This window comes from Streptomyces sp. NPDC001880, from assembly GCF_053594575.1.
The window spans coordinates 169,340-225,997 of the sequence record NZ_JBSFET010000002.1 but is presented as its reverse complement, the minus strand read 5'-3'; the positions used below and the strand labels follow the sequence as shown (position 1 = coordinate 225,997).

53 protein-coding genes and 3 tRNA genes (2 of these 56 only partly in view) are annotated in these 56,658 nt (G+C 68.2%); 28 read left to right on the top strand and 28 right to left on the bottom strand.

Annotated features, from left to right (window positions below; all coding sequences use genetic code 11):
* The 9 genes from ACWCQ6_RS02540 to rpmH form a co-directional block, all read right to left on the bottom strand.
* Positions 1-559: the 5' portion of a GNAT family N-acetyltransferase gene (locus tag ACWCQ6_RS02540; protein WP_451084950.1), read on the bottom strand. It extends 59 nt beyond the left edge of the window; 559 of the gene's 618 nt are visible here — the first part of the coding sequence; it begins with the start codon at positions 557-559; its stop codon lies off the left edge, out of view.
* A gap of 300 nt (positions 560-859) precedes the next feature.
* Positions 860-1,960 (bottom strand): ParB/RepB/Spo0J family partition protein, encoded by a 1,101-nt coding sequence (locus tag ACWCQ6_RS02535; RefSeq protein WP_451084923.1) that lies wholly within the window; start codon positions 1,958-1,960, stop codon positions 860-862.
* A complete protein-coding gene (locus ACWCQ6_RS02530) occupies positions 1,957-3,036 on the bottom strand; it encodes a ParA family protein (RefSeq protein ID WP_451084949.1) in 1,080 nt (359 codons plus the stop codon). The genes ACWCQ6_RS02535 and ACWCQ6_RS02530 overlap by 4 nt, the downstream gene beginning before the upstream one ends.
* Before the next feature lie 290 nt (positions 3,037-3,326).
* Positions 3,327-4,043, bottom strand: a complete 717-nt coding sequence (rsmG, locus tag ACWCQ6_RS02525) for a 16S rRNA (guanine(527)-N(7))-methyltransferase RsmG (RefSeq protein ID WP_451084922.1) — start codon at positions 4,041-4,043, stop codon at positions 3,327-3,329.
* A gap of 109 nt (positions 4,044-4,152) precedes the next feature.
* On the bottom strand, positions 4,153-4,662 hold the full coding sequence (locus ACWCQ6_RS02520) for a Jag family protein (RefSeq protein WP_451084921.1): 510 nt from the start codon (positions 4,660-4,662) through the stop codon (positions 4,153-4,155).
* Positions 4,663-4,676: 14 nt separating this feature from the next.
* Positions 4,677-5,936, bottom strand: coding sequence for a membrane protein insertase YidC (gene yidC, locus ACWCQ6_RS02515; protein WP_451084920.1), 1,260 nt, complete (start codon positions 5,934-5,936; stop codon positions 4,677-4,679).
* Positions 5,937-5,939: 3 nt separating this feature from the next.
* Entirely contained in the window at positions 5,940-6,299 is a 360-nt protein-coding gene (yidD, locus tag ACWCQ6_RS02510) for a membrane protein insertion efficiency factor YidD (protein ID WP_451084919.1), read from the bottom strand.
* Positions 6,296-6,667, bottom strand: a complete 372-nt coding sequence (rnpA, locus tag ACWCQ6_RS02505) for a ribonuclease P protein component (protein ID WP_451084918.1) — start codon at positions 6,665-6,667, stop codon at positions 6,296-6,298. The genes yidD and rnpA overlap by 4 nt, the downstream gene beginning before the upstream one ends.
* Before the next feature lie 18 nt (positions 6,668-6,685).
* Positions 6,686-6,823, bottom strand: coding sequence for a 50S ribosomal protein L34 (rpmH, locus tag ACWCQ6_RS02500; protein WP_030930485.1), 138 nt, complete (start codon positions 6,821-6,823; stop codon positions 6,686-6,688).
* Positions 6,824-7,194: 371 nt separating this feature from the next.
* Between rpmH and dnaA the strand changes: the two genes are divergently transcribed.
* The 9 genes from dnaA (at position 7,195) to ACWCQ6_RS02455 (ending at position 19,991) form a co-directional block, all read left to right on the top strand.
* Entirely contained in the window at positions 7,195-9,003 is a 1,809-nt protein-coding gene (gene dnaA, locus ACWCQ6_RS02495) for a chromosomal replication initiator protein DnaA (RefSeq protein WP_451084917.1), read from the top strand.
* Positions 9,004-10,028: 1,025 nt separating this feature from the next.
* Positions 10,029-11,159, top strand: a complete 1,131-nt coding sequence (gene dnaN / locus ACWCQ6_RS02490; protein ID WP_451084916.1) for a DNA polymerase III subunit beta — start codon at positions 10,029-10,031, stop codon at positions 11,157-11,159.
* A gap of 131 nt (positions 11,160-11,290) precedes the next feature.
* Positions 11,291-12,169 carry a phosphogluconate dehydrogenase (NAD(+)-dependent, decarboxylating) gene (gnd, locus tag ACWCQ6_RS02485; RefSeq protein WP_451084915.1) on the top strand — a complete coding sequence of 293 codons (879 nt, stop codon included), beginning with the start codon at positions 11,291-11,293 and terminating at the stop codon, positions 12,167-12,169.
* Between the two features lie 78 nt (positions 12,170-12,247).
* The gene (gene recF / locus ACWCQ6_RS02480) at positions 12,248-13,378 is read left to right on the top strand and encodes a DNA replication/repair protein RecF (protein ID WP_451084914.1); all 1,131 of its coding nucleotides are present in this window, start codon (positions 12,248-12,250) and stop codon (positions 13,376-13,378) included.
* A complete protein-coding gene (locus ACWCQ6_RS02475; RefSeq protein WP_451084913.1) occupies positions 13,375-13,944 on the top strand; it encodes a DUF721 domain-containing protein in 570 nt (189 codons plus the stop codon). The genes recF and ACWCQ6_RS02475 overlap by 4 nt, the downstream gene beginning before the upstream one ends.
* A gap of 438 nt (positions 13,945-14,382) precedes the next feature.
* Positions 14,383-16,488 (top strand): DNA topoisomerase (ATP-hydrolyzing) subunit B, encoded by a 2,106-nt coding sequence (gyrB, locus tag ACWCQ6_RS02470; RefSeq protein ID WP_451084912.1) that lies wholly within the window; start codon positions 14,383-14,385, stop codon positions 16,486-16,488.
* A 46-nt stretch (positions 16,489-16,534) separates the two neighbouring features.
* On the top strand, positions 16,535-19,159 hold the full coding sequence (gene gyrA / locus ACWCQ6_RS02465; protein WP_451084911.1) for a DNA gyrase subunit A: 2,625 nt from the start codon (positions 16,535-16,537) through the stop codon (positions 19,157-19,159).
* 93 nt (positions 19,160-19,252) lie between these two features.
* Entirely contained in the window at positions 19,253-19,843 is a 591-nt protein-coding gene (locus ACWCQ6_RS02460; RefSeq protein WP_451084910.1) for a DUF3566 domain-containing protein, read from the top strand.
* Between the two features lie 71 nt (positions 19,844-19,914).
* Positions 19,915-19,991, top strand: a tRNA-Ile gene (locus ACWCQ6_RS02455).
* A 334-nt stretch (positions 19,992-20,325) separates the two neighbouring features.
* Here ACWCQ6_RS02455 and ACWCQ6_RS02450 read toward each other — a convergent pair.
* Positions 20,326-20,697, bottom strand: a complete 372-nt coding sequence (locus ACWCQ6_RS02450; protein WP_451084909.1) for a DUF6344 domain-containing protein — start codon at positions 20,695-20,697, stop codon at positions 20,326-20,328.
* A gap of 309 nt (positions 20,698-21,006) precedes the next feature.
* Here ACWCQ6_RS02450 and ACWCQ6_RS02445 point away from each other — a divergent pair, with 309 nt between their 5' ends.
* The 3 genes from ACWCQ6_RS02445 to ACWCQ6_RS02435 all read left to right on the top strand — a co-directional run bounded on the left by ACWCQ6_RS02445 (position 21,007) and on the right by ACWCQ6_RS02435 (position 22,855).
* Positions 21,007-21,141, top strand: a complete 135-nt coding sequence (locus ACWCQ6_RS02445; protein ID WP_003958712.1) for a DLW-39 family protein — start codon at positions 21,007-21,009, stop codon at positions 21,139-21,141.
* A gap of 65 nt (positions 21,142-21,206) precedes the next feature.
* The gene (locus ACWCQ6_RS02440) at positions 21,207-21,509 is read left to right on the top strand and encodes a hypothetical protein (RefSeq protein ID WP_451084908.1); all 303 of its coding nucleotides are present in this window, start codon (positions 21,207-21,209) and stop codon (positions 21,507-21,509) included.
* The gene (locus tag ACWCQ6_RS02435) at positions 21,509-22,855 is read left to right on the top strand and encodes a hypothetical protein (protein WP_451084907.1); all 1,347 of its coding nucleotides are present in this window, start codon (positions 21,509-21,511) and stop codon (positions 22,853-22,855) included. Before ACWCQ6_RS02440 ends, ACWCQ6_RS02435 begins: the two co-directional genes overlap by 1 nt.
* A gap of 35 nt (positions 22,856-22,890) precedes the next feature.
* Here ACWCQ6_RS02435 and ACWCQ6_RS02430 read toward each other — a convergent pair whose 3' ends face one another.
* Positions 22,891-24,282 carry a serine/threonine protein kinase gene (locus ACWCQ6_RS02430; protein ID WP_451084906.1) on the bottom strand — a complete coding sequence of 464 codons (1,392 nt, stop codon included), beginning with the start codon at positions 24,280-24,282 and terminating at the stop codon, positions 22,891-22,893.
* Positions 24,283-24,527: 245 nt separating this feature from the next.
* A complete protein-coding gene (locus ACWCQ6_RS02425) occupies positions 24,528-25,076 on the bottom strand; it encodes a helix-turn-helix domain-containing protein (RefSeq protein ID WP_451084905.1) in 549 nt (182 codons plus the stop codon).
* A 171-nt stretch (positions 25,077-25,247) separates the two neighbouring features.
* Between ACWCQ6_RS02425 and ACWCQ6_RS02420 the strand changes: the two genes are divergently transcribed.
* A tRNA-Ala gene (locus ACWCQ6_RS02420) sits at positions 25,248-25,320 on the top strand.
* A gap of 327 nt (positions 25,321-25,647) precedes the next feature.
* Here the strand turns inward: ACWCQ6_RS02420 and ACWCQ6_RS02415 are convergent.
* Both ACWCQ6_RS02415 and ACWCQ6_RS02410 read right to left on the bottom strand, forming a co-directional pair.
* A complete protein-coding gene (locus ACWCQ6_RS02415; protein WP_451084904.1) occupies positions 25,648-28,026 on the bottom strand; it encodes a 2OG-Fe(II) oxygenase in 2,379 nt (792 codons plus the stop codon).
* Positions 28,027-28,691: 665 nt separating this feature from the next.
* Positions 28,692-29,426: a DUF5324 family protein gene (locus tag ACWCQ6_RS02410; protein WP_451084903.1), complete on the bottom strand. Its 735-nt coding sequence runs from the start codon at positions 29,424-29,426 to the stop codon at positions 28,692-28,694.
* Positions 29,427-29,801: 375 nt separating this feature from the next.
* Here ACWCQ6_RS02410 and ACWCQ6_RS02405 point away from each other — a divergent pair, with 375 nt between their 5' ends.
* Positions 29,802-30,329: a peptidylprolyl isomerase gene (locus tag ACWCQ6_RS02405; protein ID WP_451084902.1), complete on the top strand. Its 528-nt coding sequence runs from the start codon at positions 29,802-29,804 to the stop codon at positions 30,327-30,329.
* A gap of 157 nt (positions 30,330-30,486) precedes the next feature.
* Positions 30,487-31,389, top strand: a complete 903-nt coding sequence (locus ACWCQ6_RS02400) for a rhomboid family intramembrane serine protease (RefSeq protein WP_451084948.1) — start codon at positions 30,487-30,489, stop codon at positions 31,387-31,389.
* A gap of 293 nt (positions 31,390-31,682) precedes the next feature.
* Here ACWCQ6_RS02400 and crgA read toward each other — a convergent pair whose 3' ends face one another.
* Positions 31,683-31,937 (bottom strand): cell division protein CrgA, encoded by a 255-nt coding sequence (gene crgA, locus ACWCQ6_RS02395; protein ID WP_451084901.1) that lies wholly within the window; start codon positions 31,935-31,937, stop codon positions 31,683-31,685.
* A 140-nt stretch (positions 31,938-32,077) separates the two neighbouring features.
* Here crgA and ACWCQ6_RS02390 point away from each other — a divergent pair, with 140 nt between their 5' ends.
* From ACWCQ6_RS02390 to ACWCQ6_RS02365, 6 genes are read left to right on the top strand one after another with little or no spacing between them, the layout of a single operon-like run.
* A complete protein-coding gene (locus ACWCQ6_RS02390) occupies positions 32,078-32,845 on the top strand; it encodes a DUF881 domain-containing protein (RefSeq protein WP_451084900.1) in 768 nt (255 codons plus the stop codon).
* Between the two features lie 26 nt (positions 32,846-32,871).
* On the top strand, positions 32,872-33,606 hold the full coding sequence (locus tag ACWCQ6_RS02385) for a class E sortase (RefSeq protein ID WP_451084899.1): 735 nt from the start codon (positions 32,872-32,874) through the stop codon (positions 33,604-33,606).
* Between the two features lie 56 nt (positions 33,607-33,662).
* Positions 33,663-33,845 carry a hypothetical protein gene (locus ACWCQ6_RS02380; protein WP_451084898.1) on the top strand — a complete coding sequence of 61 codons (183 nt, stop codon included), beginning with the start codon at positions 33,663-33,665 and terminating at the stop codon, positions 33,843-33,845.
* Entirely contained in the window at positions 33,842-34,480 is a 639-nt protein-coding gene (locus ACWCQ6_RS02375) for an aminodeoxychorismate/anthranilate synthase component II (protein WP_189543053.1), read from the top strand. The genes ACWCQ6_RS02380 and ACWCQ6_RS02375 overlap by 4 nt, the downstream gene beginning before the upstream one ends.
* Positions 34,477-35,892, top strand: a complete 1,416-nt coding sequence (locus ACWCQ6_RS02370; RefSeq protein WP_451084897.1) for a class E sortase — start codon at positions 34,477-34,479, stop codon at positions 35,890-35,892. The genes ACWCQ6_RS02375 and ACWCQ6_RS02370 overlap by 4 nt, the downstream gene beginning before the upstream one ends.
* A gap of 27 nt (positions 35,893-35,919) precedes the next feature.
* Positions 35,920-36,648: a class E sortase gene (locus ACWCQ6_RS02365; RefSeq protein WP_451084896.1), complete on the top strand. Its 729-nt coding sequence runs from the start codon at positions 35,920-35,922 to the stop codon at positions 36,646-36,648.
* A 249-nt stretch (positions 36,649-36,897) separates the two neighbouring features.
* Here the strand turns inward: ACWCQ6_RS02365 and pknB are convergent, their stop codons facing one another.
* From pknB to ACWCQ6_RS02335, 6 genes are all read right to left on the bottom strand, one after another.
* A complete protein-coding gene (gene pknB, locus ACWCQ6_RS02360) occupies positions 36,898-38,883 on the bottom strand; it encodes a Stk1 family PASTA domain-containing Ser/Thr kinase (protein ID WP_451084895.1) in 1,986 nt (661 codons plus the stop codon).
* A 167-nt stretch (positions 38,884-39,050) separates the two neighbouring features.
* Positions 39,051-40,508: a penicillin-binding transpeptidase domain-containing protein gene (locus ACWCQ6_RS02355; RefSeq protein WP_451084894.1), complete on the bottom strand. Its 1,458-nt coding sequence runs from the start codon at positions 40,506-40,508 to the stop codon at positions 39,051-39,053.
* Complete coding sequence (locus ACWCQ6_RS02350) at positions 40,505-41,905, bottom strand: FtsW/RodA/SpoVE family cell cycle protein (protein WP_451084893.1); 1,401 nt, start codon at positions 41,903-41,905, stop codon at positions 40,505-40,507. Before ACWCQ6_RS02350 ends, ACWCQ6_RS02355 begins: the two co-directional genes overlap by 4 nt.
* A gap of 23 nt (positions 41,906-41,928) precedes the next feature.
* Complete coding sequence (locus tag ACWCQ6_RS02345; protein WP_451084892.1) at positions 41,929-43,425, bottom strand: Stp1/IreP family PP2C-type Ser/Thr phosphatase; 1,497 nt, start codon at positions 43,423-43,425, stop codon at positions 41,929-41,931.
* 129 nt (positions 43,426-43,554) lie between these two features.
* Entirely contained in the window at positions 43,555-44,070 is a 516-nt protein-coding gene (locus ACWCQ6_RS02340) for an FHA domain-containing protein FhaB/FipA (protein WP_451084891.1), read from the bottom strand.
* A 10-nt stretch (positions 44,071-44,080) separates the two neighbouring features.
* On the bottom strand, positions 44,081-44,950 hold the full coding sequence (locus ACWCQ6_RS02335) for an FhaA domain-containing protein (protein ID WP_451084890.1): 870 nt from the start codon (positions 44,948-44,950) through the stop codon (positions 44,081-44,083).
* Positions 44,951-45,262: 312 nt separating this feature from the next.
* On the opposite strand from ACWCQ6_RS02335, the gene ACWCQ6_RS02330 reads away from it, so the two are divergent.
* Positions 45,263-45,345 (top strand) — tRNA-Leu (locus ACWCQ6_RS02330).
* Between the two features lie 257 nt (positions 45,346-45,602).
* Here ACWCQ6_RS02330 and ACWCQ6_RS02325 read toward each other — a convergent pair.
* Positions 45,603-46,082 carry a MarR family winged helix-turn-helix transcriptional regulator gene (locus ACWCQ6_RS02325; RefSeq protein WP_451084889.1) on the bottom strand — a complete coding sequence of 160 codons (480 nt, stop codon included), beginning with the start codon at positions 46,080-46,082 and terminating at the stop codon, positions 45,603-45,605.
* A 90-nt stretch (positions 46,083-46,172) separates the two neighbouring features.
* Here ACWCQ6_RS02325 and ACWCQ6_RS02320 point away from each other — a divergent pair, with 90 nt between their 5' ends.
* The 4 genes from ACWCQ6_RS02320 (at position 46,173) to ACWCQ6_RS02305 (ending at position 50,473) form a co-directional block, all read left to right on the top strand.
* Entirely contained in the window at positions 46,173-47,318 is a 1,146-nt protein-coding gene (locus ACWCQ6_RS02320) for a hypothetical protein (RefSeq protein ID WP_451084888.1), read from the top strand.
* Positions 47,319-47,561: 243 nt separating this feature from the next.
* Positions 47,562-49,013 carry a DUF2252 domain-containing protein gene (locus ACWCQ6_RS02315; protein ID WP_451084887.1) on the top strand — a complete coding sequence of 484 codons (1,452 nt, stop codon included), beginning with the start codon at positions 47,562-47,564 and terminating at the stop codon, positions 49,011-49,013.
* Between the two features lie 58 nt (positions 49,014-49,071).
* Entirely contained in the window at positions 49,072-50,082 is a 1,011-nt protein-coding gene (locus ACWCQ6_RS02310; protein ID WP_451084886.1) for a J domain-containing protein, read from the top strand.
* Between the two features lie 46 nt (positions 50,083-50,128).
* Complete coding sequence (locus tag ACWCQ6_RS02305; RefSeq protein ID WP_451084885.1) at positions 50,129-50,473, top strand: rhodanese-like domain-containing protein; 345 nt, start codon at positions 50,129-50,131, stop codon at positions 50,471-50,473.
* Positions 50,474-50,521: 48 nt separating this feature from the next.
* On the opposite strand, the gene ACWCQ6_RS02300 is transcribed toward ACWCQ6_RS02305, so the two are convergent.
* From ACWCQ6_RS02300 to paaA, 6 genes are all read right to left on the bottom strand, one after another.
* Complete coding sequence (locus tag ACWCQ6_RS02300) at positions 50,522-51,694, bottom strand: acyl-CoA dehydrogenase family protein (protein ID WP_451084884.1); 1,173 nt, start codon at positions 51,692-51,694, stop codon at positions 50,522-50,524.
* A gap of 152 nt (positions 51,695-51,846) precedes the next feature.
* Positions 51,847-52,908 (bottom strand): 2Fe-2S iron-sulfur cluster-binding protein, encoded by a 1,062-nt coding sequence (locus ACWCQ6_RS02295; protein ID WP_451084883.1) that lies wholly within the window; start codon positions 52,906-52,908, stop codon positions 51,847-51,849.
* Positions 52,909-53,415: a 1,2-phenylacetyl-CoA epoxidase subunit PaaD gene (paaD, locus tag ACWCQ6_RS02290; protein WP_451084882.1), complete on the bottom strand. Its 507-nt coding sequence runs from the start codon at positions 53,413-53,415 to the stop codon at positions 52,909-52,911.
* Entirely contained in the window at positions 53,409-54,110 is a 702-nt protein-coding gene (gene paaC / locus ACWCQ6_RS02285) for a 1,2-phenylacetyl-CoA epoxidase subunit PaaC (RefSeq protein WP_451084881.1), read from the bottom strand. Before paaC ends, paaD begins: the two co-directional genes overlap by 7 nt.
* The gene (gene paaB, locus ACWCQ6_RS02280; RefSeq protein WP_093548044.1) at positions 54,107-54,397 is read right to left on the bottom strand and encodes a 1,2-phenylacetyl-CoA epoxidase subunit PaaB; all 291 of its coding nucleotides are present in this window, start codon (positions 54,395-54,397) and stop codon (positions 54,107-54,109) included. The genes paaC and paaB overlap by 4 nt, the downstream gene beginning before the upstream one ends.
* Positions 54,394-55,428, bottom strand: a complete 1,035-nt coding sequence (gene paaA / locus ACWCQ6_RS02275; protein ID WP_451084880.1) for a 1,2-phenylacetyl-CoA epoxidase subunit PaaA — start codon at positions 55,426-55,428, stop codon at positions 54,394-54,396. Before paaA ends, paaB begins: the two co-directional genes overlap by 4 nt.
* A 116-nt stretch (positions 55,429-55,544) precedes the next feature.
* Between paaA and ACWCQ6_RS02270 the strand changes: the two genes are divergently transcribed.
* The gene (locus ACWCQ6_RS02270; RefSeq protein ID WP_451084879.1) at positions 55,545-56,366 is read left to right on the top strand and encodes a DUF5819 family protein; all 822 of its coding nucleotides are present in this window, start codon (positions 55,545-55,547) and stop codon (positions 56,364-56,366) included.
* Positions 56,363-56,658, top strand: partial view of an HTTM domain-containing protein gene (locus ACWCQ6_RS02265; protein WP_451084878.1) — the start only. The gene runs 970 nt beyond the window's last position; only the first 296 of its 1,266 coding nucleotides appear in the window; its start codon is at positions 56,363-56,365; its stop codon lies off the right edge, out of view. Before ACWCQ6_RS02270 ends, ACWCQ6_RS02265 begins: the two co-directional genes overlap by 4 nt.

Genomic DNA, 56,658 nt, shown 5'->3' with positions numbered 1-56,658 from the left:
GTTCGACGTCTTCCTTCCAGGACAGCGTCGTACGCAGTTCCAGTCTCAGCCGCGGATGAACGGGATGCGGTCGTACGGTCTTGAAGCCGACCGCCAGCAGATGATCTGCAGGAAGCACACAGGCTGGCTCCTTCCACCGGGCATCACCGAACGCCTCGATCGCTTTGAACCCCCGGCGCAGCAGATCCTTGGCAACCGTCTGCACCATGACCCGGCCCAGCCCCTGCCCCCGGTAGCCCGGCACTATCCAGGCCGTCATCAGCTGGACGGCGTCGGGGGAGACAGGGCTGGTGGGAAACGCGGTCGAACGCGGCACATAGGCCGGCGGCGCATAGAGAACGAAACCCACCGGCACATCGTCGACATAGACCACCCGGCCGCACGACCCCCACTCCAGGAGAACGGCCGAGATCCAGGCCTCCTTCTCCAGTCCGGGTCTCCCCGCCTTCACCGCAGCTTCCCCGCTGACCGGATCAAGCTCCCAGAACACACACGAGCGGCAGTGTCTGGGGAGATCGGAAAGATTGTCCAGGGTGAGCGGTACGAGCCGACGCCCCATGAAGGCTGTTCCTCGCTTCCTTAGCCCGTCGCGTCGCATACGACAGTCAGTGCACTCCGTTCGAGGAGCAGGCCGCCGACGAATCCTCCGACAGCCCCAGGCCCAGCCCCACTGTCATCAGTCGGCTGCGACTCACTGATCGCATGGCCCTCCCTAACGAAGGTGGCTCAAGCCGGATGTGCCATACCAGAACGAATCGTATCCACCCAGGGAGGAAGCCGACACCGAGAGAAAGCAAAGGGCGGGCTGTGTTCCGGTAACCACCGGAACACAGCCCGCCCCACAGCCCCATCGGCAGGCTCAGCCCTCGTCGTCCTCAGCGGATGCCTCTGAGCACTCCCGGTCCAGCACACGCCCCTCACCCGGAGCCAGGCTGCCGAGAATGCGGTCCAGGTCCTCCATCGACGCGAACTCGACGACGATCTTCCCCTTCTTCTGACCGAGGTCGACCTTCACCCTGGTCTCGAAGCGGTCCGAGAGCCTGGTGGCAAGATCGGACAGTGCAGGCGACACCCGGCCGCCGGCCCGCGGTCCCTTGGACTTGGCAGGGCTCTTGGAATCAGAGCCCATGAGGGTCACGATCTCCTCGACCGCACGCACCGACAGCCCCTCGGCCACAATGCGATGAGCCAGCCTGTCCTGTTCCTCCGAGTCGTCCACGGACAGCAGCGCCCGCGCATGACCGGCGGACAGCACCCCGGCCGCCACCCTTCGCTGCACCGGAGCCGAAAGCCTCAGCAGTCGCAGCGTGTTCGACACCTGCGGCCGGGAACGCCCGATCCGGTCGGCCAGCTGGTCATGCGTGCACTTGAAGTCCTTGAGGAGCTGGTCGTACGCAGCCGCCTCTTCCAGCGGATTCAGCTGAGCCCGGTGAAGGTTCTCCAGGAGCGCGTCCAGCAGAAGCTTCTCGTCATCCGTGGCCCGGACGATAGCCGGAATCCGCTCCAGCCCCGCCTCCCGACAGGCCCTCCAGCGCCGCTCGCCCATGATGAGCTCATAGCGCTCCGGCCCCATCTTCCGCACGACAACGGGCTGGAGAAGGCCCACCTCCTTGATGGAGGTCACCAATTCCGCGAGTGCGTCCTCGTCGAACACTTCCCGCGGCTGGCGAGGGTTCGGCGTGATGGAGCCGAGAAGAACTTCGGCAAAATACGCCCCGGCTGGCCCCGCCGATTCGGCGACCGCTCCGGACTCCGCAACCGGCGCGCTCGGCTCCGGCACCGCCGGAGTGCCCGCGAGGCCAGCCACCTTAGCCGCAGCCACCCCTCGCTCCGCCGTCATCACAGGACCCGCCCCGGCAGAGGTCGATCCCATCCCTGTGGACGGCACCTGCTTCTCCTGCGGAGCGGCGGGGATCAAGGCACCCAGCCCACGCCCCAACCCTCTTCGACGCTCGCTCACTGAATCCCCTCCGAAATGCTCTGCTGGCTGTTCCCGTTGCCCATCGTCTGGGCATGCTGGGGCTCGTAGTGGACCCCGACGCCCCGCAGGGCGATCTCACGCGCTGCTTCGAGATATGACAGCGCCCCGCTGGAACCCGGGTCGTAGGTCAGTACGGTCTGCCCATAACTGGGCGCCTCCGAGATCCGCACCGATCGCGGAATGTTCGTCCGCAGCACCTCCTTGCCGAAGTGGCTGCGCACCTCCTCCGCGACCTGCGAAGCGAGCCTGGTCCTGCCGTCGTACATGGTGAGCAGGATCGTCGACACATGAAGATCGGGGTTGAGATGCCCCCGCACCAGGTCCACATTGCGCAGCAGCTGCCCCAGACCTTCCAGCGCGTAGTACTCGCACTGGATAGGGATCAGTACCTCTGCGCCGGCGACCAGGGCATTGACCGTCAGCAGGCCCAGCGAAGGCGGGCAGTCGATGAGGATGTAGTCCAACGGCTGCTCATATGCCTGGATCGCCCGCTGCAGTCGACTCTCCCGCGCCACCAGCGACACCAGCTCGATCTCCGCACCGGCGAGATCGATGGTGGCGGGGGCGCAGAAGAGGCCTTCGACGTCCGGTACGGGCTGAACCACCTCGGAGAGCGGCCTGCTGTCCACCAGGACGTCATAGATGGAGGGGACTTCGGCATGGTGATCGATCCCCAGAGCCGTAGAGGCGTTCCCCTGCGGGTCGAGGTCGACCACCAGAACCCGTGCGCCGTGAAGCGCTAGCGAGGCAGCAAGATTGACCGTCGTGGTCGTCTTGCCCACTCCGCCCTTCTGATTGGCCACCACCATGACGCGTGTCCGGTCAGGACGGGGCAGGCCCTCGCCGGCGCGGCCAAGGGCCTCAACCGCCAGCTGGGCCGCGCGACCGATGGGGGTGTCGTCCATCGGCGGCGGTGTTTCACGTGAAACACCCTCCCCCGCCGATTCGGTTCGGGGACCGGGGACCGGATCGGTCATCGGTCCCGCGATGTTGGCGTCGGACCGCAAGGATTCACTCTCCTCGACTTCAGGCTCGCAATGAACAGAGCCTGCCATGCTTTCGGGGTCGTGAACCAGCGAGGCCCGCTCTTCTGTGGATGAATCCACTTCTGTGGACAACTCCGTAGCCCTAACGGGCCTGCGATGCCGCGGCGCGGCAGTCGCGCGACCGCGGCTGATGATTCCATGCAGCAGAGAGCGACGTTTCACGTGAAACACGATGCCCCTGCAGCCTAGCTACAGGGGCACGACACTCCGCATGGAGACGTATGGCTACATGCCGGAAGCACAGTCGACAGCTGGCGCATGCTGCACGTAGCGCTCGGGCCGCAGGGCGACCGGAGGCATCAGCGACGGCGCCTCGTACGACTCGTCCTGGCAGCCTTGGCCCTCTTCGCGGCGAACCTCACACCGCCCGGACTCTCACCGACCACCACACGCACCACCGTGGACATCGGGTCGACAACGCCCTCCCCGACATGCAGCACCTCGGTCTCCACCACACCGAGCTTGCCCAGGGCAGCCCGTGCCCCGGCGATCTCCTCCTCGGCGGTGTCCCCCTTGAGTGCCAGCATCTCTCCGTACGGGCGCAGCAGCGGAACTCCCCAACCGGCCAGCCGGTCCAGCGGGGCCACCGCACGAGCCGTCACCACATGCACCGGCTGAAGCGAGCCCAGCACCTCCTCGGCCCGGCCACGCACCACCGTCACATGATCCAGACCCAGCAGCTCCACGACTTCCTGGAGGAAATTCGTGCGCCGGAGCAGGGGCTCCAGCAAAGTGATCTTGAGATCCGGTCGCACCAGCGCCAGCGGGATACCGGGAAGACCCGCACCCGAACCCACATCGCAGACCGTGACCCCCTCGGGCACGACCTCGGAGAGCACCGCACAGTTCAGCAGATGCCGCTCCCACAGCCGCGGCACCTCACGCGGGCCGATCAGCCCCCGCTTCACTCCGGCATCCGCCAGCAGCTCCGCGTAGCGGACAGCCTCCGGGAAGAGCTCGCCGAAAACCGCCCGCGCCCCTTCGGGCGCCTGGGGAAGCTCTACTTCCGCCGTCACGGGAACCGTCCTTCCGTACCGCACTACCGCACTGTGAGTGGCTGACTATCAGGCTGACAAAGATCGGCCCCGCCTGTGAACAGACGGGGCCGACAGAACTAGGGTCCGGTCAGGCCGGGAGGACGACGACGAAGCGCTCCGGCTCCTCGCCCTCGGACTCGCTGCGCAGACCGGCGGCCGCCACCGCGTCGTGGACGACCTTGCGCTCGAACGGCGTCATCGGGGCCAGCTTCACCGGCTCGCCGGTGCTCTTGACCTCATTCGCGGCCTTGGCGCCCAGCTCGGCGAGTTCCGCCCGCTTCTTGGCCCGGAAGCCTGCGATGTCCAGCATCAGTCGGCTGCGGTCTCCGGTCTCCCGGTGAACTGCGAGCCGCGTCAGCTCCTGGAGCGCCTCCAGCACCTCACCGTCGCGACCCACGAGCTTCTGCAGATCACGCGCCGAGTCGCTGATGATCGAGACCGCGGCCCGGTCCGCCTCGACATCCATGTCGATGTCGCCGTCGAGGTCGGCGATGTCGAGCAGACCCTCAAGGTAGTCCGCTGCGATCTCGCCCTCCTGCTCAAGGCGGGTCAAGGTGTCGCTGCCCTCAGCGGCCGTGGAGGTGGTGCCTTCCGTCACGGATGGACTCCTTCTTACTTCTTGGACGGGTGCTTGGGCCGCTGCGGACCCTTGCGCTGTCCGGACTTGGCTTGGCGTGAGGAGCCGGACGCGGGCTTGCCCGCCGGCTTGGGCTTTGCGTCCTGCGTGTCCTGCTTCTGCAGGGAGGTCTTGGAGCCCGATTCGGTGGAACCGGTGTCCTTGGCCCCTGCCTGCGCGGCACCGGTCTGGCGCTGGGCCTTGGTCTGGCGCTTGGGCTGCTGACGCCGCTGGGCGGCTCCGCCCTCGGCCTCGGCGGCAGCGGTCTCGCTCTTGATCACCGTGCCGTCCTCCTGGGCGGCGAAGCCCAGCTTGGCCAGTCCGGTGACGAACTTCCGCTCGATGTCATTGCGGTCCGGGCCCTTGGCCACGATTCGCTTGACGGTGTTGCGCCGGGTCCTGCCGCGGACCTCGCCGTGAGCGGTCACGCTCTTCAGCAGACGCGTCAGGTACTGGTCCTGCGCCTTGCTGCCCGGGGTCGGGTTCTGGTTGATCACGTACATCTGCTGACCCATGGTCCAGACGTTGGTGGTCAGCCAGTAGACGAGAACACCGACGGGGAAGTTGATGCCCATGCCGGCGAAGATCAGCGGGAAGATGTACATCAGCATCTTCTGCTGCTGCATGTACGGCGTCTTGACTGTCAGGTCGACGTTCTTCGTCATCAGCTGGCGCTGGGTGAAGAACTGCGACGCCGACATCAGGATGATCATGACCGCGGTGACGATCCGGACATCGGTGAGAGAAGCACCGAGAGCCGCGGCTTCCTCCGGGGTGTTCATGAACTTGGCGGCGAGCGGAGCACCGAAGATGTGTGCCTGACGGGCGCTGTCGAGCAGTGTCTGGTCGATGACACCGATCTTCTCGTTCGAGGCAATGGCCGACAGCACGTGATACAGGGCGAAGAAGAACGGCGACTGCGCCAGGATGGGAAGGCACGAGGAGAGCGGGTTGGTACCCGTCTCCTTGTACAGCTTCATCATCTCTTCGGACTGACGCTGCTTGTCGCTCTTGTAGCGCTCCTGGATCGCCTTCATCTTCGGCTGGAGCACCTGCATGTTGCGGGTCGACTTGATCTGCTTGACGAAAAGCGGGATCAGGCAGATCCGGATCAGCACCACCAGGGACACGATGGACAGGCCCCAGGCCCAGCCCGTGTCGGGTCCGAAGATCGCCCCGTACAACGTGTGGAACTGGACGATGACCCATGAGACGGGCCAGGTGATAAAGCTGAACAAACTGGCAATCGTGTCCACTAATCAGGCTCCTTGAGCATTGGGCGAAGTCTCTGAGGCCTGGTTCGGGGGTTCGGTGACCGATCCCCGGACAGGCACATCAGCGGCGGAGTCCCCGCCCTTGCCACCGCGCATGGCATTTCGCAGGAGTTCATGCCAACGCGGACGTTTGCGTGGTGGAACGTAATCCACGCCACCGGGTGACCACGGATTGCACCGCAGGATGCGCCAGGCCGTCAGCGCGGTTCCCTTGATCGCTCCGTGCCGGTCGATCGCCGTATATCCATAGTGGGAACACGACGGGTAGTAACGGCAGACAGGCCCGAGAAGTGGGCTGATCGTCCACTGGTACAGCTTGATAAGAGCCAGCAGCGGGTACTTCATCGCGCGCCCCCTCCCAGCAGCCGCTGGAGAGCGGCGTCCAGGTCTCGGGCCAGCTGTTCATGGTCGGCGTCGCCCGCACCGGGCAGCGCTCGTACGACAACCAGGCTACCGGGGGGCAGCAGGGCAAGCCGTCCGCGGACCAGGTGGCGAAGCTTCCGCTTCACCGCTGTGCGCACAACCGCTCCACCCACGGCTTTGCTGACAACGAAACCCGCACGCGGCGGGGGAGCATTCTCCCCCGTCACGTGCGGGTCCGTTGCACCGCTGCGTAGATGAACGACGAGTAGCGGGCGACCGGCCCGGCGTCCTCGACGTACTGCGGTCGCGAAGTCCTCGCGCCGCCTCAGCCGATTCTCGGTAGGCAGCACGTCATGACCTGTAAGCGATCAGGCGGACAGGTTGGCGCGACCCTTGCCACGGCGGGACGCGAGGATCGCGCGGCCGGCACGGGTGCGCATACGCAGCCGGAAACCGTGGGTCTTCGCGCGGCGACGGTTGTTCGGCTGGAAGGTGCGCTTGCTCACTAGGGGGCTCCAGAAATGACTCGTGTGTTGGCGGGACATCGCCTGGCTGTCACCGTGCGCCCACGAGAGACTCGCGTAAACGCTCTAGTGCACCGCTTCACAATCACAGATCGTGATCTTTGCCCATCGGAGGCAGGCGGCAGCAGCCATCGACAACTCGACCTGGTCACGGTACGCGCGGCTACGCCATCCGGTCAAACCGGCTCCACATCACCCCCCACTGTGCACAGGCTGTGGACAACAACTTGAACCACACGGGTCGCCCTGACTACCGTGGCTGAGTTACCGGCCTTTTTCTTCCTGCCTGCCGGTCCCCACCCATCCCGTCCCGAGAACCACACATTCGTGGGACCAGCGAGAGAGCGTGCCCTGTGGCTGACGTACCTGCCGATCTTGCCGCAGTGTGGCCACGAGTGCTGGAGCAACTTCTCGGCGAGGGCCAACAGGGCATCGAGCCGAAGGACAAACAATGGATCGAGCGCTGCCAGCCGCTCGCCCTGGTCGCCGACACCGCGCTGCTCGCCGTCCCCAATGAATGGGGCAAGCGCGTGCTGGAAGGCCGCCTCGCGCCGCTCATCAGCGAGACGCTGAGCCGTGAATGCGGCCGCCCGATCCGCATCGCGATCACCGTCGACGACTCCGCGGGGGAGCCTCCGAGCCCGCCCGCGCCTCCGATGCACCAGCCCCAGCAGCAGCACCGCTACCAGGGGCCGCAACGCGAGGAGCGGCAGCACAGCGACGCGTACGACGGCTACGGGCACCGGCCCTCGGACGACGGCATGCCGACAGCCCGGCCGGCCTACCCCGACTACCAGCAGCAGCGCCCCGACCCCGGCGCGTGGCCGCGCACCCAGGAGGACCTCTCCTGGCAGCAGCCCCGGCTCGGCGGATTCCAGGACCGCGAGGCCCCCGCGGAGCAGTGGCACGAGCCGTACGCCGGCGGCCGCCCCCAGCAGCCGCAGCACGACTACCGCCCGCAGCCGCCCGAGCGCCAGGGGTACGAGCAGCAGCGCCCCGAGCACCACGACATGCAGGAGCCCCAGCCCCAGCCGCAGCACCGGCAGGGCGGCGCCGGCACCGGACGGCCCGGCGGCGTCTCCGGGCCGATGGGCTCGCAGCCCGCTCCCACGCCCGGCCCCGGCGAGCCGGCTGCCCGGCTGAATCCGAAGTACCTCTTCGACACCTTCGTCATCGGCGCGTCCAACCGGTTCGCGCACGCCGCGGCGGTCGCGGTCGCCGAGGCCCCCGCCAAGGCGTACAACCCGCTCTTCATCTATGGGGAGTCCGGGCTCGGCAAGACCCACCTGTTGCACGCCATCGGGCACTACGCCCGCAGCCTCTACCCGGGCACCCGGGTGCGGTACGTGAGCTCCGAGGAGTTCACCAACGAGTTCATCAACTCGATCCGCGACGGCAAGGGCGACACCTTCCGCAAGCGCTACCGGGATGTGGACATCCTGCTCGTCGACGACATCCAGTTCCTCGCGAGCAAGGAGTCGACGCAGGAGGAGTTCTTCCACACCTTCAATACGCTGCACAACGCCAACAAGCAGATCGTGCTCTCCTCCGACCGGCCGCCCAAGCAGCTGGTGACTCTGGAGGACCGGTTGCGGAACCGTTTCGAGTGGGGTCTGACCACCGACGTGCAGCCACCGGAGCTGGAGACGCGGATCGCGATCCTGCGCAAGAAGGCGGTGCAGGAGCAGCTCAACGCCCCGCCGGAGGTGCTGGAGTTCATCGCCTCCCGTATCTCCCGGAACATCAGGGAGCTGGAGGGGGCGCTGATCCGGGTGACGGCCTTCGCCAGTCTCAACCGTCAGCCGGTGGATCTCGGACTGACCGAGCACGTGCTGAAGGACCTGATTCCGGGCGGCGAGGACTCGGCTCCGGAGATCACGGCGACGGCCATCATGGCCTCGACCGCGGACTACTTCGGTCTCACGGTGGACGATCTCTGCGGAACCTCGCGCAGCCGTGTGCTGGTGACGGCCCGCCAGATCGCCATGTACCTCTGCCGGGAGCTCACCGATCTCTCCCTGCCCAAGATCGGTGCGCAGTTCGGCGGCCGCGACCATACGACGGTGATGCATGCGGACCGGAAGATCCGCGCGCTGATGGCGGAGCGCCGCTCCATCTACAACCAGGTCACCGAGCTCACCAACCGCATCAAGAACGGCTGACGGACCGCCGCCGCACGCGCCCAAGGGCGCTCGAAGGGCCTCACAAGGCTCTTCGGGCGCCCTTTTCGCTGCCCGGACAGGCCTGCCCGGAGTCCGCCCGGAGACCGCCCGGAGGCTGTTCCAGGCTGTCCGGAGGCTCCTCGGAGACCGCGCGCAGGCCTCCGAAGACCGTCCGAAAGCCCACGGAGCCCGCCCAATGCCCTTCCGAAGTCCGCCCCGGCCCCCGCTCCCAACACTCCGACGCCGCCGCGGTGTTCGAATACCTGCCGCCATCCGCCCGTTCTCCACAGATCTGGGGAGTTTTCCTCCTCCACAGCCTGGGGATCCGGAGGTTGTCCATATTGCTTCCACAGGGGCGACTGCCGATACTCCATCAGGCCAGGTCAAGAGCCTGGGGATTTGTGGTCAACAGTGATCCACAGCCTGTGGATAAAATATTCGTCCACAGGGGGCTGATGATGTTGTCCACCGGCAGCCCACAGCCCGAGCCGCGTTGTCCCCAGCTCCCTGCTGCTTCTCCACACCTCTGTCCACTGTTCGGCAACGCGGGACCGCCTTTCACCGCACCGAGTGAAAGGCGTCACACCAAGAAGGTCGGTTGGGCTGTGGGGAACCTGGGTAAAGCTGGGGACAGCCCTGGGGAGAAACCCCCCTGTCCTGTGCATCGGGTGTGCAGAACTTTCCCGTGTCCACAGAAGCGGCGTGTTGTCCACCGATGCCGCCCACAGGGGCGGTGGACAAAAAACTGGGCTTGACCTGCGGCAACAGCGTTATCCACGGTTTCCACAGGCCCTACTACTACTGCCACATAGAGTTAGCCCGGAATCCGCTTCGAAGTGGGACCTGTGCACAACTCGGCGCCGGAGCTCTCCGAGCCTCTTGTCGCGACTTGACCACGAGCAGCACCGAGTGTCGGTGCCGTACGTCAGACTGGTCCCCGGCGTTCTTCCTGCCTCGTCGGCGGAAGACGCGATCGGACGACGAAGGCCAGCAGGGCGAGCGAGCAACAGCAGGAGGCGGTTCCGGTGAAGATCCGGGTGGAGCGCGATGTACTCGCGGAGGCGGTGGCCTGGGTGGCCCGTAGCCTCCCGGCCCGTCCGCCGGCGCCCGTTCTTGCGGGCCTTCTGTTGAAGGCTGAGGACGGGGCCCTCAGCTTCTCCAGCTTCGACTACGAGGTCTCGGCCCGGGTCTCGGTGGACGCCGAGGTCGAGGAGGACGGCACGGTGCTGGTCTCCGGCCGACTGCTCGCCGACATCTGCCGCGCCCTCCCCAACCGCCCGGTGGAGATTTCCACAGACGGTGTACGGGCGACTGTGGTCTGCGGCTCCTCGCGGTTCACACTCCACACCCTTCCTGTGGAGGAGTACCCGGCGCTTCCCGAGATGCCGACCGCCACGGGCACCGTCCCCGGCGAGGTCTTCGCATCGGCCGCCGCCCAGGTCGCCATCGCCGCGGGCCGTGACGACACACTGCCGGTGCTGACCGGTGTGCGGATCGAGATCGAGGGCGACACCGTCACCCTCGCCTCGACCGACCGCTACCGCTTCGCGGTCCGCGAGTTCCTCTGGAAGCCGGAGAACCCGGACGCCTCGGCTGTCGCCCTGGTGCCCGCCAAGACGCTGCTCGACACCGCCAAGGCTCTGACCAGCGGTGACACGGTGACCCTGGCGCTCTCCGGCTCGGGTGCCGGTGAGGGGCTGATCGGTTTCGAGGGCGCGGGCCGGCGTACGACCACGCGGCTGCTCGAAGGCGATCTGCCGAAGTACCGCACGCTCTTCCCCACGGAGTTCAACTCGGTCGCGGTCATCGAGACCGCCCCGTTCGTCGAGGCCGTCAAGCGTGTGGCGCTCGTTGCCGAGCGGAACACCCCGGTGCGGCTCAGCTTCGAGCAGGGCGTGCTGATCCTGGAGGCGGGTTCCAGCGACGACGCACAGGCTGTGGAGCGGGTCGATGCGGTGCTGGAGGGCGACGACATCTCGATCGCCTTCAACCCGACCTTCCTGCTGGACGGGCTGAGCGCGATCGACTCCCCGGTCGCCCAGCTCTCCTTCACGACGTCCACCAAGCCCGCGCTGCTCAGCGGCCGCCCGGCTGTGGACGCTGCGGCGGACGACGCGTACAAGTACCTGATCATGCCGGTCCGCCTCTCCGGCTGACCCGCTCATCGGTCCTGTCGCGACGGATTCCGACGGGCATGCTCGGCGCCGAGCATGCCCGTCGGCCCGTCCCCTGCCGGGCGTAGGCTCGTCCTTGGGTACGAATCGGCACAACGCTTAAGGAATCTCTGATGGAGCTCGGTCTCGTCGGCCTCGGCAAGATGGGCGGCAACATGCGCGAGCGCATCCGCCGCGCAGGCCACACCGTCATCGGATACGACCGCAACCCGGACGTCTCCGATGTCCACAGCCTCGAAGAGCTTGTGGGCAAGCTGAAGGGTCCCCGGGTCGTCTGGGTGATGGTTCCGGCCGGAGCTCCGACCCAGGCCACCATCGACGAGCTCGCCGGTCTCCTCTCGCCCGGCGACATCGTCGTGGACGGCGGGAACTCCCGCTGGACCGACGACGAGAAGCACGCCGTCGAGCTGGGCATCAAGGGCATCGGCTTCGTGGACTGCGGTGTCTCCGGCGGCGTCTGGGGCCTGGAGAACGGCTACGCGCTGATGTACGGCGGCGACGCCGAGAACGTGTCGAAGGTCCAGCCGATCTTCGACGCGCTGAAGCCGGAGGGCGACTTCGGTTCCGTCCACGCGGGCAAGGTCGGCGCCGGCCACTTCGCGAAGATGGTCCACAACGGCATCGAGTACGCCATGATGCAGGCCTACGCAGAGGGCTGGGAGCTCCTGGAGAAGGTCGACTCCGTCACCGATGTGCGCGAGGTCTTCCGCTCCTGGCAGGAGGGCACGGTCATCCGTTCCTGGCTGCTCGACCTGGCGGTCAACGCGCTGGACGACGACGAGCACCTCGACAAGCTCCGGGGCTACGCCGCCGACTCCGGCGAGGGCCGGTGGACGGTGGAGGCCGCGATCGACAACGCGGTGCCGCTGCCCGCGATCACCGCGTCGCTCTTCGCGCGTTTCGCCTCGCGCCAGGACGACTCCCCGCAGATGAAGATGATCGCCGCGCTGCGCAACCAGTTCGGTGGTCACGCGGTCGAGAACAAGAAGTAACCGCAACGGGAAGCGGGCCAGACATCCGGTCCGCTCCACGAAGCACGGAGCAGGAAGCCGGGAAGGTCGGCGTACACCATGCATGTCACGCATCTCTCGCTGGCCGACTTCCGCTCGTACGCCCGGGTCGAGGTGCCTCTCGACCCGGGCGTCACCGCTTTCGTGGGGGCCAACGGCCAGGGCAAGACGAATCTGGTCGAGGCCGTCGGCTACCTCGCGACGCTCGGCAGCCACCGGGTCTCCTCCGATGCGCCGCTGGTGCGGATGGGCGCGGACAGGGCTGTCGTCCGTGCCGCCGTGACGCAGGGAGAGCGTTCGCAGCTGATCGAGCTCGAACTCAATCCCGGCAAGGCCAATCGGGCTCGTATCAATAGATCGTCGCAGGTCAGGCCGCGTGACGTGCTGGGGATAGTGCGTACGGTGCTGTTCGCGCCGGAGGACCTGGCTCTGGTCAAGGGAGACCCCGGGGAGCGTCGGCGCTTTCTCGACGAGTTGATCACGGCTCGTTCGCCGCGGATGGCGGGGGTGCGCTCGGACTACGAGCGGGTGCTGAAGCAGCGGAACACGCTGCTGAAGTCGGCGGCGATGGCACGTCGGCACGGCGGCAGGTCGATGGACCTGTCCACGCTCGACGTGTGGGACCAGCATCTGGGACGGGTGGGTGCGGAGCTGCTGGCGCAACGGCTGGATCTGCTCACGACCCTGCAGCCGCTGGCGGAGAAGGCGTACGGGGATGTCGCGCCGGGCGGTGGCCCGGTGGCGCTGGAGTACCGCAGTTCGGTCGGGGCCGGTGTGGAGTCGGCCCGTACCCGCGAGGAGCTGTACGAGCTGCTGATCGCCGCCCTGGCGGGGGTCCGCAAGCAGGAGATCGAGCGGGGTGTGACCCTGGTCGGTCCGCACCGCGACGATGTGCTGCTGGGGCTGCGCGGGATGCCGGCCAAGGGATACGCGAGCCACGGTGAGTCCTGGTCGTACGCGCTGGCGCTGCGGCTGGCTTCGTACGATCTGCTGCGCAGCGAGGGCAATGAGCCGGTGCTGGTGCTGGACGATGTCTTCGCGGAGCTGGACGCGCGGCGCCGTGAGCGGCTGGCGGAGCTGGTGGCCCCGGGCGAGCAGGTGCTGGTGACGGCCGCGGTGGACGACGATGTTCCGGGCGTGCTGGCGGGGGCGCGGTACGCGGTGTCCGCGGGTGAGGTGGAACGGCTGTGAGCGGCCGCGGCGAGGGGCACGGGGAGCCGGCGCGGGAACGTTCCGGCGGGGGGAAGGCTGCGGAGCCCTCGGGTGTCGATCTGGCGCGGGTGGCGTTGCGCGCGGCCAAGGAGCAGGCGCGGGCGCGTGGTGCTGCCGCGCAGCAGAAGAAGCAGGCCAGGCGGGGTGGGCTGCGCTCGGGCGCGCGGGCCGATGGGCGTGATCCCTTGCCGCTGGGTTCTGCGATCAACCGCCTGATCACCGAGCGCGGCTGGGAGACGCCCGCGGCGGTGGGCGGGGTGATGGGGCGCTGGCCGCAGATAGTCGGTGAAGATTTGGCCAATCATTGTGTGCCGCTGCGGTACGACGAGGACCCGGACGAGCGGGTGCTGACGGTGCAGTGCGACTCGACGGTGTGGGCGACGCAGCTGCGGTTGCTGGCGCCTCAGCTGGTGGCCCGGCTGAATGAGGATCTGGGGCAGGGAACGGTCCGGTTCATCAAGGTGCTGGGGCCCGGCGGCCCGCAGCGCAGGTTCGGTCCGCTGCGGGCGCCGGGGAGCACGGGTCCGGGCGACACCTACGGCTGACCTGGGCTTTTCTCTGAGATCGGGCGGTGCCAAAGCCTTTCCCGGGCCACTGCGAAGTCCTCCCTCGGGCCCGCTTTCGAGCCGTCCCGGGCCCGCTTCCGGGCCGTCCTCGCGCTCTGCGGGGGCACTGTCCGTCGAGTCCGTTTTGTGCAGGTATGCGGTGGTTGAAACCATGCGCTGGAGATGGGGTGTCCCTCACGGTAGCGGGAGGTTGACAGGCCGAAGCGCTCAAGGCCCGCGTGAGCCTCCTGAGGGCCCTTCCTGAATATGGGGAGTCGTCAGCCGCTCATTCAGGGCGGCACATGCGTACTCAGGTACCGGCAAACCCCCATTCATGTCAGCGCTACCGGTAGAATGGTCGACAATCCCGCATCCTTGCGGGAGTCGTCGATACAAGCCGAACGACGCAGCCGCTCCCGTTTGCCCGGAGAACGGCCTGTGCTGTGCCAGAAAGGGCGCTTCGTGGCCGATTCCGGCAACCCCAACGAGAACATTCCGTCCACACCCGGTGAGAGCGCCGAGGCTGTCGCCGCGGGCGAGACCGCGGCAGCGAGCGAGGCCAGCTCCTCGTACGACGCCAGCGCGATCACCGTCCTCGAGGGCTTGGACGCGGTCCGTAAGCGACCTGGCATGTACATCGGTTCCACCGGTGAACGCGGTCTCCACCACCTCGTACAAGAGGTGGTGGACAACTCGGTCGACGAGGCGATGGCCGGGCACGCGGACACGATCGATGTCACGATCCTCGCCGACGGCGGGGTGCGCGTGGTCGACAACGGCCGCGGTATCCCGGTCGACATCGTGCCGTCCGAGAAGAAGCCCGCGGTCGAGGTCGTGCTGACGGTGCTGCACGCCGGCGGCAAGTTCGGCGGTGGCGGTTACGCCGTCTCCGGCGGTCTGCACGGTGTCGGTGTCTCCGTGGTCAACGCCCTGTCGTCGCGGGTCTCGGTCGAGGTCAGGCGGGACGGTTACCGCTGGACCCAGGACTACAAGCTCGGTGTGCCGACCGCTCCGCTGGCCCGTAACGAGGCCACCGAGGAGTCGGGGACGTCCGTCACCTTCTGGGCCGACGGGGACATCTTCGAGACGACCGAGTACTCCTTCGAGACCTTGTCGCGCCGCTTCCAGGAGATGGCGTTCCTCAACAAGGGCCTGACGATCAAGCTCACCGACGAGCGCGAGTCGGCGAAGGCGACGCTGGGCGCGGAGGTTGCCGAGGTGGCCGAGGTCGCCGAGGCGGAGCAGGCCCGCACGGTCACGTACCACTACGAGGGCGGCATCGTCGACTTCGTGAAGTACCTCAACTCCCGCAAGGGCGACGTCATCCACCAGTCGGTGATCGACATCGAGGCCGAGGACAAGGAGCGCCTCCTCTCGGCCGAGATCGCCATGCAGTGGAACACGCAGTACAGCGAGGGGGTCTACTCCTTCGCGAACACGATCCACACGCACGAGGGCGGTACCCACGAGGAGGGCTTCCGCGCCGCGCTGACCACGCTGGTCAACAAGTACGCGCGTGAGAAGAAGCTGCTGCGCGAGAAGGACGACAACCTCACGGGTGACGACATCCGCGAGGGTCTGACGGCGATCATCTCGGTGAAGCTGGGCGAGCCGCAGTTCGAGGGCCAGACGAAGACCAAGCTGGGCAACACGGAGGCGAAGACCTTCGTCCAGAAGGTCGTCCACGAGCAGCTCACGGACTGGTTCGACCGCAATCCGAACGAGGCGGCCGACATCATCCGCAAGGGCATCGCGGCGGCCACGGCCCGTGTCGCGGCCCGCAAGGCGCGTGACCTGACCCGTCGCAAGGGGCTCCTGGAGAGCGCCTCGCTGCCGGGCAAGCTGTCGGACTGCCAGTCCAACGACCCGACGAAGTGCGAGATCTTCATCGTCGAGGGCGACTCCGCCGGTGGTTCGGCCAAGTCCGGTCGCAATCCGATGTACCAGGCGATCCTGCCGATCCGCGGCAAGATCCTGAACGTCGAGAAGGCCCGGGTCGACAAGATCCTGCAGAACACCGAGGTCCAGGCGCTGATCTCGGCCTTCGGCACCGGGGTCCACGAGGACTTCGACATCGAGAAGCTGCGCTATCACAAGATCATCCTGATGGCGGACGCCGATGTCGACGGGCAGCACATCAACACCCTGCTGCTGACGTTCCTCTTCCGCTTCATGCGGCCGCTGGTCGAGGCCGGGCACGTCTACCTCTCCCGCCCGCCGCTCTACAAGATCAAGTGGGGCCGGGACGACTTCGAGTACGCGTACTCGGACCGCGAGCGCGACGCCCTGGTCGAGCTGGGCAAGCAGAACGGCAAGCGGATCAAGGAAGACTCGATCCAGCGCTTCAAGGGTCTCGGCGAGATGAACGCCGAGGAGCTGCGCGTCACCACGATGGACGTCGACCACCGGGTCCTCGGCCAGGTCACGCTGGACGACGCGGCGCAGGCCGACGACCTCTTCTCGGTGCTGATGGGCGAGGACGTCGAGGCACGGCGCTCGTTCATCCAGCGCAACGCCAAGGACGTCCGCTTCCTCGACATCTGAGTCGGCCGCACCAGCAAGCCGCCGCCCGAAAGGATTTTGACCAGCAATGGCCGACGAGAACAACCCTGTGACACCTGAAGAGGAGCCCGCCGTCGCCGGTGTGGGCATGCGTGTCGAGCCCGTGGGGCTCGAGACGGAGATGCAGCGCTCCTACCTCGACTACGCGATGTCCGTCATCGTCTCGCGTGCGCTGCCGGACGTACGGGACGGTCTCAAGCCCGTGCACCGCCGGGTGCTGTACGCGATGTACGACGGCGGCTACCGGCCCGAGAAGGGCTTCTACAAGTGCGCCCGTGTCGTCGGTGACGTCATGGGTACGTACCACCCGCACGGTGACTCGTCGATCTACGACGCACTGGTGCGTCTGGCACAGCCGTGGTCGATGCGCATGCCGCTGGTGGACTCCAACGGCAACTTCGGTTCGCCGGGCAACGACCCGGCCGCAGCGATGCGGTACACCGAGTGCAAGATGATGCCGCTGTCCATGGAGATGGTCCGGGACATCGACGAGGAGACCGTCGACTTCCAGGACAACTACGACGGCCGCAACCAGGAGCCGACGGTTCTGCCGGCGCGCTTCCCGAACCTGCTGGTCAACGGTTCGGCGGGGATCGCGGTCGGTATGGCGACCAACATCCCGCCGCACAACCTGCGCGAGGTCGCGGACGGCGCGCAGTGGTACCTGGAGCACCCGGAGGCCTCGCAGGAGGAGCTCCTGGACGCACTGATCGAGCGGATCAAGGGCCCGGACTTCCCGACCGGCGCGCTGGTCGTGGGCCGCAAGGGCATCGAGGAGGCGTACCGCACCGGCCGCGGCTCGATCACGATGCGCGCGGTCGTGGCGGTCGAGGAGGTCCAGAACCGGCAGTGCCTGGTCGTCACGGAGCTTCCGTACCAGACCAACCCCGACAACCTGGCGCAGAAGATCGCCGACCTGGTGAAGGACGGCAAGATCGGCGGGATCGCCGACGTCCGTGACGAGACCTCGTCGCGTACCGGTCAGCGTCTGGTCGTCGTGCTGAAGCGGGACGCGGTCGCCAAGGTCGTTCTGAACAACCTGTACAAGCACACCGATCTGCAGACCAACTTCGGCGCCAACATGCTGGCGCTGGTCGACGGTGTGCCGCGCACCCTCTCGATCGACGCGTTCATCCGGCACTGGGTGACGCACCAGATCGAGGTCATCGTCCGGCGTACGAGGTTCCGGCTGCGCAAGGCGGAGGAGCGGGCGCACATCCTGCGCGGTCTGCTCAAGGCGCTGGACGCGATCGACGAGGTCATCGCGCTCATCCGGCGCAGCCAGACGGTCGAGGTGGCGCGCGAGGGCCTGATGGGCCTGCTGGAGATCGACGAGATCCAGGCCAACGCGATCCTGGAGATGCAGCTGCGCCGGCTGGCCGCGCTGGAGCACCAGAAGATCACGGCCGAGCACGACGAGCTCCAGGCGAAGATCAACGAGTACAACGCGATCCTGGTGTCGCCGGAGCGGCAGCGGAGGATCGTCAGCGAGGAGCTGGCGGCGATCGTCGAGAAGTTCGGCGACGACCGGCGTTCCAAGCTGGTGCCCTTCGAGGGCGACATGTCCATCGAGGACCTGATCGCCGAGGAGGACATCGTCGTCACGATCACGCGCGGCGGCTATGTGAAGCGCACGAAGACGGACGACTACCGCTCGCAGAAGCGCGGCGGCAAGGGCGTGCGCGGTACGAAGCTCAAGGAAGACGACATCGTCGACCACTTCTTCGTGTCGACGACGCACCACTGGCTGCTGTTCTTCACGAACAAGGGCCGGGTGTACCGGGCGAAGGCGTATGAGCTCCCGGACGCCGGCCGTGACGCCCGCGGTCAGCACGTCGCCAACCTGCTGGCCTTCCAGCCGGACGAGCAGATCGCCCAGATCCTGGCGGTCCGCGACTACGAGGCCGCGCCGTATCTGATCCTGGCCACGAAGGGCGGTCTGGTGAAGAAGACCGCGCTGAAGGACTACGACTCGCCGCGTTCCGGTGGTGTCATCGCCATCAACCTCCGCGAGACGGCAGACGGCTCGGACGACGAGCTGATCGGTGCGGAGCTGGTTTCGGCCGAGGACGATCTGCTGCTCATCAGCAAGAAGGCCCAGTCGATCAGGTTCACCGCGACGGACGATGCGCTGCGCCCGATGGGCCGTGCCACCTCGGGTGTCAAGGGCATGAGCTTCCGCGAGGGCGACGAACTGCTCTCGATGAATGTTGTCCGGCCGGGTACGTTCGTGTTCACTGCCACCGACGGCGGGTACGCGAAGCGGACTCCCGTCGACGAGTACCGGGTTCAGGGCCGCGGCGGCCTGGGCATCAAGGCCGCCAAGATCGTTGAGGACCGGGGCTCGCTGGTCGGCGCGCTGGTGGTCGAGGAGACGGACGAGATCCTCGCCATCACGCTCGGCGGTGGTGTGATTCGTACGCGAGTCAATGAAGTCAGGGAGACGGGCCGTGACACCATGGGCGTCCAACTGATCAATCTGGGCAAGCGCGATGCCGTTGTCGGTATTGCCCGTAACGCCGAAGCCGGTCGTGAGGCCGAAGAGGTCGAGGGGTCCGAGGACGCCGAGGCCGCGACGGCGGAGGGTGCCGAGAGCACGGTCGAGGGCAATGTCGAAGGCACGTCGCCTTCGGCCGGGGAGCACGAGGAGTAGAGCGTGAGTGGAGCCACGGGCGCCGGTTCGGCCGCTTCCGGAGCAGGAGCGAACGGTGCCCGTGGCCCTGCCACGGACTCCCAAGGGGGCATTGTGACGGACACCCGGGGGCCTCAGCCCCAGTACGAGGGCTATGCGACCGGGCCGTTGCCGGGTGAGCGCGAGCCCGCATCGGGACAGGCGAGCGGGCCGTACCACCCGCCGCAGGCGTATCCCTCGCCCGCGGGCGAGACGCAGGGCGGCCGGCCGCACGGCACACAGGGCGGCGGGCAGGCGGCCCGGCGGCCGCGGACGGGGGCGCGGACGACTCCGCGTACCCGCAAGGCACGGCTGCGGGTGGCCAAGGCCGATCCGTGGTCGGTGATGAAGGTCAGCTTCCTGCTCTCCATCGCGCTCGGCATCTGCACGGTGGTGGCATCCGCGGTTCTGTGGATGGTGATGGACGCGATGGGCGTCTTCTCCACCGTGGGCGGAACGATCAGCGAGGCGACCGGTTCGAACGACAGCAACGGCTTCGATCTCGAGTCGTTCCTGTCGCTGCCGCGGGTTCTCATCTTCACCTCGGTCATCGCGGTGATCGATGTGGTTCTGGCGACCGCGCTGGCGACGCTGGGCTCCTTCATCTACAACCTGTCGGCGGGTTTCGTGGGCGGTATCGAGCTCACGCTGGCCGAGGACGAGTAGGGCGCCGGATATCGATTTTGGGACTGGCCCCGACGTGCGCTAATCTTCAGAAGTCAGCGCAACAGCGCGGCGGGGCTATAGCTCAGTTGGTTAGAGCGCATCCCTGATAAGGATGAGGCCACAGGTTCAAATCCTGTTAGCCCCACCAGTACGAAGGCCCCTCACCGGAAACGGTGAGGGGCCTTCGGCGTATCCGGCCGACGGGCGGGGCGGCGGCGGGGTGCGTACGGCCGGTGCGTATGCGCGGTGCGTACGGGTGGAGTGTGCGGCCGACGTGCGTGGCCGGAGCCGGCCGGACCGTGGATCTGATCCGCCGCCAGGCGCCTGGGACCGTCGTGTGCCTGGGGCCGCCGGAGCGTTCGACGGCGTCGGTGTGGCGGTCGGCGCCGGCTCCGGCGGACGGGGAGGCCCCTGGGTGGCACGGAGAAGCCCCCGTCCGGTGTGAACCGGCCCGGGGGCTCTGTACGTCAGTTGAGCGGCTCTCAGGGCGGAAGGAGGGACGCGTCCCCCGCCGGGGCCCCGTGGGCGGTGCGGGCCACGTTCCTGGTGTGTGTGATGTCCGTGGTGTCGGCGGACAGATGCCGGGTCGCGGGTGAGGAGCCGTGTGCCTCGGCGCGGATGCGCTGCTTCATCGTGGGTGGCAGCGCCCTGTCGCGCGGAAGGGTCCATCGCACCGACGGGGTGGTCGCGGTTGCCGCGGTCGCACCCATGTGTTCCTGGGTCGTGGTGGTCGGCTCCGCGGCGCTCTGCTCCGTGGCCGCCGCCGGGGTGCTCATGAGCCCCAGCGCGGCGAGCAGTGCGAAGAAGGCGGTGACGAAGGCGGTCCAGATGTTCTTGGGCTTGAAGGTGCTCATGGCCCCTCGCTCTCGGGTGGTTCGGTTTGCTTACCTTTCTGATGATGTGGACGTGCCCTGAGATTTCATGGACCGACGCCGCCGATCTGCCGATCTTCGGATGAACACCACTCATATGGTTCAAGCGGCTCCGACGAGCTTGTGCCGGGTCGCGGATCGCGCCCGGATCCCCAGGTCGGAGCGGTCCCCCGGACGGTCGCTCTTCCCCGGGAGCCGGTTGGGTTGCGGGCAGGTCACCGGTTGATATCGGCCGGTGTGTATAGTCGGGCGGCAGAAGTCCCCTACGTCAAGGAAAGACGAGGTCGCGCGGTGAAGAAGCTTCTCCTGGTCGCACTGGCCGCCATCGGCGGGCTCCTCGTGTACCGCCAGATCCAGGCGGATCGCGCCGAGCAGGATCTGTGGACGGAGGCGACTGACTCCGTGCCCGCAGGTTCGGGTGTGTGAGACAGAACAGCCTGATTGCGGGCCCCGGTCGCTGAGCGGCCGGGGCTTCGTGCTGTTGCGGGACCGTGACGCTGGGCGCGCGAGCCGCGGACATCGCGGAGAACCCGCGGATCGGTGTGGTGCTGCGGGTGTCGGTCCTCGGTGACGAGCTGGCCGGCCCCGAGCACCACGCCCCCGCCGCAGCGAAGAAGGCGGACAAGAGGGGCAATTCGATCAAGGTCGAAGACAGCAGTGGTTCGGGCGGGGCAGGATGGACCGGCATCGCGGCCGCTGCCGGGGCGGGCGCCGTGGTGGTGGTGCTCGCGGGGCCGGCGTTCGTTCGCGGGCGTCGCGGGCGGGCCGCACAGACGACGAGGGGAAGCGCGTGATGAGGCAGCGCAGCAGGGGCCGGGTGGCGCTGGCCGCGGTCGCGGCGATGTGCACGGCGGCGGCGCTGCCGGGCCAGGCGTTCGCGGCCGGGGAGCCCGCCGCGTACACCTTCGATCCCGGGGCGAAGGAGATCGATGGTGCCCAGGCCAGCACCGATGCGTCGGCGCTGAGGCCCGGATCGGTCTACAAGAGCTCGATCAAGCCCGGCGAGAAGCTCTACTACCGCCTCGACCTCGACGCGAAGACGAACGCCTACGTCTCGGCGGTGGCCGTGCCCAGGGGCGGCGGCCAGGTCGCCTACGGGGACGGGATCAGGGTCAGCATCCGCAACAGCACGGACCTCCAGTGCAGTTCGGACGACGCGCGGTTCGAATCGGCGGAGTTCGCCCGGCCGATCGCCACGTACGCCTACCGGATCACGGACAAGGACAGCAGCACCTGCCAGGAGGCCGGCACGTACAACGTCCTGATCGAGCGGGAGAGCAAGGAGACCTCGGCGCCCGACGAGTGGGACCTGGAGCTGCGCTACGCGTCGGAGCCGCAGCTGAAATCGGCCGGTTCGATGCCGACCGACGCGCCGGAGGACTGGCCGTCGGCCTCGCCCGTGCCGCCCACCGCTGCCCCGCAGAAGCGGTCGGGCGGCACCAGCTACAACGACGCGACCGGTCTGGAGACCGGTGAGTGGCAGGAGAAGGACGGCATCGAGCCGGGGCAGACCCTCTTCTACCGGGTGCCGGTGGACTGGGGCCAGCAGCTCTACGTCACCGCGGACCTGAGCAACAGCAACGCCTCGGACGAATACATCGGCAACGCGCTCGCGCTCTCCCTCGACAACCCGGCACACGGCCACGTCGACTCCGCGACGCCGCTGTCGTACTCCGGGAAGCCCGCCTCCGTGTCGCTGGATCCGCTGCCCCCGGTGGCGTACGAGAACCGCTTCGACTCCAACGGCAACATCAGCGCGATGCGGTTCGCCGGCTGGTACTACCTGTCGGTGACACTCAGCCCGGAGGTCGCGAAGTCGTACGGCGACAAGGCGATCGGGCTGACCCTCAAGGTCAAGGTCGAGGGGGAGGCCCGGAATTCGCCGTACAAGGGGGACGCCGGGATCTTCTCGGTCACGCAGGACGACAAGGACATGGCGAGGAGCGGCCTGAGCGCCCCGCAGGCGGCCAGGAGCGACAAGATGAAGACGGTCGCAGTGGCCGGGATCGGCGCGGGTTCGGTGCTGGTGCTCGGGCTCGGGGTGTGGACGCTGCTGGCCCGGCGCCGCGCCGCGAGCACCGCCCCGGCGGGCCCGTCCGCCGACGCGCAGCCGTACGGGGGCCCGCCGCAGGCCTGGTAGCCGGGCCCGTACGGCAGGGCCCGGGGCGAGCGGACTCAGCTCTGGGTCAGTGCCCAGATGCCCACCGCGAAACAGATCAGCGCCACCACCAGCACCGGGACCGCCACCTTCGGGGACGGTCCCGGACGTCGCTGCGGGGCGCGTGCCGCAGCGGCCACCGGGCCCTGCGGGGACGCCCCCGCGCCGGGCGCGGCGGCGGGAGCCTGCGGCTGCCCGACGGTGTACGCGCGGGTGAGGGCCGGTTCGTGCTGCACGGCGGCCGTGGGCGCCTGCGAGAGATCCGGTGCGGGAGCGGGAGCGGGGACGGGAGCGGCGTAGGGGGAGGCCACGTGCGGCGTGGTCGGCTGAGCCTGCTGAGGCGGCGGCGTGGGCTGCTGCGGGGGCGGCGGGAGGTGGAAGCTGCCCGTCTCCGACATCGGGACCGGCGGCTGGGCGTACGGCTGCTGTAGGGGCTGCTGGGCCGACGTCTCGCCCGGCGGCTGGGCTTCCTGGACGCTCTGGGGGTTCAGCGGGTTCTGCGGGTTCTGCGGGTTCTGAACGGGGGCCGTGATCGGTCCGCTGGGGCCGAAACCTGCTGGCAGCGGCCCGAGTTGGTCGAAGACCTCCACCGGCTCGTCCTCGACCGCGGGCTCCGGCAGCATCTCGACGGCGGCCGTCAGCGCCTTGCGCGCACCCGTGGCCGTACGGAACCGGGCCTGCGGATCCGGCTGCAGCAGCCCCGCGAGAACCTGCCACAACGGCTCGGGGATCCCCTCCGGGGCGGACGGCGTGCCGTGCGAGGCGAAGTGCTCGACGAGCGCCTGTGCGTCGGGCTTCCTGCCCTGGAGCAGATACAGCGCGACCAGACCGACCGCGAACAGGTCCGCGGGGAAGTCGGGTTCCGCGCCCATCATTTGCTCGGGAGCGAAGTAACCGGGCGTTCCCACCACGTAGTTGGTCTCGGTGAGACGCGGCTCTCCCTTGCGCATGGAGATCCCGAAGTCGGAGAGCCGCAGATGCGGTCGTCCGGTTCCGGTCGCTTCCATCAGGATGTTGGCCGGTTTGATGTCCCGGTGCACGACGCCCTCCGCGTGCACCGTGGACAGTCCGGACAACAGCTGGTCGAGGAGCGTGCAGACGAAACGGGGCGGCAACGGCCCGTAGTCACCGATGACATGGGCCAGCGAACCGCCGCTCACCAGATCCATGGTGAACAGGACCTTGTCGTCGTCCGCGGCCCAACTGGCGGGCGCGAGCACATGTGGATGCTCGATCCGCAGCGCCTGCTCGCGGACGAAGCGCAGCAGCGTGTGTGCGTCGCTCTGCTGGAGGACCTTGGCCGCCACATAGCGGCGGCGCCGGTGGTCCCAGGCCCGCCAGACGGCGCCGACCCCACCACGTCCGATCGGATCGATCAGTTCGTACCGACCGGCGAAGACCTCACCCATTGCGCTGCGCCCGCTCCCAGTTCCTGTTTCGGCCACGGTCGGCCTTCGGAGGTAGTGCCCGGCCGATCCGGCCGATCCGTCCAGTGCCCCGACAGGCAACGTTCGCCCCGTCGCAGCGCGCGGCGCGTGCTCTCGCCGCACCGCCCGAAAGCCCGAGCACATCCAGTACGAGGACTTCCGGCCGGCACGCCGAGAGCACGCGCCGCGCAACGCTCCTTGACGGGCAAACGCTGCCTGCCGCGGTACTAGCTCTGGTGTCCCTCGTAGTGCGCCACCGCGTCCGCGGTGCGCCCCGCGCCGTACACCTTGAGGAACTCTGCCAGTTCCGGGTGGGTCGGGGCGAGGGAGTCGGCGGCATCGATGATGTCACCGGCGGCCGAGACCGACCGCAGCAGCGACTGGATCTCGCGGACCACGCGCCGGACGGTGGGGGCGCCGCCGGTGGTCGAGGTCTGGCCGGTGCCGGTGAGGACGGATCCGCCCTGGGACTTCTTGATCTCTTCCATGCGGTCGGTGGCCTCGCCCGCGCTGACGCTGCCGTCCGCGACCTGCCCGGCCAGCTCCTGGAGCGCCTGCACACGCTGGACGACCGCAGGGTTGCCGATCTTCGCCCGCTGGCCGCTCATCAGCTGGGAGAGCATGGGGGCGGACAGCCCGAGGACAGCGGCGAGCCGGGCCTGGTTCAGACCGAGATCATCGATCAGCCGGCGGAAGAGCGCCCCGAGAGGCTCTCCGTACCAACTGCGCTGAAGCTCCCTGGCCCTTGCCGTTGCCTCTTGCTGCGCTGCATCCATGGCGTCTCCCCTTCGCTGCGGCTTCGCTGCTGCGAACCTCGTCGAGCATCTTACGGAGAGTGGTCGCCGACCGGGAGACCCCATCTTTTTTGCAGGATTCCGGGGAGTACCCGGTACTCTGGTCTGCGGCGGTGGCCAAGACGCTGAAGCGTCCGGGGCTGTCCGTTTTTCGGGGCCTTAGCTCAGTTGGTAGAGCGCTGCCTTTGCAAGGCAGATGTCAGGAGTTCGAATCTCCTAGGCTCCACTCGGTAAATGCCCTCTGACCTGCGGAAACGCGGTTTCAGGGGCATTTTTTTGTGCTCATTGGCGGGTGCCGACGTGCCCGCTGCAGGCGGCGGAGTCCTTGCTTCCCAAGGAGTTTGCAGGCGGGCCTCTCTCCTGTGGATCTCCTGGAACCTCGCGGGCCAGGACGGCCGTCCTGGTGGTGCCGCCACAGACCTTCGGATGCCGTGTGAGCCGGCGCAGCGGTGCTTCCGATGGTTTCTCCAAGGGGAGCGAACGGCGTCGTACTGCCGGCCATGTTCAGGCTTGGACTCCTACCATTTCCAGGACCACGAGAGGGCGGGCGGTCTCAGCCGCGTCCCCGGGGCGGCCAGTTCTCCCGCAGCCACGCCAGGTCGGTCTCGGCGCGGTCGCGGGACGCCTGCTCGCGGGTGAAGACCGCGTCCGTCTTGGTCAGGACCAGGGTGTAGGGGCGTCCCTGACGCCGGGTGGTGTGGGACACGGGCAGGCCGGCCAGGTCGATACGGCTGTGGACGTGCCGGCGCCTGGCCTGGGCGAGCGGCCACTCCATGAGCCGGCGGGTGCGGGAGACGAGGAAGGCGTCGAGGTCGGGGCAGAGGTCGCAGCCTGATCCGCAGGCCCCGGCCGGGGGGAGCGACCAGTCGTCCGCCGCGCGCACGGGGCGGGTGACAGCCGTGGTGAGCAAGCCCTCGCAGTGGTCGGCGAGCGCTTGGAAAGCTTCGGTTGCGGGTGCGCCGTCGCCTGCGGTCGTCGGCCGACGGGCCGCAGTGCGCAGGGCGGGGAGCAGACACTCCAGGACGGTGTCCGGCAGGCCGCGCAGCGCGGTGACGACCGTATCGGCGGTCCTGGGGTCGCATGCCCGCAGGATGTGGGCCAAGGGAGCGCCGAGCCGCTCCATGCCCGCGCGGCGCTCCGTCTCCCGGCCCACGTCGAGCCAGCGGGCCAACTGTTGCCCGGCCGCCTGCCAGGCGCCCTCGGTCAGTGGTGCCGCCACCGCGTCCCCGTCACCGTCGGCGGTCCGCAGCGCGGCGCAGAGGCCGGGCAGCGACGCGAGCCACGCCGCGCGGTCGGCCCCGGTGTACGCGCCGACCGTCCCGAACCAGCCGCTGATGACCTTGCGTGCCCACGTCCGTCCGTAGCGTGCGGCCGCTTCCGCGAGATCGGGGGCATGCCGCTCACTCAGGGTCTCCACCCCGAAAGGCGCAAGGAGCATCGCGGCGATGTCCGCGTCACGCAGTCCCACCGCGACATGCAGGGCGGCGGTGAAGAGGGGCGCGGCCGCCTCTCCCGGCCCTTGGTGCTCCCAGAAGGGGGCGAGCGACCGGGCGAGGGCGCGCGCCCGGTCGAGTTCGCCTGCGTCGAGGTGGCCCTGGAGTTCGTGCAGGGCTCCCTCCGAGCCGGCCTCGGCGCGGGCCGCGAACGATCGTTGCCGGGGCCACAGCACCACTGCGGCCCGCCGGTACCAGCGGTCCAGGGTATTGCCGTAGTTGCCCATGTAGCCCTCGTACTCGGACTGGTAGGGCGTGAGGTCCTTGGTATCCGTGGTGGCGCAGACCTCGGCGTACGGGACGGGCAGGGAGATCTCCTCGCCGCCGGTGCCGTCCGGGCGGGTCCACCAGCCGAGGGTGATCTCGTCGTCGATCAGGTCGCCCAGTTCGTAGTCGGAGAAGTCACCGCTGCGGCGGCGTTCGGCCCCGGGCTCCCCGTCGGGGTCGAGGAGGCACTCCCCCTCGCATTCCTCGTCCTCGCAGTCGTCGAAGTGTTCGACTTCCCCGTAGTAGTCGTAGCGGTCGTAGGGCGGGACGGCGTCCCAGGTCTCCTTCACCTCGGCCAGGGCCAGCACCGCTTCACAGTCGGCTTGCCCGGCGGCCTGGCGGAGCCGGGATGCGCGGGTGGCGTCGGCGCCCTTGAGACGGTCCCAGTCCAGGCCGCGCTGGGTGTACTCGTGGTCGAGGAGGTAGACGAGCCGGTTGGGAGGCGTGGTCTCCGGGCGGTCGTAGGGGTAGCGCTGCTCGGCCGGGGCGGTGAAGTGCTCGGTCAGGCAGTGGGCCAGATCGGCGACGGGGCCGCCGGAGTTCCCGCCGGCCGGCCCGACGCGCTCGGCGAGCAGGTTCATGGTGAGGGTGACGCGGTACCCGGAGGTGACGGGCTTCACCTCGTGACGGCAGTCCGCGTAGAAGGCGACGAACGTGAGCTGCTCCCGGGATGCCCGGTGGATGACGCTGCGGCCCGCGTGTTCGACGACGAGTTCGCCGCCGCTGTGGTGGGAGGGCAGCGAGACGACCAGGGTGCCCACCATGGAGTCGTCCTTCTCGGAGTCCTGGTGCGGGAGGAAGAACTGGCCCTTGCCGTAGACGAGGAGCGCGTGCGGTTCGGCCCGCAGGGCAGTGGTGGGCGGCAGACCGAGGGCGTGACGGGCGCCGTCGAGGACTCCGCTCAGGGTGCGGTCCCAGTCGGGGCCGCCGAGCGCGATCCGGTCCGGGGTGATCTCCCAGGTGTCGCGCACGCTGGTGTCGGACAGCGTCTGCTCACCGCGGCCGAAACGGGCCTGCCTGGCTTGCGCGATCAGCTTCCTGGTGACGGGAGCGCGCAGCGGCAGAGGCAGTTCTCCGACACCGTCGACCGCGATACGCAGCGTACGGGCGGACACCTCGACGCGGGTAGTGAAGTCCCCTCTTCGCTCCGCGTCTTCCAGCAGCTCCGCCAAGCGCTTCCGTGCTCCGTGTCCCATGGTCCTTCGTTCCCCTGATAGACAGCGTGCCATTCCGCCCGTCCCGCGAACCCTAGTGCTGCGGGAAGTCCCTTTTCCCGGATGGCGGAAGAGCCTTGACATTCGCCTTCTGCGTCGGTAGGCCGAGACCATCCGGAGCCGCGAGCAGATCCTGGCCGCCGTCGGTCCGGCAGAGTAACCCTCGCGCCATCGATGTCACCGGACCGGAGCGCCACCACTTCCGGTGGTGCGAGAAGGACATCGACATCGTCGGCCGGGGCCACCAGATCCACGCCGTCGCGGCAGCCGGTGTGCAGGCCGTCGTTCCCGGACGCAGGGGGTGATTTGCGCAAGCACTCGATGGATAGGGGCATGCATACCCTGGCTTCATAGGTGATGACGTGAGATCTGTGGCGCATGGGTTCGTGACTGCGACGACTTACTCGGCCGTGCTGACACGTCAGCCACGGGGCACGGATCTACCAGGATCGAGCGGGACGCGGGAGGACATAAGCGGGGGTGTTTGTCCGGGTTCTGCGGCGTATTCGCAGGTCGGGAGGGTGACGATTTCGGGTTCGAATCTCCTGGGCTCCACATACCAAACCCCCTCCGACCAGTACGAACACGGTCGGAGGGGGTTTCGCGTGCTGCCGTTGTCCTGATCAGCGCCGGTCGTCCGGTCCGGTGCCGTCCCTGCCCTCCGGGCCGTTCGGCCCGTCGGCCTCCGAGTCGTCCCGCTTGGCCCGGGCGTCGGGGTCGAGCGGGGTCGGGCCGCTGCCGTCGACCGAGGTCAGCGGGGCACGGTCGGAGACCTCCGTGGCCGCGGGCGGTTCGACCAGCCAGTCGGGGTTGGCCTGCTTGTCCCACCACCGCCAGACGGCGTAGGCGCAGCCCGCCACGAGGCCGGCCACGACGAGCCCCTTGAACAGCCGCCCCGCTTTCGCCCGCCGCTCGTGTTTTCTGGCCAGCTGCCGGATCTCCTCCGCCGTGACCTGGCTGCGCAGCGCGGCCAGCGCGGCGGCACTGCGGGCCGTGGCCTCCTCGGCCACGGGCTGGGCGACGGCCATCGCGTGCTCGACCCGTGGCACCGTGAAGTCCGCGGCGCTGCGGGCCGCCCGGCGGGTGTGAAGAGCGGCGCGCCGGCCGACCTCGTCGACCTTGGGCGGCACATGGGTGAGGGCCAGTTCGATACGTGGCGCCAGATGCGCGTCGTACTGGACGCGGGCTTGCCGGGCCGCCTTGGACACCTTCGGCGCGAGCCGTGTGCGGGCCTCGTGCGCGAGATGTGCGGCCTGGTCCTTGGCCGTGTCGGCGTAGGGCGCCACCACTTCCGCGGCGTGCTGCACGCTGTCCTTCGCCGAGTCGGTTGCGGCGCGCACGCTGTCGATGCGGGTCACGGGATCCTCCTCCTTGGTGGCGGGTAGACACTCCGCCTCTCCACCCATTTCGAGATCATGCCCGCCGGAGCCCTGTCTGGCATGTGGGACGGGCATCCGGGTTATTCAGGTCATGCACGACATCTAAGGGCGATGTGGTGCAAGGGGAGCTTGCCGACGACAATGCCACGGTTCGCTCCAGCCCGCGCCGCTTCGTCACGCACTTGGCCGCATTTGTTCCTGCGGGGAGCGGCGCGGAAGCGGCGGCTGCGGGCGAGGCGCTGAACGGGGCAGGAAGGTGAGCGCCACGCGTTCGACGGCGGCGGCCGAACGGCCGGGACGCGATGTCCGTGCGAGGATCGTCGGACGTCACTGAAGACTTACGGAAGGCAGATCGTGGCTGAGCAGCTTTACGCCACCTTGAAGACCAACCAGGGCGACATCGAGATCCGGCTCCTGCCGAACCACGCGCCCAAGACGGTCAAGAACTTCGTGGAGCTCGCCAAGGGCGAGCGTGAGTGGACGCACCCCGAGACCGGTGAGAAGTCGACGGACAAGCTGTACGACGGCACCGTCTTCCACCGCGTCATCAGCGGCTTCATGATCCAGGGCGGCGACCCGCTGGGCAACGGAACCGGTGGCCCGGGGTACGAGTTCGCGGACGAGTTCCACCCCGACCTCAGCTTCAACAAGCCGTACCTGCTGGCCATGGCCAACGCGGGTCCGGGCACCAACGGCTCGCAGTTCTTCGTGACGGTTTCGCCGACTGCCTGGCTGACCGGCAAGCACACCATCTTCGGTGAGGTCTCCAACGAGGCCAGCAAGAAGGTCGTGGACGCCATTGCCGCCACCCCGACCAACGCCCGCACCGACCGTCCGGTGCAGGACGTCGTGATCGAGTCGGTCGTCGTCGAGACCCGTTGATCACCTGAGGTCACCGGGCGGTCACACAGTGATTGCCCGTTCGGGAACCAACCGCCCTGCCCGTCCGTACTGATACATGGCGGACGAGCAGGGCGGCGTTGTGCGTGCAGGTGCCTGCCACGACGAGGACCGAAGGGACCGGGAAGCGATGGGACCGATGGACCGGCAGCCGCCGGGCGGCACGGATCAGCCGGCCGCCGCGGACGGCTCGCTCAGCTGCTACCGCCACCCCGGTCGCGAGGCGAACATCCGCTGCACCCGCTGCGAGCGCCCGATCTGTCCCGAGTGCATGGTCAATGCCTCGGTCGGCTTCCAGTGCCCGGACTGCGTACGCCAGGGATCGGGTACGGGGCACGGCCCGGCCGCCAATGTGCCGCGCACCGTCGCGGGCGGCAGTATCACCGCCGATCCCCGCCTGGTCACCAAGATCCTGCTCGGCATCAACGTCGCCGTGTACCTCGCGGTGCTGGCGAGAGGCACCGAGCTGGTCGACGAGCTGATGCTGCTCGGCCGCGCCACGACCCACTACGGCGGTCCGCTCGAAGGTGTCGCGGAGGGCCAGTGGTACCGGCTGGTGACGTCGATGTTCCTGCACCAGGAGGTGTGGCACATCGCGTTCAACATGCTGGGGCTGTGGTGGCTCGGCGGGCCGCTGGAAGCGGTGCTCGGCCGTGCCCGCTTCCTCACGCTCTACATGATCTCCGGCCTGGCCGGGAGCGCCCTCACCTACTGGCTCTCCGCGCCCGTGCAGGGCTCGCTCGGGGCCTCCGGGGCGATCTTCGGACTGCTGGGCGCCACCGCCGTGCTCATGCGCCGGCTCAACTACGACATGCGCCCGGTCTTCGCGCTGCTCGCGGTGAACCTGGTCATCACCTTCAACCCCTGGGGCGGAATCGCCTGGCAGGCCCATGTCGGCGGCCTGATCGCGGGCACGCTGATCGCGATCGGCATGGTCCACGCCCCCCGCGAGCGGCGCGCACTGGTGCAGTACGGCACCTGCGCCCTGGTTCTGGCGGCCGTGATCCTCGTGGTCGTCGCCAGAACGGCCGCGCTGACCTGAGTGGGCATCGCCCCCTGGCTGGTGCCGCGGCACTAGTTGTCCACAGCGAGTGCCGGATCTTGTGCATTCTGTGGGAACAACTGTGCCCCTTGTCGCTGAGCTGGGTTTTTCCAGTCGGGACAAGGGGCGTGCCATCCCTCGATGAGGGAGACTGCAGTCACATCGGCGTCAACTGCCAGGGAGTTATCCACAGATCGTCTGACCTTTTCCCCTGCCTGTGGATAACGCTGTGGGTAACTCGGGGCAAGGCTTGCCGGACGGGGTCCCGCTGTGCACCTACGAGCGCCGCGGTACTACTTCCACTGCGTGGAGACACCGAAGCCGCCGGCGATGAAGCCGAAGCCGACGACGATGTTCCAGTTCCCCAGGTCTGTGATGGGCAGGTCGCCGTCGGTCACATAGAAGACGACGATCCAGGCCAGGCCGATCAGGAAGAGCGCCAGCATCACCGGCGCCACCCAGCTGTGGCTGGTCAGCTTTATGTTGGTCGCCTGCTTCGCCGGAGGGGGCGTGAAGTCGGCCTTCTTGCGGATACGTGACTTCGGCACGAGGAACTCTCCTGTCGATGCGCTGCGTGACCGCGCAGGGAACTGTGGCTGGCGCCGGGGCGGGCTCGAAGGGGAATCCTGCCTCCCCCGGCCGTCAGTTAGCGTAGTGCTTCCCTGGCGTCGAAGGAGATAAGGGTACGTTGAGCAATTCTGCCGACTCCCCCCAAGGGCCCGTCCGGCGCACCTTCCGGCACCCGGCCCGTGTGCTCACCGCTGCCGTCTTCGCGCTTGCCGGGCTGATCTTCGTCACCAGCGCCAACACGGCCAAGGGCACCAACATCCGCACCGACTCCTCGCTGCTGAAGCTCTCCGATCTCATCCAGCAGCGCAGCAACAAGAACGCCCAGCTGGACGAGACCACCGCGGCCGTGCGCAAGGACATCGACGCCCTCGTCCGGCAGGACGACGGCAGTACCGAGGCGGAGGACGCCCGGCTCAAGGAGCTGGAGCGGGCCAGCGGCACCACGAAGCTCACCGGCCGATCGGTGAGCGTCACCCTCAACGATGCTCCGCCCAACGCCACAGCCAACCCCGGCTACCCCGACCCGCAACCCAATGACCTGGTCATTCACCAGCAGGACCTGCAGGCGGTCGTCAATGCCCTCTGGCAGGGCGGTGCCCGGGGCATCCAGGTCATGGACCAGCGGCTGATCTCCACCAGCGCGGTGCGCTGTGTCGGCAACACCCTGATCCTCCAGGGCCGGGTCTACTCCCCGCCGTACAAGATCACCGCGGTCGGTGACCCGGGCAAGCTCAAGCAGGCGCTCAACAACTCCCCGGCGATCAGCAACTACCTGCTGTACGTGAAGGCGTACGGGCTCGGCTGGAAAGTCGACGAGCACGAGGCGGTGACTCTTCCCGGCTACTCGGGCACAGTGGACCTCCACTATGCGGAGCCGGTGAAGTAGCGAGCGGCTGTGGGGAGGCCGGCCAGGTGTCGGTACGACTGATCGTCAGGACGTTCAGTGAACTCTGCATCACCATCGGTGCCCTGATCGTACTCTTTGTGGTGTACGTCCTGTTCTGGACCGGTGTGAAGGCGGCCGACGCCACCGAGGGGCAGATCGATTCCCTGCGCAGCCGGTGGGCGCAGGGAGCGGTGTCCGCTCCGGGCCCACAGGACTCCCCGACGGCGAATCCATCGGAGCCGCCGAAGTCATCGGGGTCGTCGAAAGAGCCTCCCGCCCCCGCCGCGTACCGGGACGGAAAGCCGTTCGCGATGCTGTACATACCCCGCTTCGGCAAGGGATGGGAGTGGCCCATCCTGGAGAACACCGAGGTCAGGACCTTGCAGAAGGGTCTCGGTCACTACACGGGGACCGCCCGTCTCGGTGAGACCGGTAATTTCGCGGTGGCCGGACACCGCCGTACCTACGGGGATCCGTTCAAGGACTTCCCGAAGCTGCGTCCGGGAGACGCGGTGGTGCTGACGGACGGGACGACGTGGTTCACGTATCGCATAGACAAGAAGCCCTACCGGACGGTGCCGAGCGACATCGGGGTCATCGACCCCGTACCCCGCAAGTCCGGCTTCGACGGGCCGGGCCGCTATCTGACGCTGACCACCTGCGAGCCCGAATGGGGCAGCAGTCACCGGCTGATCGCCTGGGCGCACCTCGACGCCACTCGGCCTGTGACCGAAGGCAAGCCGGCAGCTTTCCACAGCTGACCCACGCTCCTGCCCCGGCCCCTTAGTCTGGTTCCGTACCGAATGGAGGGGACAGCATGTACGGCTGGATCTGGCGGCATCTGCCGGGCAACGCATGGGTGCGTGCGCTCATCTCGCTCGTGCTGGTGCTGGCCGTCGTCTACGCGCTTTTCCAGTACGTCTTCCCTTGGGCGGAACCGCTGCTTCCGTTCGGCGATGTGACGGTCGACGGCTCGACCGGAACGGAGGCCGGTCGGTGAGTGCCCGCATTCTCGTCGTGGACAACTACGACAGCTTTGTCTTCAACCTCGTCCAGTACCTCTACCAGCTCGGCGCCGAATGCGAAGTGCTGCGCAATGACGAGGTGACCACGGCACACGCCCAGGACGGCTTCGACGGCGTCCTGCTGTCGCCCGGTCCCGGCACCCCGGAGCAGGCGGGCGTCTGCGTCGAGATGGTGCGCCACTGCGCGGCGACGGGCGTCCCGGTCTTCGGGGTCTGCCTCGGGATGCAGTCGATGGCGGTGGCGTACGGCGGCGTGGTGGACCGAGCCCCGGAGCTGCTGCACGGCAAGACCTCGCCGGTGACCCATGAGGGAGCGGGAGTCTTCGCCGGTCTGCCGTCCCCGTTCACCGCGACCCGCTACCACTCGCTCGCCGCCGAACCGGACACCGTCCCGGCGGAGCTGGAGGTGACGGCGCGGACCGCCGACGGCATCATCATGGGGCTGCGCCACCGCGAACTGCCGGTGGAGGGCGTGCAGTTCCACCCGGAGTCGGTGCTGACCGAGCACGGACACCTGATGCTGGCCAACTGGCTGGCACAGTGCGGTGACACAGGGGCCGTCGCGAGGTCGGCGGGGCTCGCGCCGGTGGTGGGCAAGGCCGTCGCGTGACCGCACTCCGCCCCGAACACGACGCCGGACAGGACGGCCCGTACGAGCAAGGAGCGTACGAGGCCGCAGGCGCGTTCGAGGCGGCGGTCGACCGATTGGCGGACCCGTTGAACGATCCGCTGCCGGGGCAGCACGCCTCGCCGTGGTTCAGGGCGGACAACATCACGGCCGAGGCACAGACAGAGCCTCCGGCGCAGGTTCAGGCGGCCCAGGGCGTGCAGAGTCCTGAGGGGGCTCCGCGGGAGTGGTACGACCCCGAGGGGTTCGAACGGGACTGGTACGGGCAGCAGGCGCCCGCTCCGGCTCCTGTACCGCCCCCTGTCCCGACACCCGCTCCGCCCCCTGTCCCGACACCCGCTCCGGCCCCTGTCCCGGCCGCCGCTCCGGAGCCCCGGGTGCAGCCCGCGCCTCTTCCCTTCCCGCTCGACGACGAGACGATCGGCCTGCGGACCGGCCTTGGCCCGGGCCTCGAACCGGACCTTGAGCCGGGTCCGGATCGGGATCGGGCGGGCGCGGATCGGGCGGGCGCTGAGAGCTTCGGGGAGTCCGGACCGGACTCCGACTCCGAAGGCGCCGATCCGGAGCCGCGTACCGGCGGCCGCGCCGAACGCCGCCGCGCCGCCAAGGGGCGGGGCCGCCGCCGTGCCGAACAGCAGCCGGAATCCGCGGCTCCGGCCGCCCCGCAGGCCGACAAGCCGATGTCGCGCGTCGAGGCACGGCGTGCGGCGCGAGCGGCCAAGGACAGCCCGGCCGTGGTGGCCAGCCGGGTCACCGGAGAGCTGTTCATCACGCTCGGTGTGCTGATGCTGCTGTTCGTCACGTATCAGCTGTGGTGGACGAATGTGCGCGCCGACCAGTACGCCGGCAAGGAGACGCACAAGATCCAGGACGACTGGGCGAAGGGCGACCGCAATCCCGGTGTGTTCGAAGCGGGGCAGGGGTTCGCCATCATCCATATCCCCAAGCTGGACGTGGTCGCTCCGATCGCCGAGGGCATCAGCAAGGAGAAGGTCCTCGACCGGGGCATGATCGGTCACTACGGCGAGGGCGCGCTCAGCACCGCGATGCCGTCGGCCAAACAGGGCAATTTCGCCCTGGCCGGTCACCGAAACACACACGGCGAGCCGTTCCGCTACATCAACCAGCTGAATCCCGGCGACCTGATCGTGGTCGAGACGCAGGACACGTACTACACGTACGAGACGTCGAACACCCTGCCTCAGACGTCGCCGTCCAACGTCTCGGTCATCGACCCTGTTCCGCAGGGTTCCGGTTTCACCGGGCCGGGCCGGTACATCACTCTGACGACCTGTACGCCGGAATTCACGAGTACGTACCGTTTGATCGTCTGGGGCAAGATGGTCGACGAACGACCGCGCAGCAAGGGGAAGCCCGACGCGCTCGTGGGCTGAATCATCATCACGACAGGGACGGGTGCGGTGACAGCGAGGACCGAGCACGAAGAGCGAACCGGAGAGTCCGTGCCCCCGCCCCGGAGCCGGGGCCGCCATCCCGTCGCGACCGTGGTCAGCGTCTTCGGCGAACTGCTGATCACCGCGGGGCTGGTGCTGGGACTCTTCGTCGCTTACTCCCTCTGGTGGACGAACGTGCTCGCCGACCGTGAGGCCACCAAGCAGAGCGACACCATTCGCGACCGCTGGGCGGGCGGGCCGGGCGCGCTGGACACCAAGGACGGCATCGGCTTCCTGCACGTCCCGTCCATGAAGAACGGCGAGGTGCTGGTCAAGAAGGGCACCGAAACCGAGACCCTCAACAACGGCATCGCGGGCTACTACACGGACCCGGTGAAGTCTGCCCTCCCGTGGGACAAGAAGGGCAACTTCACCCTGGCCGCCCACCGCGACGGGCACGGCGCCAAGTTCCACAACATCGACAAGGTGAAGACCGGGGACGCGGTCGTCTTCGAGACCAAGGACACCTGGTACGTCTACAAGGTCTTCAAGGAGCTTCCCGAGACGTCGAAGTACAACATCGACGTTCTCCAGGCGGTACCGAAGGGATCGGGCGCGAAGAAGCCCAGCCGCTACATCACGCTGACGACCTGCACGCCGGTCTACACGTCGAAGTACCGCTACATCGTGTGGGGCGAGCTGGTACGCACGGAGAAGGTGGACAAGGACCGCACGAAGCCGGCGGAACTGCGCTAAGGCGTCCATGGCGGCCACGACTCCGGTGAAGGGGTGCTGTTCCTGCGGCCGCCGGAGGCGCCGCACGTGGACGTCGTGCCGGACGGGCCGCCGCTCGATCTGCTGGACGTTCTCGCGGAGGCCGATGAGTTCCCGTTGCTGTCCATCGGATGCATGTGTGTATGCGACGGATTTCTCGTGGCGGGCACACAAAGGGCCCCGGTCGCCGTGTGGCGGCCTGGGCCCTTTGGGAGTCGGACGGGCTCGGGGTCAGTCCCGGCGTGAGCCGGACGGGCCGCCGAAGAAGTTGCCGTCTCCGCCGCCGCCCGGCACGGTGTGGACGTTGACCGCGCTGTTCTTGTCGACCTGCTGGCCGGCGATGGGCTGGAAGGCGAGGACCTTTGCCTTGTCGTCATTCGGCCCCTGCACCTGGCCGAGCTGCAGACCTGCCCCGGCAAGCAGTGCCTTCGCCTCAGCGAGTGTCTTGCCCTGCAGATCGGGAACCGTGGTCTGTTCCGGCTGCTGCGGGCCCTTCGAGACCGTCAGCACGATCTGGGCGGTCAGCGGCTGCATCGAGTCGGGCTCTGGCGTCTGGCTGATCACCTGGTTCGCCGGCTTCTCCGAGTCGACGTCGGTCCTGGAGACGTTCGTGAAACCCAGGCTGTTGAGCTGGGCCACGGCGGCGTCGTAGTCCCGGTCGGCGACGTTCGGCACCTTCCGGGTGGCCTGCTTGGCGACCGTGATCGTGACTTCGGAGTTCTTCTCGGCCTTCGAGTTGCCCGCGGGGTCCTGCTTGATGACCGTGCCCGCGGTCTTTTCGGACTCGACCGAGGTGACATTCACCGTGAAGCCCTTGGCTTCGAGGTCCTTGCGGGCGGTCGCCTCGGTCTTCTCCACGACGTCCGGGACTTCGACCTTCGGGGCGCCGGTGGAGACGACGACCGTGACGGTGTCCTTCTTCTCCATCTCCTCGTCGGAGGTCGGCGTCTGGCTGCAGATCTTGCCCTTGGGCTGCTCCTCGCACGGTTCGCGCGAGCCGATCTTCAGTACGACGTCGGCACTCTCCGCGAGCTTCTGTGCTTCCTTCACGGTCGAGCCGACCAGGTTCGGCACATCGATCCGGTTGCTGTCGTTGTTGCCGCTGAAGACCGACTTGCCGATCAGGATCGCGCCGATCAGCACCAGGACGCCTGCGACGATCAGCAGGATGGTCGAGGTGTTGCTCTTCTTCTGGCGGCGGCGGTCCGGGCGGTCGTCGTAGCCGTAGCCGCCGTCGTCCGGGTTGACCGGGGGCAGCATGGACGTGGGCGCGCCGTTCTGGTCGGCGGCGCGCAGTGCGGTGGTCGGCTGGTCGTTGCCGTATCCGTCGTAGCCGCCGTAACCGGCCGCTCCCATCGCCGCGGTGGCGGCGACCGGCTGGCCGTCGAGGCAGGCCTCGATGTCGGCGCGCATCTCGTCGGCCGACTGGTAGCGGTAGTCGGGGTCCTTGACCAGGGCCTTCAACACGATCGCGTCCATTTCGGGCGTGATCTCGGGGTCGAAGTTGCTGGGCTTCTGCGGCTCTTCCCGTACGTGCTGGTAGGCGACCGCGACCGGTGAGTCCCCGATGAAGGGCGGCCGGACCGTCAGCAGCTCGTAGAGCAGGCAGCCGGTCGAGTAGAGGTCGGAACGCGCGTCGACCTGCTCGCCCTTGGCCTGCTCCGGGGAGAGGTACTGGGCGGTGCCGATGACGGCGGCGGTCTGTGTCATCGTCATTCCGGAGTCGCCCATGGCGCGGGCGATGCCGAAGTCCATGACCTTGACCTGACCGGTGCGCGTCAGCATGACGTTCGCCGGTTTGATGTCGCGGTGGACGATGCCGGCGCGGTGCGAGTACTCCAGCGCCTGGAGGATGCCGACGGTCATCTCAAGGGTCCGCTCGGGCAGCAACTTGCGGCCGGAGTGCAGGAGCTCCCTGAGCGTCGACCCGTCGACGTACTCCATCACGATGTACGGGATGGAGACCCCGTCGACGTAGTCCTCGCCGGTGTCGTAGACGGCGACGATCGCCGGGTGGTTGAGCGAGGCGGCGGACTGGGCCTCACGGCGGAACCGGGCCTGGAAGGACGGGTCGCGGGCCAGATCGGCCCGGAGCGTCTTCACGGCTACGGTGCGGCCGAGCCGGGTGTCGTGTGCGAGGTAGACCTCGGCCATGCCACCACGGCCGAGCACCGAGCCCAGCTCGTACCGGCCGCCGAGGCGACGCGGCTCTTCCATAACTGTTCCAGCCCTCTCCGTCAGTCCCGACCGCACCGGTGTGTGGTCCGGCGGTGTGCTGCTCGCGCATACGCTACCGGCCGAGCACTACCTGTTCGGCCCGGAGTCCGGACCTGATACCTGACCGGTATCCCGATGTGCAGGTATGGCACCCGATGTGACGGGCATCACTTCTTGCTGTCGATGACCGCCTTCATGACGTCCCGTGCGATCGGGGCGGCCAGGCCGCCACCGGAGATGTCGTCGCGGTTGGCCTGGCCGTCCTCGACGACCACGGCGACGGCGACCGGGGAGCCGCTGTCGGTCTTGGCGTAGGAGATGAACCAGGCGTACGGCTTCTCACTGTTGTTCAGACCGTGCTGGGCCGTACCCGTCTTGCCGCCGACAGTGACGCCGTCGATGAGGGCCTTGGTTCCCGTGCCGTTCTTGACGACGGTCTCCATCATCTGCTGGAGCTTCTGCGCGTTCTCACCCGAGAGCGGCTGGCTGAACTGCTCCTTCTCGTGGGTGTAGATCACGTCGAGGTTGGGGGCCTGGCGCTCGGCGACCATGTACGGCTGCATCAGCTTGCCGTCGTTGGCCACGGCCGCGGCGACCATCGCCATCTGGAGCGGGGTGGCGCGGTTGGACGCCTGGCCGATGCCGGCCATGGCGTTCTGCGGCCGGTTGTCCTTGGGGTAGACGCTGGCGTCGGCGCGTACCGGGGTGAAGATCTCCTCGTTGAAGCCGAACTTGTTGGCCTCGTCGATCATCTTCTGGTTGCCGAGATCGTCACTGATCTTGCCGAAGACGGTGTTGCAGGACCATCGCAGAGCTTCCCGGAGCGAGGCGTTCTCGCACGGGATGTTGCCCTCGTTGTCGAGGTTGCCGGTGGTCAGCGGGAGCCGCCAGGGCAGCGGGGAGTCCGTCTTCTCGTCGATGTCCTCGTACAGCCCGTCCTCCAGGGCCGCGGCGGCGGTGACGACCTTGAAGGTGGAGCCGGGCGGATAGGTCTCGCGCAATGCCCGGTTGAGCATCGGCTTGTCCTTGTCCTTCAGGAGCTGCTGCCGGGCATCCGCATCCTTGAGAGAATTGCCCGCGAAGACCGAGGGGTCGTACGAGGGAGTGCTGACCAGGGCCAGGATGGCGCCGGTCTGCGGGTCGAGCGCGGCGACGGCGCCCTTCTTGTTGTCGAGTCCCTTGAAGGCGGCCTCCTGAGCGGCGCCGTTGAGGGTGGTGACGATGTTGCCGCCGGTCTTCTTCTCGCCGGTGAAGAGGGAGAGCGTACGGTCGAAGAACAGCTGGTCGCTGTTGCCGGTGAGGATCCCGTCTTCGATGCTCTCCAGCTGCGAGGCGTCGAACGCCTGCGAGGAGTAGCCGGTGACGGGGGCCCACATGGGGCCGTCCTTCCAGACCCGCTTGTACTTGAAGTCGCTGCCCTTGGTCTCGACGGACCCGGTGACGGGGTTTCCGTCGACGATGATGTTGCCGCGCTCGTGTGCGTACCGCTCGATCTGGACGCGGCGGTTGTGCTCGTTCGCGTTCAGCTCGTCGGCGCGGACGTACTGGAGCCAGTTGACACGGACCAGGAGAGCGAAGACGAGCAGCCCGCAGAAGATCGCAATCCTGCGGAGGGGCTTGTTCACGGTCGGACCACCTGGGTCATCTCGGCGTCGGGTGACGGGGCCGGGGCCGGCGCGGGGCGGCGTGCGGTGTCGCTGATCCGGAGCAGGATGCCGATCAGGGCCCAGTTGGCGATCACCGACGACCCGCCTGCCGCGAGGAACGGCATGGTCATACCGGTCAGCGGAATGAGACCCATGACACCGCCGGCGACGACGAAGACCTGAATGGCGAAGGAGCCGGAGAGCCCGATCGCGAGGAGCTTGCCGAAGGGGTCGCGGGCGGCGAGGGCGGTGCGGACACCGCGCTCGACGATCAGACCGTAGATGAGGAGGACGGCCATCATTCCGGCGAGCCCCAGCTCCTCGCCGACGGTGGCGAGGATGAAGTCGGAGTTCGCGGCGAAGCCGATCAGGTCGGAGTTGCCCTGGCCGAGCCCGGTGCCGAGGGTGCCGCCGGAGCCGAAGGCCATCAGGGACTTGGCCATCTGCTCGCTGGCCGGCAGCTCGCCCCATCCGGCGAACGGGTCGAGCCAGGCGGTGACACGCTGCTGTACGTGGGGTTCGAAGGTGGCCACACCGACGGCGCCGACCGCGGACATCAGCAGACCGAAGACGATCCAGCTGGTGCGCTCGGTGGCCACGTACAGCATCACGACGAACATGCCGAAGAACAGCAGGGACGAGCCCAGGTCGGTCTCGAAGACCAGGATCAGGATCGAGAAGGCCCAGACCATGAGGATGGGGCCGAGGTCACGGCCGCGGGGGAGATAGAGGCCCATGAAACGGCGGCTGGCCAGGGCCAGCGCGTCCCGTTTGACCATGAGATAGCCGGCGAAGAACACCGCGATGATGATCTTTGCGAACTCCCCTGGCTGGATCGTGCCGATGCCGGGGATCTTGATCCAGATCTTGGCGCCGTTCACCGCGGGGAAGAACATCGGAAGGATCAGCAGGAACAGCGCCACCACCATGGAGATGTAGGTGTAGCGCTGCAGGATGCGGTGGTCCTTGAGAACCAGCAGAACGATGACCAGCAGCGCGATGCCCACTGCCGAGAACAGCAGCTGCTTGGAGGCGGCGGGCGCGAAGTTCGGGGTCGCCTGGAACCGTTCGGACTGGTCCAGACGCCAGATGATGGCCAGTCCCAGCCCGTTGAGCAGCGTCGCCAGCGGCAGCAGCAGCGGGTCCGCGTACGGGGCGAATCTGCGGACGGCCAGGTGGCTGATGCCGCCGAGCAGGGCGAGTCCGAGCCCGTATCCGAGCATGCCGGAGGGCAGTTTGCCGTGGAGGGCGAGTCCGACATTGGCGTAGGCGAACACCGAGATGGCGACGGCGAAGATCACCATCATCAGTTCGGTGTTGCGGCGGCTCGGTGCGTCGATCGCGCCGATCGTGGTCGTGTTGGTGACAACGCTCATGGTGCTGAAGGCTCCCTACGGCTTTACTGCTTACCGCACTGCGGGACCAGCTTTTTCTCTTCCTCCGAGAGGCTGGGACCAGGAGTGGGAGTCGCTGCGGTCGGCTTGGTCTTGGCGGCGTTGGTCTTGGTGGCGTCCGTGTCCGTACCGCCGACTTGGCTCTCGTCCGGGCGCGCGTTGTTCTCGGCCGCGCGTCGCTGGGCGTCCTTCTTGCAGGCGGATGCCTGGAGAGCGAGTTCGCCGATCTTCTCCTGGGCGGCGGCCAGATCGCCCTCGGCGATGGTCGCCTTGACCTGCTTGCGCTGGTAGGGCGGGAGGTACTTGAGTTCGATCTCGGGGTGGTCCTTCTCGACCTTCGAGAGCGAGACCCAGGCCAGATCCTGGCTGATGCCGCGGAACAGCGCGACGTGGTCGTTCTTCGCGCCTACGTAGAACTGGTTCTGCGTCCAGCGGTAGCCGCCGTAGAGACTGCCGCCGATGACGGCGAGCGCCAGCACGGAGTAGAAGGACCGCTTCAGCCACTTGCGGCCGCCGCGCGGCTTGACGAAGTCGTCGTCGGTGTACGCGTCGAAGGAGCCGTCGGGCATTCCGCCGTAGCCGACGCCGTCACCGCTTCCGGGCGGACCGAAGCCCCCTGCGGGCGGCGGTACGGGGCGGCCGAGGCCGGCTGCCCGTCCGGCGGGGGTCTGCATGGCCGCCGTGCTCTCGGCGGCGGACATCTGCGCGGCCTGGTTCTCGGCGACCGCGCCGACGATGACCGGGGTGTCGTTGAACTGCGCGGCCAGGGTGTCGTTGCTGTCGACGTCGAGGACATCGGCGACGATGCAGGTGATGTTGTCGGGGCCGCCGCCGCGCAGGGCGAGCTGGATCAGCTCCTGGATGGTCTCCTGCGGGCCCTGGTAGCTGGCGAGCGTCTCTTCCATCGTCTGATGCGAGACGACGCCGGACAGCCCGTCGGAGCAGATCAGATAGCGGTCGCCGACCCGGACCTCACGGATGGAGAGATCGGGTTCGACATGGTCGCCGCTGCCCAGTGCACGCATCAGCAGGGCGCGCTGCGGGTGGGTGGTGGCCTCTTCCTCGGTGATCCGGCCCTCGTCGACCAGCCGCTGCACCCAGGTGTGGTCCTGGGTGATCTGGGTGAGTACGCCGTCGCGCAGCAGGTACGCGCGGGAGTCGCCGACGTGGACGAGGCCGAGGCGCTGGCCGGTCCAGAGCAGGGCGGTGAGCGTGGTGCCCATGCCCTCCAGCTGGGGGTCCTCCTCGACCATCATGCGCAGTTGGTCGTTGGCCCGCTGGACCGCCGTACCGAGCGAGGTGAGGATGTCCGAGCCCGGGACGTCGTCGTCGAGCTGGACGAGCGTGGAGATGACCTCGGAGCTGGCGACCTCGCCGGCTGCCTGGCCGCCCATGCCGTCGGCGATGGCGAGAAGGCGCGGTCCGGCGTAGCCGGAGTCCTCGTTGCCCTCCCGGATCATGCCCTTGTGCGATCCGGCGGCGAAGCGCAGGGAAAGACTCATGCGCACCTCTCCCGTCGGCTCGGGGTACAGCCGGTCTCGAGCCACACTGCCCACCCTCCGGTCGGGAGCCGGGCGGGGTCCGATGCCCGGACCGCCGCGGCTCGCTCGCTCCGCTCGCTCATTGTCGTACTACTTCCGCAGCTCGATGACGGTCTTGCCGATCCGGATCGGCGCGCCCAGCGGAACTGGTGTCGGGGTGGTGAGTCGGGTCCGGTCGAGATACGTGCCGTTGGTGGACCCGAGATCCTCGACGATCCACTGGCCGTCACGGTCGGGGTAGATCCTGGCATGCCTGCTGGACGCGTAGTCGTCGTCCAGCACGATCGTTGAATCGTGCGCCCGGCCCAGCGTGATGGTCTGCCCCTGGAGCGCCACCGTGGTGCCGGTGAGGCTGCCCTCGGAGACGACCAGCTTTGTGGGTGCCCCCCGGCGCTGGCGGCCCGACTGCTGGCGTTGCTGCGGTGGTGCCGCGGCATTCTGGCGGGCCTGTGACGGTCGCGCGTCGTTGGCAGTGCGGCGTGAGCCGCGCTGCGTGACGCGCGTTCCGAACAGGTCGCTGCGGATGACCTGAACGGCCACGATCACGAACAGCCACAGAACAGCCAGGAAACCTAGCCGCATGACCGTCAGGGTCAGCTCTGACATTGCCCCCGCTTCACCCTTCGGCTTGCCGGTAAACGATGGTGGTGCTGCCCACGACGATCCGCGAGCCGTCGCGGAGCGTAGCGCGGGTGGTGTGCTGCCCGTCTACCACGATGCCGTTGGTAGATCCGAGATCCTGGATCGTCGAGGGCGTTCCGGTCCGGATCTCACAGTGCCGACGCGATACGCCGGGGTCGTCGATCCGCACGTCGGCGTCGGTGCTGCGCCCCAGCACCAGCGTCGGGCGGGAGATCTGATGGCGGGTGCCGTTGATCTCGATCCAGCGTCGCACCTGCGCGTTCGGCAGGGGGCTGGGCCCGGCCGGTGGGTGCCGGTCGGAGCTGGGTCCTCCGGGCCTTCCGGCGCCCGGCGGCGGACCCGCGGGCATGGGAGGGGGGGAGCCGGGTGGGTAGCCGTAGCCGCCGACGGGCTGCGCGGACCGGCCCGGGCCCGGGTAGGGAGGTTGGCCCTGCAGTCCTTGGCGGCCCTGGGGGTCCTGTTGTGACGAACTCGACGCCAGGGTGCGGCTGCGTACCCGGTAGAGCCCGGTGTCGAGGTCGTCGGCCTTCTCCAGGTGGACCTTGATCGGGCCCATGAAGGTGTACCGCTGCTGCTTGGCGTAGTCGCGGACCAGCCCGGAGAGTTCGTCGCCCAACTGACCCGAGTACGGGCTGAGTCGCTCGTAGTCGGGGGTGCTGAGCTCGACGATGAAGTCGTTGGGGACGACGGTCCGCTCGCGGTTCCAGATCGTTGCGTTGTTGTCGCACTCGCGCTGGAGGGCTCCCGCGATCTCGACCGGCTGGACCTCGGACTTGAAGACCTTGGCGAAGGTGCCGTTGACCAGACCTTCGAGACGCTGCTCGAAACGCTTCATGACTCCCATGGGGCACCTCCTCTGTTGTCGTCCCTGTACTGCTTACTGATCGTATCCACGCGTCGGGAAATCGGCTGGTTCCCCTTGTCTGCCCTGTGGATGAGTGTCACCTCTCACACGGATCGTAGAGGCGGCCTCCCCACAGTGTCCCGCACCCGGGGTGCACAGAGGAGGAGTGGGGCCGATCGCTCGGCGTTCCCGCTTCCCCTCAGTCGGTCGGCGAAACAACGGATGTGAATCCACCCTGTCCAGCGTGCTAATGTTCCCGATGTCGCCAGGCAATCGCACCAAGCGGTGAGAGAGTCTGGAAACACCACTCTTGCGCGAGTGGCGGAACGGCAGACGCGCTGGCTTCAGGTGCCAGTGTCCTTAGGGACGTGGGGGTTCAAATCCCCCCTCGCGCACAAGAGAGAAGCCCCACAGGTCAACGGCCTGTGGGGCTTCTTCGTTCCCGGTTCAGGGGTTCCGGCTCTCGGGTTCCGGTTCGGAACTCTGATTCGATTCTGATTCCGGCTTCTGGTTTCTGGTTTCACGTGAAACGTCTGATTCGATGCTTCTTGTAGGGTCTGGGGTTTTACCTGCAGGGTCTGGGGTTTTACAGGCCATACATGCCATAGGTGTCGTACAAGGCTTGTGGGGCTTCTGGGGGCTGGTGGGTGAATCAGCCCTTCGGTGTCTGTGAGGTCCGCGGGGCGGGCGGGGTGGTGTCGCCTGCCGAGTTGTAACGCAGCAGGTACTCCGCGAACCGGGCGAGATCTTCTTCCGTCCAATCCGCGAGGCGCTCCTGGTAGGCCATACGGCGGCTGGCCTGTGTGGAGGCGAGAGCCCGGGTGCCGGCCGCAGTGGGGTGCAGCACCTGGATCCGGTGGTCGTCTGGGTCCGGATGGCGCTCGACCAGCCCCAGCTTCTCCAGGGCGCCGATCTGCCGGCTGACCGTCGATTTGTCCAGCATGTAGTGCGCGGCCAGATCTGTTGCGCGGCAGCCGTGCAGGGTCTCGATGTGCGCCAGCAGTGTGTACGAGACCAGGGGGAGGTCCGGATGGAGGCGGGCCGCGGCGGCCCGTGCGCGGCGCGCGAAGGCGGTCAGTTCGCGCTGGATCACGTCCAGTGATTCTTCGCGTTCCTCGGGGGTGCCTGGCACTGTTTCGCCTTCCGTCTCGCAGGTCTTGAGTTGCAGTTGTATAGTACAACGAGTTGAGGGTTGTAAAAGGCAACTATTGGAGTGTTCCGCATGTCCGCAGGCCCGAGTGCCACCCCCGACGGCTCGACCGCCGCCGCTCTCCGCCATGTGCTGGGCCATTTCGTCACGCCGCTGCTGATGTGCATCGGCATGGGGCTCGCCTATCTCGGGGCCTTCCACGCCCCGGAGCCGCACGATCTCCGGGTGGACGTGGTCGGGTCGGGGCCGAGCGCGCAGGTGCTCGCGCAGACGCTGCAGGACAAGAGCGACGGGGCGCTGAGCGTACGTACCGTTCCCGACCGGGCCGCTGCGGTGGACCACCTCAGCACGCAGGCGAGTTACGGCGCCTACCTGCCGGGGAAGCACCCCGAGCTGCTCGTGGCCAGCGCGTCCTCGGACACCAGCGCCACGGTGGTCGAGAAGGTGTTCACCAAGGTCGCCGCCGAGGAGGGACACCCGCTGAAGGTGACGGACACGGCGCCGACCGCGGACGGCGATCCGACCGGCCAGGGCATCTTCTTCCTGCTGGTCGCGGTGAGTATCGGTTCGTACGCGTCGGTCGCGGTCATCGGTGGCGCGGGCGCCGCGCTGTCGCTGCGGATCAGGGCCGCACTGGCTGTTGCCGCGTCGCTGGTGGTGAGCGTGATCGGGGCGGTGTTCGCTGGGCCGCTGTTCGGTCTCGTCGACCATGGGCTCGGCGGTCTGTGGGCGATGGCCTGGCTCTACTCGGCGGGCATTCTGCTGATCGGTGTCGGACTGCACACCTTCCTCAAGCGCTGGACGACGCTCGGCCTGATGGTGCTGTTCGTGATGCTCAACTTCACCAGCTCCGGCGGCATCTTCCGGCCCGAACTCCAGCCCGGCTTCTTCGCTTCGCTGCACTCCTTCTGGAACGGTGCGGGCTTCGTCGAGGGCGTACGCAGCCATGTGTACTTCGACGGACACGGGCTCGGTGAACATGTGCTGGTGCTCGCGCTCTGGTTCGTGGCGGGCCTGGCCCTGATGGGGCTGGCGGGGCTGTCCGAGTCGAAGCGGCGGAAGGCCGCAGCGCGGGCGACGGCGGCTGGAACCGACGCCGTCGCCGGTTCCGTCGAGGCCGACGGAACCCATGGGCCGAAGCACGCCGCCAGGGCCGGGGCGGGAGCCCGGAGCGAGGCGGATGCCGAGGGGAAGATCGAGGAGACCGTCGGCGTCTGACCGCCCGGCCGTTGACCGCCTGCCTCTGATCTCTGGCAGCCTGATCTCTGGGCGCCCGATCTCTGGCCGTCTGACCAGGGCGGATCAGTGCTCGCAGCCTGCAGAGGTGTTGTCCACAGGTCGCTCGGCGAGTTTTCCACAGGGACAGACGGTCTTCGGCCGACGGCGGTACCTTCGTCGCTAGTGATCTGCGACAGGCGCCGGGCCAGGAGCGCAGGGTGAGGGCGGGGGAGGCTGCGCGCCATGGGTGACATCGAAGCGACAGTGCCGGTTCAGCGGGCTGTGACGGGTGATCCGCGTATCCCGGTCGTGCCCGGATTTGCACGGAGGGTGGCCGCGGCAGGCGGGGGTGCGACGCGGTCTCCTAGGACGGCGGGCAAGGCGCTGCGGGAGCGGGTTCCCAGGGCTTCGCACGCGTTCCTGGACCTTCCGCACGGGCGGCCCGATGCGGTGCAGGCGGTCGAGGAGTCGAGCCGGGGCAGGGTGCCCTCGCTCTCTCCGATCCGGGTGGGACGAATGGCTGCCACACCTTTCGCCTTTCTGCGCGGCTCGGCCGGGCTGATGGCCCATGACCTGGTGGGCACACCGGTCAGCGGGGTGGGTGCCCAGCTCTGCGGCGACGCGCACGCGGCCAATTTCGGGCTGTACGGCGATGCGCGGGGCAGCCTGGTCATCGATCTGAACGACTTCGACGAGACCGTGTTCGGCCCGTGGGAGTGGGACCTCAAGCGGCTGACCACCTCGCTGGTGCTCGCGGGGCGCGAGGCCGGGGCGGACGAGGAGACCTGCCGGCGGGGCGCGTACGACACGGTGGGTGCGTACCGGCGGACGATGCGGCTGCTGGCCAAGCTGCCCGCGCTCGACGCCTGGAACGCCATCGCGGATGAGGAGTTGGTTTCGCACACGGATGCGCGGGATCTCCTCGGCACGCTGGAGCGGGTCTCGGAGAAGGCCCGCAACAACACCAGCGCCCGCTTCGCGGCCAAGTCGACCGAGGATTCCGGGGATGGCGGACGCCGCTTCATCGACGCGCCGCCGGTGCTGCGCCGGGTGCCGGACGAGGAGGCCGCGGCGGTCGCGGCGGGACTCGGCGACTATCTGGGCACGATCTCGGAGGACCGGGTTCCGCTCCTCGCCCGGTACGCGATACACGACGTGGCGTTCCGCGTGGTCGGCACCGGGAGCGTCGGCACCCGGTCGTACGTGGTGCTTCTGCTGGATCACCGTGGTGAGCCCCTGGTGCTGCAAGTGAAGGAGGCGCGGCCCTCCGTGCTGGCGCCGTATCTGCCGACGGTCGGCTTCGATGTGCCGGAGGTGGCGCACGAGGGGCGCCGGGTGGTACTCGGGCAGAAGCGGATGCAGGTCGTCAGCGACATCCTGCTGGGCTGGGCGACGGTGGACGGACGCCCGTTCCAGGTGCGGCAGTTCAGGAACCGCAAGGGCAGCGTGGACCCGGCGGCGCTGGCAGCCGATCAGGTTGACGACTACGGCCGGATGACCGGTGCGCTGCTGGCGCGGGCCCATGCGCACAGCGCGGATCCGCGCCTGATCGCGGGCTACTGCGGCAAGAACGAGGAACTGGACGAGGCGGTGGCGGCGTTCGCGGTGACCTATGCGGACCGTACGGAGGCGGACCACGCGGAATTGGTGCGGGCCATCGGTTCGGGGCGGATAACTGCCGAACTGGGCGTCTGAGGGGCATCGGGCCGACCGTGGGTCCTCGGGACAAGGACCGTGGCCATACGCTGGACGGGTGACCCACGAAGCCGCCGGGGTGCCGACCACCCGGAACGACGATGACCGGCAGGACAACGACCGGCAGCGCGAGCAGCATGCCCGGAGCGAGCAGCACGAGCAGTACGGGCCGGGCGAGCCGTTTGAGGAGCACGGCCGGCCGGCCGGTGACGGTCCGGAGAACGGTGTCGGTTCGGAGGCCGGTGACGGTGCCGGTTCGGAGGCCGGCAGGGGCGCGGGCGGTCGTGCTGAGGGGGAGCGGCCCGAGGCGCGGCTCGCGAAGGCGGTGCGGGTGGCGGAGCAGGCGCTGATCGAGTTCGAGATCGCGGTGGAGACCTTCCGGGTCGAGGTCGAGAACTTCTCCCGGCTGCATCACCAGAAGCTCGGGCCCATGTACACCCGTCTCGACGAGCTCGATGCGCAGATCGCGGAGGCTCGGGCCGCCAGGACGGGCGACCCGGAGGACATCCGCAAGGCGCAGGAGGCCCGGGCGATCGTCATGCCGATGCCGGGCGTCGACGAGCTGTTCCACGACTGGATCGACTCCGAAGGGCTGTCCCCCGAGGCCGCGGCGATGCTGACCGAGCAGCCGGTCCGGCCGCCCAAGCGGGTCCGGCCGACCGAGGAGGCGCGCAAGCTCTACCGCGACCTGGCCCGCCAGGCCCACCCGGACCTGGCGCAGGACGAGACGGAGCGCGCCCGCCGGGACGAGTTCATCGCCCGTGTGAACGCCGCATACGGGCGGGGGGACGAGGCCCTCCTGATGGAGCTGGCGCAGGAGTGGGCGGCGGGTCCGGTGGCCCCGGAGGCGGAGCTCAGCGAGAGCGAGGAGCTCTACGCCCGGCTGAACTGGCTGACCCAGCGCAAGGAACTGTTGACGGTGCTCGCCCAGGAGCTGGAGGAGAGCGCGATCGGGGCCATGCTGCGGATGGCGCCGGACGATCCGGACCGGCTGCTCGACGAGATCGCCGAACAGCTGCTGGGCGAGGTCGCGCAGCGCGAGGCGGAGCTGGCAGGCTTGGTGCAGTAGCGTTCCGGGTGACTCTGGAGCGTACGTACGAGAGAAGGCATGACCCATGAATTTCGTCCCGCTGCCCTCGGTGGATGTCGCGGCGGTTCCGTCGGACGGCTTCGTGCTGGACGTTCGGGAGGACAACGAATGGGCGGCCGGTCATGTCGAGGGCGCCCTGCACATCCCGATGAGCGACTTCATGGCCCGTTTCGGTGAACTGACCGAGGCCGCCGACGACGGCCGGCGTGTGCACGTGATGTGCCGGGTCGGTGGCCGGTCGGCCCAGGTCACCCAGTATCTGGTGCAGCAGGGCATCGACGCCGTGAACATCGATGGCGGGATGCTGGCCTGGGACGGCTCGGGACGCCCGATGGTCACGGACAACGGCAGCCCGGCCTTCGTGCTCTGAGCCGGGGAACCGCTCCGCCGGGGGCGTGAACGCCGCCTGTGGCCGGTGTCAGCCGAGAAGGTGTTCGGCCAGCAGGCTGCCCAGCGCCTCCTCGTGTGCCGCCGCCGGACCGAGGGACAGCTCGATCTGTTTCGCCCAGGCGTGGAAGCGGTGCAGCGGGTAGTCCGTGTCCGCTCCGAAACCGCCGTGAAGGTGCTGTGCCGTCTGTACGACCCGGCGTACGCCGTCCGACGCCCAGATCTTCGCCACGGCGATGTCGCCCTCGGCAGGCAGTTTCCCCTCGGCCCCGGTGGAGATCCGCCAGGCTGCCTGCCAGAGCGTCACTTCCATGGCCCGTAGGTCGATGTACCGGTCCGCGGCCTGTACCGCGACGGACTGGAACGTCGCCACCGGGAAGCCGAACTGCTCCCGCTTGCCGGTGTATTCGCTCGTCATGGCGAGCACGGCCTCGCCCAGGCCCAGTGCGAGCGCGCACGTCCCGGTGGTGAGGAGGGCGCGCAGCCACTCCCAGGCCCCGGCGTCGTCGATCAGCGCACGGCCGTCGAGCCGTACCGACTCCAGCCGGACCTCCGCGAACCGTTCACCGCTGGTGGAGACCTGCTCGGCCAGGGTGACACCGTCCTGGGCGGGCCGGATCAGGGCGACGACCGTCCGGCCCTCGTCCGTATGGGCCGGAATCGCGATCCAGTCTGCGGCCTGCGCCCACGGCACCGCCGACTGCACCCCGTCGAGCACCCAGCCGGCATTGCCCCCGTCGCGGTCCGCCGGGACGGTTCCAGCCGTCACTTCCCGGCGGACGGTGACGGCGAGTTCGGCCGGATCGTGGCCGGAACGTCCGTTGGCCCCGACGGTGAGGACCAGCTCACCCCGGCCGATCCGAGGCAGCAATTCAGCGGCCAACTGCCGGTATCCGTACCGCTGGAGTGCCATCGCGACCGCGCACGTCTCCAGCAACGGCACTCTCGCGAGCACCTTGGCGGACTCGCGCAACACCAGGCAGAGCGTGACGAGATCGAGCCCGGCCCCGCCGTGTTCCGGTGAAAGCGTCAGACTCAGCAGATCACTTGAGGCGAGTCCGGCCCACAGCGGGCGGTCGATGTCCTCGGCCACCGCGCCCGGCACGAGGGCGGGGCTGGGGACCCCGTCCGGTGCGACTCCTGAGAAGACCGCTCTCGCTGCCTCCACGGCTGCCTGCTGTTCCTCGGTGAAGGTGAAGTCCACTGCCCTGGCCTCCCGCTGCCCGATGCCCTTGCGCCCGTATGCCCTTGCGCCCGCATGTGACGGGTCGTCAAGATAGAACAGGTTCTACAAGAAAGGAACAGCGGAGGAGCGGTGGATGGGCAGACCGAGTGGCAGGAGGCGGCGCGGTGCGGTCAGCGGTCGAAGTCGAGTTCCACCTCCGAGGTTGCCGGATGCGACTGGCACGCCAGCACATAGCCCGCGTCCGTCTCGTCGGGCTCCAGCGCGAAGTTGCGGTCCATCCGCACCTCGCCCGAGACCAGAAACGCCCGGCAGGTCCCGCACACCCCGCCCTTGCAGGCATACGGAGCGTCGGCGCGGCTGCGCAGCACGGTCTCCAGCAGCGATTCGCCCTCCTCCACCGGCCAGGTGCCGGAGCGGCCGTCCAGCGTGGCGGTGAGTCTGCTGTGGGCGGGCGATTCGCCTCGGGGGCGGGCGGATGTGTTCATGCCGTCGTCCACATGGAAGATCTCCTGGTGGATCCGGGTCCGGTCGACACCCAGTCCGCGCAGCGCCCGGTCCGCGGCCTGGACCAGTCCGAATGGCCCGCACAGATACCAGCCGTCGACCTCGGTCACCGGAAGCAGCGCGGGCAGCAACTCGGTGAGACGGTCCCGGTCCAGCCGGCCGGAGGGCAGACCTGCCTGCTGCTCCTCCCGGGAGAGCGCCGTGACCAGCTGGAAGCGGTCCGGGTAGCGGTCCTTGAGGTCGGCGACCTCGTCCAGGAACATCGTCGAGAGCGCCGTCCGGTCGCTGCGGATCAGGCAGAAGTGGGCGTCGGGCTCCCGTGCCAGCAGCGTGGCCGCGATGGACAGGACCGGTGTGATCCCGCTGCCGCCGACGATCGCCGCGAAGTGCCCGGCGCGGGGCGCCAGCACGAAGCGGCCCATCGGAGGCATCGCCTCGACCAGATCACCGACGGCGAGCTCCTTCAGCGCGTACGTGGAGAACGCGCCGCCGTCGACGAGCCGGATTCCCACACGCAGCACCGGATCGCCCTGCTCCGAGGCGGTGGCCGGGGAACAGATCGAGTACGAGCGGCGGATCTCCTCGCCGTCGACCGTGTACCGCACATTGAGGTGCTGGCCGGGCTGGTGGCGGAAGGTCTCGCGCAACTCGGGCGGCACGGCGAGGGTGACGGCCACCGAATCGTCCGTGAGCCGTTCGATCGTGCGGACCCGGAGCGGATGGAACATCTACAACTCCTTGAAGTGGTCGAACGGTTCGCGGCACGTCACGCAGCGGCGCAGCGCCTTGCACGCGGTGGAGGAGAACCGGCTCAGCAGCTCCGTATCGGTCGAGCCGCAGTGCGGGCAGCGCACCGAGAGTGTGAGCGGCACCGGACCGTTCGCGGGGACCGTGGCATCGTGCGGACGCGGGGGCGCTATGCCGAACTCGGCCAGCTTGCGCCGCCCTTCCGCGCTGATGTCGTCCGTGGACCAGGCCGGGGAGAGCACGGTGACCACGGAGACCTCCGGTATGCCGTGGTCGTGCAGTATCCGCTCGATGTCGGCGGACATGGCCTCGATCGCGGGGCAGCCGGTGTAGGTCGGGGTGAGCCGCACAGTGACCTTGCCGGGCGCGAGAACATCCACGCCCCGGAGCACCCCCAGCTCGTCCAGGGTCAGCACCGGCAGTTCGGGATCGGGTACGGAGCCCGCGAGGCGGTGCAGCTCCTTCTCCAGAAGTGTCCCGGTCACCATGACGCCCCCGGGTGGCTGCGATGCAGATGCTGCATCTCGGCGATCATGCGGCCGAAGGGTTCGGTGTGGATGCCCTGGCGTCCCGCGCCCGCCGTCCATGCCCCGGACTGCGGACCGGCCGGCAGCGTCAGCGTGGCCCGCTCCAGCACCGCCGAGACGGACTCCAGCCATCCGCTCCGCAGCGACTGCCAGTCGGTCTCCACCCCCTCGACGGGCTCGAACAGCTCACCGGTGAACCGCCACAGCGCGTCCACGGCGCGCTGCATCCGGTCATGGCTCTCGTCCGTGCCGTCGCCGAGCCGCAGCGTCCAGTGCTCCGCGTGGTCCTGGTGGTACGCGACCTCCTTGACGGCCTTCGCTGCCAAGCCGGCGAACGGGCCCTCGCCCGATGCCAACTGCTCGTACAACAGTCGCTGGTAGGTGGAGAAGTAGAGCTGACGGGCGATGGTGTGGGCGAAGTCGCCGTTCGGCTGTTCGACCAGCTGGACGTTGCGGAAGGCACGTTCCTCGCGCAGATACGCCAGCTCGTCCTCGCCCCCGACCAGGGAGAGGAGCACCCGGGCCTGCCCCAGCAGGTCCAGGGCGATGTTGGCCAGAGCCACTTCTTCTTCCAGCACGGGCGCGTGGCCCGCCCACTCCCCCAGCCGGTGCGAGAGCACCAGCGCGTCGTCGCCAAGGGCGAGGGCCGCGGTCACAGGTGCTTCACCCCTTCCGGGATCTCGTAGAACGTCGGATGCCGGTACGGCTTGTCACCGGCCGGTTCGAAGAAGGAGTCCTTCTCGTCCGGGGAGGAGGCCGTGACCTGGGCGGACGGGACCACCCAGATGGAGACGCCTTCGGAACGGCGCGTGTACAGATCGCGCGCGTTGCGCAGGGCCATCTCCGCGTCCGGGGCGTGCAGGCTGCCCGCGTGCGTGTGCGAAAGACCGCGGCGCGAACGCACGAACACCTCCCACAGTGGCCATTCGGTCGAGCTGCTCATGCTGTCGCCTCCCCGTTCCTCGCTGCTGTGTGTGGTGCTGCGTCTGCTTGTGCTGCTGTGTGTTTCCGGGCGTAGGCAGCCGCCGCGTCCCGGACCCAGGCGCCCTCCTCGTGCGCCCGGCGGCGCTGGCCGAGGCGCTGCTCGTTGCACGGGCCGTTGCCCTTGAGGACCTCCTGGAACTCCTTCCAGTCGATCGCCCCGAAGTCGTGCTGTCCGCGCTCTTCGTTCCACCTGATGTCAGGATCCGGGAGGGTGAGCCCCAGCGCTTCGGCCTGGGGGACACAGATGTCCACGAAGCGCTGCCGCAGCTCGTCGTTCGAGTGGCGCTTGATCTTCCAGGCCATCGACTGCGCGGAGTGGGCCGATGCGTCGTCCGGCGGGCCGAACATCATCAGGGACGGCCACCACCAGCGGTTCACCGCGTCCTGCGCCATTTCGTGCTGCGCCGGGGTGCCGCGGCTGAGGGTGAGCAGCAGCTCGTACCCTTGGCGCTGGTGGAAGGACTCCTCCTTGCAGATACGGACCATCGCCCGGGCGTACGGGCCGTAGGAGCAGCGGCACAGCGGCACCTGGTTGGTGATCGCGGCGCCGTCCACGAGCCAGCCGATCGCGCCGACGTCCGCCCAGGTCAGCGTCGGGTAATTGAAGATCGATGAATACCTCTGGCGGCCCGCGTGAAGCTTGTCGAGCAGCTCCTCGCGGCCGGTGCCGAGCGTTTCCGCCGCGCTGTACAGATAGAGCCCGTGTCCCGCTTCGTCCTGCACCTTGGCCATCAGGATCGCCTTGCGGCGCAGCGAGGGTGCACGCGAGATCCAGTTGGCCTCCGGCTGCATGCCGATGATTTCGGAGTGGGCATGCTGGGCCATTTGCCTGACCAGCGAGGCGCGGTATGCATCAGGCATCCAGTCGCGTGGCTCGATGCGCTCGTCCGCCGCCACCGCGGCGTCGAACACCGCCTCCAAGGCCTCGTCCGCCCCTTCGGGCCTGTCCGCTCCCGCCTGCGCTGTCTGGTCCGCAGTCACTGCCGCCATCCCGGGCTCCCTACCGACCGATCGTTCGGTTCAATGTCTTCAATGGTGAGTCGACGGCCCGTAGGGTGTCAACCCTGTGGATAACTGACCGGGGGATCGACGGGGATCGGGGCGGGATGGATTCGTACGACGACAGCGGTGCCGACAGCGGGGGCGGGAGTTCCGAGCCCGGGTCCGACCGGCGTGAAAAGGTGGCTTTCGGTGCTGGTCAGGCTCAGGATTCAGGATTTTGCGAATCAGGGCCTCGCGAATCAGAGCCTCGCGGGTCGGAGCCTCATGGATCAGGCCCCCGTGGCGGAATAGCCGCCCTGTCGCTTCCCTACCAGATCGTTGCCGCAGTCGCGCTGTCCGTCATCGGGCTGGTCACCTGTGGACAGCTGGCCATGGTGTTTCTGCACGTCGCCCCCTCCAACACCATGACCAAGCAGCACGGCGAAGCGGTCGACGACTGGATCTATCCCGAGTTCGAGCAGAACTGGAAGCTCTTCGCCCCGAATCCGCTTCAGCAGAACGTCGCCGTCCACGTACGAGCCGAGATAGCCGGCCCCGACGGACGCCGCACCACTCCCTGGATGAGCCTTTCCGGCGAGGACGGCAAGGCGATACGCGGCAGTCTTCTCCCCAGCCACGTCCACCAGAACGAACTCCGCCGCGGCTGGGACTTCTACCTCAGCTCCCACGACAACGAGAACCGGGCCATCGGCCTTCGCGGTCAGCTCTCCGAGCGCTACATCCGCCGCATCGTGATGCTGCGCCTCAGTGAGCACGACTACGGCGGCACCGTCGAGCGCATCCAGGTCCGTTCCGAGGTGCGGTCCGTCGCGGCGCCTCCGTGGAGCGAGGAGAAGATCAGTACGAAACCGTCCTACCGGGTGCTTCCGTGGTGGGCGGTGACCGCGGAGGACCTTCCCGCCGGCGCCAAGGGGGCGGACAAGTGAGTGCACCCGCCCTCGGCCGCAAGATCGAGCCAAAGATCGACTACAGGATCGCAGGCTCCATCCAGCGCATCACCTCCACGGCCTTCGGCCAGTATCAGAGTGCCGTCATCCGGATCGGCTTCTCGGCCACCTATCTGCTCTTCCTGCTGCGCGAATTTCCGCACCGCCACGAGATGTACGGCCCCGACGCCCCGTGGCGCTGGGACATGGCGCAGCAGCTCATATCCGGCAATCAGGCGTTCACCGCGCTGATGTGGTCGGACAGCACGGTCTGGTTCGAGATCGTGTACGC

Excerpts from the sequence above, each read along its gene's own strand:
- recF (WP_451084914.1), top strand. The coding sequence starts at position 12,248 with ATGCATGTCACGCATCTCTCGCTGGCCGACTTCCGCTCGTACGCCCGG.
- gyrA (WP_451084911.1), top strand. The coding sequence starts at position 16,535 with ATGGCCGACGAGAACAACCCTGTGACACCTGAAGAGGAGCCCGCCGTC.
- ACWCQ6_RS02305 (WP_451084885.1), top strand. The coding sequence starts at position 50,129 with ATGAATTTCGTCCCGCTGCCCTCGGTGGATGTCGCGGCGGTTCCGTCG.
- ACWCQ6_RS02335 (WP_451084890.1), bottom strand. The coding sequence starts at position 44,950 with ATGGGAGTCATGAAGCGTTTCGAGCAGCGTCTCGAAGGTCTGGTCAAC.
- ACWCQ6_RS02430 (WP_451084906.1), bottom strand. The coding sequence starts at position 24,282 with ATGGGTGAGGTCTTCGCCGGTCGGTACGAACTGATCGATCCGATCGGA.
- ACWCQ6_RS02450 (WP_451084909.1), bottom strand. The coding sequence starts at position 20,697 with ATGAGCACCTTCAAGCCCAAGAACATCTGGACCGCCTTCGTCACCGCC.
- ACWCQ6_RS02320 (WP_451084888.1), top strand. The coding sequence starts at position 46,173 with ATGTCCGCAGGCCCGAGTGCCACCCCCGACGGCTCGACCGCCGCCGCT.
- ACWCQ6_RS02270 (WP_451084879.1), top strand. The coding sequence starts at position 55,545 with ATGGATTCGTACGACGACAGCGGTGCCGACAGCGGGGGCGGGAGTTCC.
- yidD (WP_451084919.1), bottom strand. The coding sequence starts at position 6,299 with ATGAAGTACCCGCTGCTGGCTCTTATCAAGCTGTACCAGTGGACGATC.
- ACWCQ6_RS02345 (WP_451084892.1), bottom strand. The coding sequence starts at position 43,425 with ATGAGTCTTTCCCTGCGCTTCGCCGCCGGATCGCACAAGGGCATGATC.
- ACWCQ6_RS02315 (WP_451084887.1), top strand. The coding sequence starts at position 47,562 with ATGGGTGACATCGAAGCGACAGTGCCGGTTCAGCGGGCTGTGACGGGT.
- paaD (WP_451084882.1), bottom strand. The coding sequence starts at position 53,415 with ATGGTGACCGGGACACTTCTGGAGAAGGAGCTGCACCGCCTCGCGGGC.
- ACWCQ6_RS02530 (WP_451084949.1), bottom strand. The coding sequence starts at position 3,036 with ATGGCAGGCTCTGTTCATTGCGAGCCTGAAGTCGAGGAGAGTGAATCC.
- paaA (WP_451084880.1), bottom strand. The coding sequence starts at position 55,428 with ATGGCGGCAGTGACTGCGGACCAGACAGCGCAGGCGGGAGCGGACAGG.
- ACWCQ6_RS02350 (WP_451084893.1), bottom strand. The coding sequence starts at position 41,905 with ATGAGCGTTGTCACCAACACGACCACGATCGGCGCGATCGACGCACCG.
- ACWCQ6_RS02400 (WP_451084948.1), top strand. The coding sequence starts at position 30,487 with ATGGACCGGCAGCCGCCGGGCGGCACGGATCAGCCGGCCGCCGCGGAC.
- ACWCQ6_RS02380 (WP_451084898.1), top strand. The coding sequence starts at position 33,663 with ATGTACGGCTGGATCTGGCGGCATCTGCCGGGCAACGCATGGGTGCGT.
- ACWCQ6_RS02425 (WP_451084905.1), bottom strand. The coding sequence starts at position 25,076 with ATGGATGCAGCGCAGCAAGAGGCAACGGCAAGGGCCAGGGAGCTTCAG.
- paaB (WP_093548044.1), bottom strand. The coding sequence starts at position 54,397 with ATGAGCAGCTCGACCGAATGGCCACTGTGGGAGGTGTTCGTGCGTTCG.
- gnd (WP_451084915.1), top strand. The coding sequence starts at position 11,291 with ATGGAGCTCGGTCTCGTCGGCCTCGGCAAGATGGGCGGCAACATGCGC.
- ACWCQ6_RS02295 (WP_451084883.1), bottom strand. The coding sequence starts at position 52,908 with ATGTTCCATCCGCTCCGGGTCCGCACGATCGAACGGCTCACGGACGAT.
- ACWCQ6_RS02435 (WP_451084907.1), top strand. The coding sequence starts at position 21,509 with ATGAGGCAGCGCAGCAGGGGCCGGGTGGCGCTGGCCGCGGTCGCGGCG.
- ACWCQ6_RS02340 (WP_451084891.1), bottom strand. The coding sequence starts at position 44,070 with ATGTCAGAGCTGACCCTGACGGTCATGCGGCTAGGTTTCCTGGCTGTT.
- pknB (WP_451084895.1), bottom strand. The coding sequence starts at position 38,883 with ATGGAAGAGCCGCGTCGCCTCGGCGGCCGGTACGAGCTGGGCTCGGTG.